Below are 55803 nucleotides of genomic sequence, written 5' to 3' on the forward strand. Positions count from 1 at the left end.
CTCGGCCGAACCCCGCCACAGAACCCCGCCGCAGAACCCCGTCGGAGAACCCCGTCGCAGAACCCCGTCGATCATGAAGTTATTGCTCCGACACGCCGTGCGGGAGGGCGATAACTTCATGATCGACGGGGTTCTGCGACGGGGTTCTCCGACGGGGTTCTGCGGCGGGGTTCTGTGGCGGGGTTCGGCCGAGGGAGGGTATGCACATGGATTCGCGGCTTGCTGTCGTCAGTGGGGGTGCGACCGGGATCGGGGCGGCGGTTGCTTCCGCGTTCGCGCGGGACGGGTACGACGTTCTTGTCGTCGGGCGGCGCGGGGATGCCGTGGCCACCGCCGCCGAGCGCATCAGTGTCGACTGTGGACGGCCGGGCGCGGTCACCCCGGTGACCGCGGACCTGACCAATCCGGAGCAGCTCGAGCGGGTCGTGGCGGCGGTCGCCGGCCGGCCGGTCGACGCGGTGGTCAACAACGCCGGGAGCTACCTGGCCGGGGACACCGGGACGCTGGCCGGGACCGCCGCGTACTGGCGGGCCAACCTCGACGCCAACGTCCTCACCGCGGTGCTGTTGACCGAGGCGCTGCGGCCGGCGCTGCGTCGGCCCGGCGGTCGGGTGATCATAGTCAGTTCGATCGCCGCCCAGCGGGGCGGCGCTGACCCGTACGCGGCGGCGAAGGCAGGTCTGCACGGCTGGGCGTACACCCTGGCGGCGCAGCTCGGCCCGGAGCAGATCACGGTCAACGTGGTGAGCCCCGGCTACGTCGCCGAGACCGAGTTCTTCGGCGACCGGATGACCCCCGAGGGGTACGCGAAGCGGGTCGCGGAGACCCTCGTCAAGCGTCCTGGACTGCCGGATGAGATCGCCGAGGCAATCCGTTACCTCGCCAGCCCGGCCGCCGGCTATGTGACCGGGCAGGTCCTCGGCGTCAACGGCGGCTCGGTCCTCGGTCGCTGACCACGCCAGCGTCCGCAGACGACGACAGGGCGGCGGCCCCCCGTGTGGCCGCCGCCCTCTGTGTCGTGGGTCAGCCGTTCAGCAGGTCGTACGCCATTGCCGGGGCCTTCGTGGTGGCGGCACCGGTCGGCACGGTGATCTTCGGCGCGCTGCCGTAGTCGGCGTACCTGACGACGTAGTCGTACGCCTTCGCCTTCCCGGCTGCCGGCATCTTCAGCGTCAGCGACGCCAGGTGCTTGTCCGCACCGACCACGGCCGTGAACGGCACCTTCTTGCCGGCCTCGCCGAGGGCCGCCGCCTCGCCGTCCTCCAGCGCCTTCGCCGCCTCCCCGGCGCTCACGTCGATGAACCCGACGTACTGGCCGGGGCTCTTCTGCTCGACCGAGGTGGCCGCCTGGATCAGCGGACCGGCGTTGCCCTGGTCCACGCCGTCGTACGTCGGGATGCTCGTCGCATCGGTCAGCTTCGCGCGGTCCAGCTTCATCCACTTGTCGGGGAACTTCGGAAGCCCGGGACGGCCGCTGAACTTCGCCTTCACCCAGTTCTGCTCCTCGATCACCAGGAACGACATCTTCACCACGACGCCCTCGTCGGGCGGCATGACCATGTTGAGTTCGAACGCCTTAGCCGCCGGGTCGATCCGGCCGTCGATCGTGCTCGACGCGTCCTTGCCGCTGAACCGGAACGCCCCCTCCGTGCCGTCCGGGACGGCGTCGAGGAGCGCCTCCTTCGGACTGACGCTCGGGCTCGCGGACGGGCTGCTCTGCGGTGCCGCGGCGGGCTCGCTCTTCGGCCCGCAACCCGCGAGCAGGGTGGTCGCGGCCAGCACGGCGGCGGCCGTACCAACCGTCCGTCGGATGGTGCCGGCGGTGCCCGTTGCCTGTGTCATCGCATTTCTCTTTCTCGCTGCGTGGCTTGTGCCGAGGAGGATGCTGCCGGCCGGCACGGCGGTTCGGCTGCCGATATGCTGCCGTCCGGCTGCCGGGCACTGCCGTCCGGCTGTCCCGGGGGTGTCAGGAGCGGAAACTCGCATGTCAGGCCAACTGCGTTTCGCGATTCTCGGTCCTCAGCGGGCCTGGTACGCCGACCAAGAGATCGACCTCGGTCCCGGTAAGCAGCGGGCGGTGCTCGCCGTACTCCTGCTCGCTGCCGGCCGTCCGGTGTCCACCGGGCAGATCGTCGACGCGGTCTGGCCGGAGGAGCCGCCCGCGAACGGTCCCAACGTGGTGCAGAAGTACGTGGCCGGGCTGCGCCGGGTGCTGGAACCGGACCGGTCCCCACGGACGCCCGGACAGGTGCTCAGCCTGACCGACGCCGGTTACCTGCTGCGGGTGGATCCCGAGGCGGTGGACGCGGTCCGTTTCGAACGGGGTGTGCAGGCCGCCCGCCAGCGACACGCGTCCGGGCTTGCGGAACAGGCGCTCAGTGAGTTGGCGACCGCCCTGGACCGCTGGCACGGGGAGCCGTTCACCGGCTTCACCGGCCCGATCTTCGAGGCGGCCCGGCAGCGGTTGGTGGAGTTGCGGGCCGTGGCGTTGGAGACCCGGGCCGAGTTGAGGCTGGACCTCGGACGGCACCGCGAGACGGTCGGTGAGCTGGTCGAGCTGGTGGCCGAATTTCCCGTCCGGGAACGGCTGCGACACCAGCTCATGCTCGCGCTCTACCGCAGCGGGCGGCAGGCCGAGGCGCTCGCCGCCTACCGGGAGTTCGGCGAGCTGCTCCGCGACGAGTACGGCATCGAGCCGGGCGGGGCGTTGCAGGAACTGCACGGGCGCATCCTGCGCTCCGACCCGACGCTCGTGATGGCGGAACCCACCGAACCGGCGACGCCGCCGCCCGTGGCGGCCACAGTGCGCGAACCGGCGACGCCGATGGTCGCACCCGCGGGTCTCATCCCCACCCAACCGGCGCCGGCCGTCGTCTCAGCCCCTCCGCCGCTGCTTCCGCCGCCTCCGGCCACTGCCGTGCAGCCCGCGCGGCGGGAGGCGCCCTACTGGGCGAGCAGGACCGTCACGATCCTCGGTACGGTGCTCGTCCTGCTCTCGTTCGGCTGCCTGACCTGGCTGGTGATCCTGGCGTACGCGGTCTGGCGGCGGAGTTGGCGCCTCGCTGTCGCAGGTGTCGGCTACCTGGTGCTGGTCGTCGTCGAGGTGACCATGCTCGACATGGAGAATCCGGACGCCGAGGTGCCCGGCCCGGAGGCGGTGACATTCCTCGGTCTGGCCGTCATCACCTGGCTCGCCGGTGCGGTGCATGTGGTCCTGCTCAGCCGTGGGCTCTGGGAGGCGATCACCGCACGGCCGGACAGCGCCCGGGGTCGCGCGAAGGAAGAGCGGCGCATCCGGCGCGAGCACGCCCGCTACCTGCTCTACCACTACCCGGCGGCCCGGACCGAGCTGGGACTTGGCCGGCCCGACCTGGCCCGCAGCTTCGACGACGGTGGTCTGGTCGACGTCAACGCGGTTCCCGAGCAGGTGCTCACCACCCTGCCCGGCCTGACACCCGAGCAGGGCCGGCAGATCGTCGTGGACCGCTGGCTGCGCGGCCCGTACGCCTCGATGGAGGAACTCGCGGCGCGCTGCCTGCTGCCTCCGAGCGCGACCGAGCCCCTTCGGGACCTGTTGCTCTTTCTTCCGCCGGCGTCCCAGTCCGACGAGGCACGAATGCAGGGATCGTGACGGGAACCTCCCGCGCTGCCGGGGGTTCTGACGTACGGCGCTGGTAGAAATGCCGGATGGGCGACGAACGGGCGGCGGTACGGGAGCGGGCCGAGGCGGTGCTGCGCCGGCTGGCCGGTGAGCACGCCCGGCTGCGCGAGGACCAGTGGCGGGCCATCGAGGCGTTGGTCGTCGACCGGCGACGGGTGCTGTGCGTGCAGCGGACCGGTTGGGGCAAGTCGGCGGTCTACTTCGTGGCCACCGCGCTGCTGCGTGACCGCGAGCAGACCGGAGGGGGCGACGGCGGCGGGCACGGCCCGACAGTCATCGTGTCGCCGCTGCTGGCCCTCATGCGCAACCAGGTCGAGGCGGCGGCCCGCGCCGGCATCCGTGCGCGCACGATCAACTCGGCGAACCTCGACGAGTGGGACGAGATCACCGCCGAGATCCAGGCCGGCGCGGTGGACGTCCTGCTGATCAGCCCGGAGCGCCTCAACAACCCCGACTTCCGCGACGGCGTGCTGCCGAAGCTGGCCGCGACGACCGGTCTGCTGGTGGTCGACGAGGCGCACTGCGTCTCGGACTGGGGGCACGACTTCCGGCCGGACTATCGGCGGCTGCGGACGTTCCTCGCCGAGTTGCCCGAGCGCACGCCCGTGCTCGCCACCACCGCCACCGCCAACGCCCGGGTCACCCAGGACGTCGCCGAGCAGTTGGGCGACGCGCTCGTCCTGCGCGGGACGCTGGACCGCGAGTCGCTGCGGCTCGGCGTCCTCGACCTGCCCAGCCCGGCGCACCGACTGGCGTGGCTCGCCGACCACCTGGACGAGCTGCCCGGCTCCGGCATCGTCTACACGCTGACCGTCGCGGCAGCCGGGGAGGCCACCGAGTTCCTGCGCTCCCGGGGCTACCCGGTCGCGTCGTACACCGGCCAGGCCGACGACGCCGACCGGCGGGCCGCCGAGCAGGACCTGCTCGACAACAAGATCAAGGCTCTGGTGGCGACCAGCGCGCTCGGCATGGGCTTCGACAAGCCCGACCTGGGCTTCGTCGTGCACCTCGGCGCGCCGCCGTCGCCGATCGCGTACTACCAGCAGGTCGGCCGCGCCGGCCGCGCCGTCGAGCACGCCGAGGTGCTGCTGCTGCCCGGCGCGGAGGACGCCGCCATCTGGCGCTACTTCGCCTCGCTGGCGTTCCCACCGGAACAGCAGGTCCGGGCCGTGCTGGCCGCCCTGCACACCGACCGACCGCTCTCCACCCAGGCCCTCGAACCCCTCGTCGACCTGCGCCGGGCCCGCCTGGAGCTGATGCTCAAGGTTCTCGACGTGGACGGCGCGGTCCGCCGGGTGCGGGGTGGCTGGCTCGCCACCGGCGAGCCCTGGGTCTACGACGAGGCCCGGTTGCGCCGCGTCGCCGAGGCACGCACCGTCGAGCAACAGGCCATGCGGGAGTACGCGTCGACGGGCGACTGCCGGATGCGATATCTACGGGAACGCCTCGACGACACCGGGGCGGCCGACTGCGGTCGGTGCGACAGGTGTGCCGGCCCACTGTTCGACGCGGACGTCTCGACGGCCGCGCTCGCCGCCGCGCAGACCTTCCTGGGCCGCCCCGGCGTGGAGATCGCGCCCAAGAAGCTCTGGCCGACCGGGTTGGACGCGGTGGGCGTACCCCTCAAGGGCCGGATCGCCCCGACGGACCAGGCGCTGCCCGGCCGCGCGGTCGGCCGCCTCTCCGACCTGGGGTGGGGCGGCCGGTTGCGGGATCTGGTCGGCCCGGAGGCGCCCGACGCCCCGGTGCCGGACGACGTGGCCGGCGCGGTGGTGGAGGTGCTGAAGGCCTGGGCGCACGGCGACAACCCGTGGCCCCGCCGCCCGGTGGCGGTGGTCGCGGTCTCCTCCCGCCGTCGCCCCCGGCTGGTCGGTTCACTGGCCGAGCGGATCGCCGCCGTGGGCCGGCTGCCGCTGCTCGGCGCGGTCGCCGCGACCGGCCCGGGCGGCCCCGGCGGGCCGCGCGGCAACAGCGCACAGCGGGTACGCGCGCTGCACGAGGCCTTCGCCGTGCCGTCCGAGCTGGCCGACGCGCTGGCCGCGCTGGATGGTCCGGTGCTGCTCGTCGACGATCTGGTCGACTCGGGTTGGACGATGACGATGGTGGCCCGTGAACTGCGGCGGGCCGGCGCGCCCGACGTGCTGCCACTCGCGCTCGCCGTGGCCGGCTGAGCCACACCTGTCACCGCCGGGCACCCGGCGACGGCTGCGGCGGAAAGTTCCCGGGGCGGGCAGAGTGCGACGGCCGCCACCCTGTCCCGGCGTCGACCGGAACCGGCCGGGCGCGGCGGTACGGTGGCGGGATGACCGATCAGCAGCTCGTCACCCGCGCGTACGCCGTCACGGGCATGACCTGCGCACACTGCGTGCGTGCGGTCACCGACGAGCTGTCGACGCTGCCCGGCGTGCGGCAGGTCCAGGTCGACCTGGCCACCGGCACCGCCACGGTGACCAGCGACGCACCGCTGCCCGACGAGTCGGTGCGGGCGGCGGTCGACGAGGCCGGCTACGAGCTGGACGCCGGCGGTGCCTGACCAGGCTGGCGCGACCGGAAGCGCCGTCGCGCCGGGCGCGGCCGTGTCAGGCGGGAGCGCCGACGCGCCGGGCGCGGCCATGCCGGGCGGGAGCGCCGTCGCGTCGGGCGCGGGCGCGGCCATGCCGGCCGGGAGCGCCGTCGCGTCAAGCAGGGTGGGCGCGGCCGTGCCCGAGCTGGATGCCGTCGCGTCGGACCAGGCGGCCGTCCCGGGCCAGGCCGAGGTCCCGGACCGTGGTGTCGCCGGTGGGCCGGACCGGAGCACGGTCCGGTTGGCGCTGGTGGTGGGCGGGCTGGTGCTCGCCGTCCTGCTCGGCTTCGGCCTCGGTCGCCTGAACGGCGGCACCAACGTCGGTGGCGGCACCACCGGCGGTACGGCGCTGACCCCCGACCACACACATCCGGCGGGCACGGCAGCCCACGACCACGGGTCCGTCGCGGGCACCGACCAGGGTGCGGCCACCGAGCCCGGCGGTCTGTCCGTCAGCTCCGGCGGGTACACGCTCGTGCCGCTGGCCACCGAGTTCCCGGCCGGCCGCCCCGGGCAGCTCCGCTTCCAGGTACGCGACGCGCAACGTCGGCCGGTCACCCGCTTCGCCGTCGTACACGACAAGCCGATGCACGTCATCGTGGTCCGTCGGGACCTGACCGGCTATCAGCACCTGCATCCGACGATGGCGCCGGACGGCACCTGGTCGGTACCGGTAACACTGGCGCAGCCCGGTGTCTGGCGGGCGTACGCGGACTTCACGGCGGTCGCCGACAGCGGTGGCCAGAGCGCCGTGACCCTCGGCGTGGACCTGGTCGTGCCGGGTACGTACCAGCCGCGTCCACTGCCCGCGCCGGCGATCTCGACGACGGTGGACGGGTTCACGGTCGGCTACCAGGGCAGCCCGCAGGCAGGGGTGACGGTGCCGCTGACCTTCCGGATCGACGGACCGACCGGTGGCGCGGTGCTGGAGCGCTACCTGGGCGCGTACGGGCACCTGGTGGCGCTGCGCGAGGGCGACCTCGGCTACCTGCACGTGCACCCCGAGCCGGAGTTGGTCGACGGCCAGGTCAAGTTCTGGTTGACGATCCCCGGCCCCGGCCGCTACCGCCTCTACCTGGACTTCCAGGTGGCCGCCAACGTCCACACCGCCGAACTGACCCTGACCATCCCGTAAGCCCCCACCCCCACCCCCCACTGCGTTGATCATGAAGTTGTTGCCGCTCGCGTCGGCGTGTCGCGGCAATAACTTCATGATCAACACGTGGTTGGGGTTGGGGTGGGGTGGGGGTGGGGGGGTTAGCTGGCTCGGCGGGTGGGGCGGCGGGCCAGGTAGCGGAGGAGGTCGCGGATGTGGTGCTTCTCCTCGGCGGGCACGGCGGGGTCGGCCAGGCGGTCCAGGATGGCGCGGACGTCGGCGTCGACCGGGCCGTCGTCACTGCGCCGTCGGGGCGTCGGGCCGGCGTCGGGCAGCCCGAGCGCCCGGAACGCGGCCGCCACCGGCAGGTCCAGCGCGGCGCAGAAGCCGCGTACCTTGGCCAGTTCCGGATAGTCCTGCCAGTCACCGGCGAGCCAACGGAACACGGTGGAGCGGCCCACGCCCGTGTGTGCGGCGAGATCGGTCACGGTCCACCCGCGGTCTTCGCGGGCGTCGTCGATGGCCCGCCGGACGAAGCGGGCGAACGCCATCTGCGGTGTTACGTCTGCGGAACCCATTCCGGTATGTCTTTCCCTCCCGGCCGAGCACTGGGAAGATGCGCCTCCGAGCGTAGTACGCCGAGGATCGGAAACCACTGACTGACCGCACAAACTGTCCCACGGATGAGACTCCACCTCGGGCAGTATTCGGACCGGTACCGAGCGATCATCATCGTTCTTCCACTAAGCTCGGTGCCCGTCCCGGCACGGCGCACGCGCGCCTGCCGCGTTCGCCCGGACCACCGCCGAGGAGCACCATGGCCGAATCGCGCCGTCCGCAGCCGTACCAGCCTGGTGCGGTGAGCCTCTTCTTCGTCGTCAAGGCCGGCGTCTTCGCCGCCGGGTTCTGGATCTGGCTGCTGGTCCTGGTGCTCCGCACCGATGCGGCGACCGGCGCCCAGGTGCTGGCCGCCACCGGCGCGATCACCACCACGCTGGTCGCCGTGGTCCTGGGTGCGCGGATGGCGTTGCAGCACAACGCTGCCGTCCGGCACGCCGAGACGAAGAAGCTGCTCGTCGACATCTCCTGGAACGCGTTCACGGCTGCCGGTAACGCCGAGAGCTCGGGCAAGGTGGTGCCCTTCCCGAGCAGCCCGATCGACGACGACCGCGCGACGCGGCACATCGGGGACCGGGTGTCGGTCTTCGACCGTTCCGGCAGCCGGGACCGGGGCGGCAACACCGACCGCCGGCGCTAGCCGCTACGACCGGCCGGCGGGCAGCCCGCTGGCGCCAGCGCTACGAACGGCCGGCGGGCTGCTCGTCGGCGGCCAGCAGGACCTCCAGCCGGGGCGTGACCTGCCACTGGTCGACAAGCTCGCGGTAGTCCGCCTGCCGTGGGTCGACGGCGTCGGTGCGGCGGGCGCGGATCAGCAGGTTGCGGGGCGTGTGCTGGGAGTCGACGAACTCCACCACCTCGGTCCGGTACCCGTGCGCCCGCAGCAACCCGGCGCGCAGCGCGTCGGTGAGCACGTCGGCGAAGCGCTCCCGCAGGATGCCCTGCCGCGTCAACAGCTCGTACGGCCCCGGGGTGGGCGCGGCGCGTAGCTGCTTGGCGAGGTCGTGGTGACAGCACGGTGCCGCGAGCACCCAGCGGGCCTGCCAGCGCACCGCGCGCGCCAGCGCCTCGTCGGTGGCGGTGTCGCAGGCGTGCAGCGCCAGTACCAGGTCCGGGGACGGGTCGACGACGGCCTCGGCGATCGTGCCGGCGACGAAGCTGACCTTGTCGGCCCAGCCCAGTCGCTGCGCCAGTTCGGTGTTGCGGCGGCGCTGGTCCTCGCGGACGTCCACGCCGACCAGCTCGACATCGAGCCCCCGGCTCGCCAGGTAACGGTAGGCGGCGAAGGTCAGGTAGGCGTTGCCGCAGCCCAGGTCGACCACCCGCAGCGGGCCGGTCAGATCGTCGGGCAGGGTCGCCGCCAGGGCGCGCAGGAACGCGTCGACCTGCCGCCGTTTGGCCGCCGAGCCACCGATCTCGGCGAAGATCGGGTCGCCGGGATCGAGCAGGTACTCCTTGGCCCGGTCGTTTCCACCGGGCTTCGCCGCCGGTCGCGCCGTCGCCGCCCGGTGCACCTGCGCCTCGCCGGACTTGGTCACCCGTAGCTGGAGGGTCTCGTCGGTCGTCTCCACGTGCCAGTTGCCGAAGGGCTCGGCCAGCAGTTCGTCGACCGCCGCGTCGGCTTCGGGGCCGGGAGCGACATTGCGGGTGTACGGGCGTACGCCGTCGGAGGTGGTGACCTGAAGTCGGGGCCCGGCCTTCAGCGTCACCGGCCGCAGCTCGGCCCGCTCGACTGTGGGGCGACGACCGCGACGGCGTCCGGCGGCGACCGCCCGGGTCAGCGCGGGGTCGCGCAGCAGCGCCCGAACCTCGGTCAGGGCAGCGTCCAGTGGTTGCGGCATCGTTCCATCTTCGGCAGGTGGGGTGGGAAGAAGGCGACATCCCCCGTACCGCGCTCACGCGGTGCGGGGGATGCCGGATGGGTCTCGTTGCGTCAGTCCGCGGTCGCCTCGGCCGGCGTACCCGCATCGGAACCGCCACCACGACGGCGACGGCGGCGGCGCGGCTTCGACGCCTCGCCCTCGGTCGCGTCGGCGGACTCGGCCGGCGCTGCGTCGGCGGTGATCACAGCGGTCGGCTCACCGGTCACCGTCTCCCCGGCCCGGCGGCGACGCCGGCGGCGCGGGGTGCGGGTGGCCTCGTCGCCGGCGGTGTCCGCGGTGTCCGCAGTGTCCGCGGGTGCCTCGACGGCCGGCGTGCCGGCGTCGCTGCGGTCCCGGCGACCGTCGCCTCGACCACGGCGCTCGCCCCTGCCCTCGCCATGACTCTCACCGCGTCGGGAGCCCCGGCCACCGCCGTCACCGCGGCGGGAGCGCGTCGTGCCGCCCAGGTCTTCCTCGATCTCGGCGGACAACCCGGCGCGCGTCCGCTCGGCGGTGGGCAGCGTGCCGCTGACCTCGGTCGAGATGTGCAGGTCGGTGTAGAGGTGCGGAGAGGTGTGGTACGTCTCCGGCGGCTCGGGCATCTCCAGACCGAGGGTCTTGTCGATGATCCGCCAGCGCGGCATGTCGTCCCAGTCGACGAAGGTCACCGCGACGCCGGTCGCCCCGGCCCGACCGGTACGACCGATGCGGTGGGTGTAGGTGTCCTGGTCTTCCGGGCAGTCGTAGTTGATCACGTGGGTGACGCCGGTGACGTCCAGCCCTCGGGCCGCGACGTCGGTGGCGACCAGGATGTCGATCTTGCCGGCGCGGAAGGCCCGCAGGGCCCGCTCCCGGGCGCCCTGGCCGAGGTCACCGTGCACCGCGGCGACCGCGAACCCGCGGAAGTCGAGATCCTCGGCGACCCGGTCGGCGGCCCGCTTGGTGCGGGTGAAGATCATGGTCAGCCCACGCCCCTCGGCCTGGAGGATGCGCGCCACCACCTCGACCTTGTTCATCGAGTGGGTGCGGTAGACCAGCTGCTGGGTCTGCGGCGACGGTCCGGTCTCGGCGCTGTGCCCGGCGTGGATCGTCATCGGCTGGCGCAGGAAGCGCCGGGACAGGGTGACGATCGGGTCCGGCATGGTCGCCGAGAACAGCATCGTCTGCCGGTCCTCCGGAAGCATCGCCAGGATCTTCTCGACGTCGTCGAGGAAGCCCAGGTCGAGCATGCGGTCGGCCTCGTCGAGGACGAGCGCATGCACCCGGTCGAGGCGCAGGTGCTTCTGCTTCTGGAGGTCCATCAGTCGGCCGGGAGTGCCGACCAGGATCTCGACGCCCTTGCGCAGCGCGTCGATCTGCGGCTCGTACGCCACGCCGCCGTAGATCGGCAGCACGCGGACGCCGCGCGTCCGGCCGGCGGCGGCCAGGTCCTTGGCGACCTGGATGCCCAGCTCACGGGTGGGGACGACGACCAGCGCCTGGGGGACGCCGTCGCTGCCCTCGCCCGGCGCGAAGACCCGGTCCAGCAGCGGTACGCCGAAGCCGAGGGTCTTGCCGGTGCCGGTGGGCGCCTGGCCGATGAGGTCGACGCCGCGCAGCGCGATCGGGATCGCGTACTCCTGGATGGCGAACGCGCGGGTGATGCCGGCCGCGGCCAGGGCCTCGACGGTCTCCTCGCGGGCGCCGAGCGCGGCGAAGGTGGGTGCCTCCGGTCGGACCGGGGCAGTGGGGGCCAGTTCCTGGCCGTCCATCAGATCTTGAGTCAGCTCGCTCATGTGGATGTGGGGGTGCCCTCTCGTGGGTGCGCCCCGTCATGTCCTCAGGGCGCGGTCGGTATGACGCGGGCCACACGGTCGGGGGCAGACTGCCGAGCCGGACCGGGCCGCACGCGCACCGCAGGCTGAACGTCGATCAGATCGGCGCCCGCGGCAACTGCTCTATGCTACCCGAACAGGCAAGCGCACGTCCCGATTCCCGGTCGGCCAGCCGCCACGCGGGGCAAGTGAATGTGAGCTGCCTCACATATCGTCGCGGAGTCTTCACCCGGCACACCGCACGAATGGCAGCTCTCGGGCCGAACAACTGCGCGCCGCCCCTGGGGCGCGCTCCGCGGTGCCGGCCCGCGGCAGGTGGCCGGACGCCGACCTGCCGCGACGGCCGGACCGGTCAGCGGACGGTGAAACCGACCGCTCGGGGGGACGCCTCGGCGATCTCGACGTAGGCGACCTTCTCGACCGGAACGATGACCCGCCGGCCCTTCTCGTCGGTCAGGGAGAGCGTGCCGCCGTTACCGGCGAAGGCGTCGGTCACGATCTGCTCGATCTCGGCCGGCGACTGCGCGCTGTCCAGAACCAGCTCGCGCGGCGCGTACTGCACGCCGATCTTGACCTCCACTGTGCCTCCTCAACTGGGCGATTACCGCCCTGCGAAGGCTATCCGATCACGGGGGCGGCGGTCAGGCTGACTCACCTTGCAGCGGGAAGCTCGCGATGCCCCGCCACGACAGCGCCGCGACCAGCGCCTCGGCCTCGGCCTTCGGCACCTGCCGGCCGCCGGCGAGCCAGAACTGCGCGGCCGTCTCCGCCGCGCCGACCAGCCCGGAGGCGAGCAGTTCGGCGTGCGACCGGCTCACGCCGGTGTCGGAAATGATGGTGTCGGTGATCGCCGCGATGCAGCCCTGCTCGACCCGCTCGACCCGCTGCCGTACCGCCGGGTCGTTGCGCAGGTCCGACTCGAAGACGAGGCGGAACGCCTCGCTCTCGTGATCGACGAAGTCGAAGTACGCGCGCACCGACGCGCCGACCCGCTCCTTGTTGTCACTGGTGCCGCGCATCGCCTCGCGCACCTGAGCGACGATTGCGTCACAGTGCGTGTCCAGCAGGGCCAGGTAGAGGTCCATCTTGCCGGGGAAGTGTTGGTAGAGCACCGGCTTGGAGACCCCGGCCCGCTCGGCGATGTCGTCCATCGCCGCAGCGTGGTAGCCCTGCGCGACGAACACCTCCTGCGCCGCCGCGAGCAGCTGCTTACGACGCGCGGAGCGGGGCAGGCGCGTGGGCCTGCCTGCGGTCTGTGCGCCGTTCCCCACAGCGGTCATGGGCTCCTCCGAGTTCTCCGTACGAGCCGGCATTTTCCCCCCAGACGGGGCGGCCCCCGACCGCGTCGTGGAATTGGCCCGCCGCTGTAACTTATCGCCACTCTCCCCACACGGTAGCCTCAGCGAGGGCGACCAAGGAGCGCGCGGTGAGTGAAACAGGGCAACCCGGAGCCGCCACCCCGGGAGAGCACGGTGACGGAGCGGGTCAGCACGACGACCCGGGCCGTTCCGGCGGCGGGTGGGCGCCCTCGACGGGCGGGTGGTCCCCGTCCGGCGAGCGCGAAACGGCCGGGGAGCAGGCGCCACGATGGCAGCCCGACCCCGCGTCCGGCTGGCGCACCACCTCCACGAGGCACGGTGACCTGCCGGCCCCGCTACCCGGAGTCAACGGGGACTCCGAGCGGCAGGCCAGGGTCAACGGCAACCACACCAACGGCGTCCACCATGCCGAGGTCGACGGCGACGGCGAGGTCAACGGGGTCCACCACGAGGACGCCGAGGTGCTCGGCGTCGGGTCGTCGTCCGGTCGCCAGACGCCGGTGAGCGCGCCGCCTGGGCGGACCGTCGAAGACCGGCCCGACCTGGGTGCCGGCCGCCTCGCGGTGCCCGCCCAGCGCCCCGCGCCGCCCACGGAGCAGGGGGCGGGGGAGGCCGACACCGGCCGGGCCCGGCACCTGACCGCCGACCCCGCCGCACCGCACGGCGCCCGCTGGTCAGAGCCCGGTGTGCCCGGCACGGCACCCATCCAGGTGCCGCCCGTCGGCACGGCCGCCTCGGGCTTCGAGGTGCCACCCGGTCTCCGCGCGCCCACCGGCGACCGGTCGACCGTCGACGACCCGCCGGCCGCGTCACGCGCCCGGCCGGAAGACCTCGCGCCGGAGGCCTCGGCCGAGTCGGGGCGCGGCGACGACCCCGAGCCGGAGCGCCCCGTCGGGGACGGGCGCCGCGCCGGCGAGTCCTCCTCCATCGAGCCGGACTGGTCCGGGCCCAGCTGGAACCGCCCGAGCTGGGGCAGCGGGTGGGCGCCACCCTGGTCCCGCCAGGACGGCGAGCCGGCCGACCGGCCGACGCGGGACGAGTCCGCGCCGGGTTGGGTAGCCGAGCCGAGCGTGCCGTACGAGCCGGTGCGTGCCGAGCCGACCCGCCCGTACGAGCCGTTGGCCGCCGAGCCGACCCGCCCGTACGACGCCGAGCCACCGCGCCCGTACGACGTCGCCCCCGACGCCGAAGCGGCCCCCGATCGCGACCGGTCCACGCGCCCGTCCTGGGCCGGCGAGCGTCCGGTCCCGACCCCGATCAGCGTGCCGCCGGCAGCCTCCCGGCCCGAGCCGCCCGAGCGGCCCTCCTGGGCCGGCGGGTCGACGCCCGAGCCGGCCGCTGCGCTTCCGGCGGACCGCCCGTCGTGGGCCGCGCCGGCCTCGACCAGCGTGCCGACCGACCCGTCACCCCGCACGGGTGGCGCGGACCCCGCTCCGACCAGCGGCCCACCCGTGCCGCTGCGTGCCGAGCCGCCGGCTCCCGAGCGTCCGTCCTGGGCCGGTGGTTCCGTGCCGACCAGTGGTCCGCCTGCCGCGGAGCGTCCGTCCTGGGCCGGTCCGGCATCGGCCCTCCCGCCGCCCCGCCCCTCCTGGGCCGGCGAGTCGGACCCCGCGCCGACCAGCTTCCCGCCGTCGCGCCCGTCCTGGGCCGGCGATCCGGCCTCCGGTGGCACGCCTGCGAGTCCGCGTCCGTCCTGGGCCGGCCCGGTCGATCCGCCAGCGCCGGTCGATCCGCCGCCCGCGCCCGCCGGCCCACCGGCGACGGTGGCGGATGCGCCGCCGCAGGTCACGCCGCCACCGGCGGTGCCGGTGCGTCCGGCGGCCGAGCGGCCCTCCTGGGCCGGGGGCTCGCCATCGCCGGTGGTGAACGCGGCGACCGAGCGACCCGACTGGTCCGAGGGGCGCATCCCGGCAGCCGCTCCGTCCGATCGTCCGTCCTGGCCGGCTACCCGACCGGCGAGCCCTGCCCGCGCGAGCGACGCCGGCGACTCGACCGGCCCGGTCCGACCAACCGGGCCGTTCCGGCTCCGGCCGGCCACCCCCGAGCCGCCCGACCCTTCGACCGTCGGTCCCGCCCGCACCGCCCCGACGGCAGCCGGCCCCTCCGCCGCCGGCGCCCCACCGCAGTCGGCCGGTCCGGCCTTCGCCACCGGCGGTCCCGGCCGCCCCGACCGACCGTCACCCGCGTCCGCCTCTCCCTATGCCGCTCGTCGATCCGCCCCCGACCCGGCGTCGCCGGCCGAGCCCGCCGCCGGCGGTCGACGGCCCGACACACCGGCGGTGCTGCCGCAGCGCGTCCCCGCGGAACCGGACGTGCCCGTTGTGCCGGAGCCGCCAGCCGTGGAGCCACCCGCCGAAACTCCCGAGCTCGCTCGCATCGCCACCCACCTGCGCCGCGACGACGAGCCTGCTCCGTTGCGGGAGCGTCCCGAGGGATTCGACGTCAACGCCATCCTGGACGCCGTCCGGGAGGTGGCCGGCGTCCGTGACGCGGCGCTGCGTCGTACCCCGGCGGGTGCGCACAGCCTCCGACTGGACCTGGCCGACGGCGCGGACCCGGCCGAGGTGAGTCGACAGGTCGCCCGGCTGCTCCAGGAACGGATGGGCCTCGCCGCCGCCCCGCAGAACGTGCCCGGCCTGCCCACCACGCCGGGACCGCCGCCGGTCCGCCGCCGCGCCGGCGACCCGCGACCCGCCGAGCCCCGACCGGCCGGCGCGAAATCCGCCAATGCGCGATCCGCCGAGGCCCGACCCGCCGAACCACGCAACACCGGCGCGGACTCGCGCGCCGCCGAGGCGCCCACGATCGGCCGGTCGAGTGGGGGCTCGGCGGCGGCCGCACCGGCGGGCGCCGAGCGGTGGACCGGCTCGGAGGTCGCGCGTCCCCGGCGTACGACCGCGCCGCACCGGGGCCGTGCCACGGTCGAGGAGCCCGGTTCGGTCTCAGGCGTACCCGCTGGTGGAGCCACCGGCAGCCCGGCGACGGTCGGTACGTCGTACTCCGGTGGTCAGGTGACCACGACGGAGTCGGCGCCCTCCCGACCTCTGGACACCGGCGGCGCGCCGGGGCCGCGCGTGGTCATCGACCACGTGCAGGTCAGCACCTTCGGCCTGGACGCCAACGTGGAGGTGCGGCTGCTGGCCGGCGACGACAACGCCGCCGGGTACGCGACCGGGCCGGCGGTGGACGGTTACGTGCTGCGTCTGTGCGCGGTGGCTGCGGCCGCCGCCGTCGACGAGTTGCTGCGCGGGGGCGAGAACGCCGAGCGTGGTCGCTGCTTCGTGGAGCACGCGGCGGTGGTGCCGTTCGGCAACTGTGAGGTGGCGACCGTGGTGGTGCTCCTGGTCTGCGACGGCTGGGTCGAGCAGCTCGCCGGCTCGGCCCTGGTGGCCGGCGATCCGCGGCAGGCGGTGGTCCGGGCCACGCTGGCGGCGGTCAACCGTCGGTTGGAGGCGCTGCTGTCCTGAGTGGTGCGAGGCAGACTGGGGGCATGAAGCGCGCCGCCCTCTGGCCGGACCATCTCCTTCGCGATGCCGGTGTGCCGCCGCCGTGGCCGGGCCGGGAGGTCGACCTCGACGGCACTGTCACGTACGTGCGGGACACCCCGGGGACGACCGTGGACGCCGAGCCGGCGCTGTTCGTGCACGGGCTCGGTGGTTCGTCGCAGAACTGGACCGACCTGGCCGGACTGCTCGCCGACCGGTTGGACGGCCAGGCCATCGACCTGCCCGGGTTCGGTCGCAGCGAGCCGGGCCGGCGGTACACGATTCCGGCCTTCACGGACCTGGTCATCAGGTGGATCGAGCACTCCAGTCGGGGACCGGTCCACCTGCTCGGCAACTCGCTGGGCGGCGCGGTCTCGGTCCAGGTGGCGGCGCTGCGGCCGGACCTGGTCCGCACCCTCACCCTGATCTCCCCGGCGCTGCCGTTCCTGGACTTCCGGCGGTCGTTGCAGGGCAGGATGCTGCCGGTCCTGGCCATTCCGGGGGGTGAGCGACTGGTCGCCCGGCGGCTCACCCAGCTTGCTCCGGAGGTGATGGCCGAGCAGGTGCTCGAGGCGTGCGTCGCCGATCTGAGCCGCATCTGTGCGCAGCGGCGGGAGGAGGCGTTGGAGGAGATCCGGGTGCGGTACGAGGCGGAGCACTACGCGGCCGCGTACGTCCGGACGTTCCGGGGCCTGGTCTCCAGCTTCCTGCGGGCGTACCTGCCGGGGGCGGGTTCGCTGTGGCGACTCGCCAGCGCGGTCCGCGCACCGACGCTGGTGGTCGGAGGTCGGCAGGACCGGCTGGTCGACGTGCGGGTCGCGCCGCAGACCGCCCGGGTCATCCCGGACAGCCGCCTGCTCATGCTCGACGGTGTCGGCCACGTGGCGCAGCTGGAGGTTCCCCGGCTGGTCGCCCGTGCGGTGCTCGGCCTGCTCACCGAAAAGGGGGAGACCGTTCGGCCGTCCGATCTGGCAGGCTGACCGGGATGTTCAGGTCTGCAAGCCGCCACCGACGCTTCGCACTGATCGCCCAACTGGTGGCGGTGGGGCTGGCGGTCGGCGCGGCGGTGACCGTGATCGCCGAGGGTCAGGGCGAGCCGCCCGACCGGTTGGCCACCGAGGAGGCCGGTCCGCCGCCGCTGTTGGCGGGCCTGCCGCCGTCGGCGGCAGCGTCGCCGGGCGCCACGGTGGCGGCGTCGCCGAGCCCGATGCTGCGGATGCCCGGTGCGGTCCCGAGCGCGGGAACGGGCCGGTTCAGCCACGACGACCGCTCCGGCCCGGTCCTGGGCCGTGCGGGCGAGCTGCGTCGCTACCGGGTGGCTGTCGAGTCGGGCAGCAACGAGGACGCTGCCGCGTTCGCCCAGTTCGTCCAGGTGGCGCTCACCGGGCCGGGTAGCTGGGTCGACAGCGGCCGACTGCGGTTGCAACAGGTGCCGGGGGATGCTCCCCGCGACTTCACCGTCTATCTGGCGACCGCCCGTACGGCGGGCCGGATGTGCGCCGAGGGTGGCGTGGACATCCGGGTCGACGGGCGGCCGTACACCTCCTGCCGCGCGCCCGGTCAGGTGATCATCAACCTGGACCGGTGGCGGTTGTCGGTGCCGCACTACGTCTCGGCGCGCGTGCCGCTGTCGGTCTACCGGACGTACGTGGTCAACCACGAGGTCGGTCACCAGTTGGGGCACCACCACGAGCGCTGCCCGGGGGCGGGGCGGCCGGCGCCGGTGATGATGCAGCAGACGCTCTTCCTCAACGGGTGCCGGGTCAACCCGTGGCCGTACGTCGACGGCCGGCGTTACGCGGGGCCGGCGCTCTGAGACAGCCGGAAAGACGTATTGCGGCGATAAAAGGCAAAAGCGGAGAATTGCCCGAATAATCTGGCAGGCTGGACGTCATGACGCCGTCGTCCCCTTACGGCCCGCCCGAGTCGTCCGACCCGCCCGAGGGGTCGGCGTACGAGGGCACGCGTCCCACGCTCGTGCGGATGCGCCGTCGCCGTCGCCGGAGTGTCCTGCTCGGCGTGCTCGTCGTCGCCGCGGCCGTCGGCGTGACCGTGGCACGCAGTGCCGAACCACCGGCCGACGCGCCCCCCACCCCCACCCAGGGCGGCATGGGCGTGGGCGGTGGGGAGGCACACCCGGCGCCCAGCGGCTACCCGTCGGTCGGCGCGGGGCGGTTCACCGCCGCCGACTCCGGTACCGCCGTGCACGGCGAGGACGGGCCGTTGCGGCGGTACCGCGTCGTGGTCGAGCGCGACAGCGGGCAGGACGCCGACGCGTTCGCCCAGCGGGTGGACGAGGTGCTGGCCGACCCGCGGAGCTGGATCGCCTCGGGCGAACTGCGCGTGCAACGGGTGGCCGACGTCCGGGCCGCCGACTTCACCATCTACCTCGCCACCCCGGTCACGTCGGAGCGGATGTGCGCCGAGGGTGGGCTGACCACCGAGCGCTACACCTCCTGCCGGCTGCCCGGCCGGGTCATCATCAACCTGGCCCGCTGGCAGGAGGCGGTGCCCGACTACGGCGCGCCGCTGGAGACGTACCGCACCTACGTCATCAACCACGAGGTCGGCCACGAGTTCGGCCACGAGCACGAGGCGTGCCCCGGCACGGGGGAACTCGCCCCGGTGATGCAGCAGCAGACGTACGGGTTGCGCGGCTGTGTGGCCAACGCCTGGCCCTATCTCGATGGCCGTCGTTACGCGGGCGACCTCGTTCCCTGAGATATTCCCGCTCCCGCATCGCGGACCACGTGTCCTCCCTCATGGCCGAGCGGGGCCCCGGCGAGCAACAATGGCGCGGTTCACACCGCCGATCCCGGGGAGTCCACCGTGTCGTTGCCCCCGCTCGTCGAGCCCGCCGCCGAGCTGACAGTTGACGAGATCCGCCGCTACTCACGCCACCTGATCATCCCGGACGTCGGGGTGGCCGGTCAGAAGCGGCTGAAGAACGCCCGGGTGCTCTGTGTCGGCGCCGGTGGCCTCGGCTCGCCGGCCCTGCTGTACCTGGCCGCTGCCGGGGTCGGCACGCTCGGCATCATCGACTTCGACACCGTCGACGAGTCCAACCTCCAGCGCCAGGTCATCCACGGCGTGTCCGATGTCGGCCGCTCGAAGGCCGAGTCCGCCGCCGCGTCGATCCGCGAGATCAACCCGCTGGTCAACGTGGAGATCCACAACACCGCGTTGGACCGGGAGAACGTCCGCGAGATCTTCGCCCAGTACGACCTGATCGTCGACGGCACCGACAACTTCGCCACCCGCTACATGGTCAACGACGCAGCGGTGCTCCTCGGCAAGCCGTACGTCTGGGGTTCGATCTACCGCTTCGACGGTCAGGCGTCGGTGTTCTGGGCCGAGCACGGCCCCTGCTACCGGTGCCTCTACCCGGAGCCGCCGCCGCCCGGCATGGTTCCCTCCTGCGCCGAGGGCGGCGTGCTCGGCGTGCTCTGCGCGTCGATCGGGTCGATCCAGGTGAACGAGGCGATCAAGCTGCTCACCGGCATCGGCGAGCCCCTGGTCGGCCGGCTGATGGTCTACGACGCCCTGGAGATGGAGTACCGCAAGATCAAGGTCCGGAAGGACCCGAACTGCGTGCTCTGCGGCGAGAACCCGAGCGTCACCGACCTGCTCGAGGACTACGAGGACTTCTGCGGCGCGGTCTCGGTCGAGGCCCAGGAGGCGACGCTCGACTCGACAATCACCGCCCTGGAGCTCAAGGAGTGGCAGGACGCCGGCAAGGACATCTTCCTCGTCGACGTGCGGGAGCCGGCCGAGTACGAGATCGTGCGGATCCCCGGCGCCACCCTGATCCCCAAGGGCGACATTATCTCCGGCGAGGCTCTCGCGAAGCTGCCGCAGGACCGGCAGATCGTGCTGCACTGCAAGTCCGGTGTCCGCTCCGCCGAGGCGCTTGCCGCGCTCAAGGCGGCCGGATTCAAGGACGCCGTCCACGTGCAGGGCGGCGTGCTCTCCTGGATCAAGCAGATCGACCCGTCGCTGCCGGCGTACTGATCGGCGGAGCCGGGGCGACCCCGTCGTCCCGGCTCCGACCCGTCCCGTCAATCGACGCAGATGGCTCCGACCAGGCCGGCCCGCAGAGCGACGCAGCCATTTCCGGCTGGCCGATTCCCCGAAGCGGGATCGCGTCTGCGCAGGTAGCGTCTCCGCCGTGGTCGACTTGGAGGCGGCGATCGGGTTCGTCGTGGCACACGGGGATGCGGTGGAACGCGCCCGTCTCTCCTGGCTGCGCAACGGCACCCCGGCACCGCCCGAGCTGTTGGACGCGGCCGAGGTCGGCCAGTCGCCCGACGGTGGCTGGCCGGCGACCTGGGGCGGTGAGGTCGCCTCGGTCGACGCCACCTGCTTCCGGCTCGTCGAGCTGGACGACCTCGGCGCGCTGGGTCGTCCCGCCGCTCGCCGGGCACTGGACTGGTTGGCGTCCCGGCAGCAGGCCGACGGCGGCTGGGACGAGGACCTCTCGCTGGCCGGCTCGGCGCCCGAGTGGGCCCGGCCCGGCGACCCCGAGGCCAAACTCTTCCTCACCGCCAACGCCGGCTTCTGGCTCACCGTCGCCGGTCTGGACGCCCGCGCCTCGGGTCCGCTCGATCACCGGGTCGGTGGGGCGTACGCCGGTGTGGTGCAGGCCGCGGCCCAGTCGATCGTCGCGCGGCTGCGCCCGGACGGGAGCTGGCCGTCGTTCCTCGCCGCCGGCTGGCTGAGCGCGGCCGTACTGCACCGTCAGGACATGTTCCAGGAGTCGGCGCGGATCCAGGTGGTGCTCGCCGAACGGATGGCGACGATGTCGGCGGGGGACGTGGCGTGGCTGGCGGCCACGCTGCGCCGGGTCGGCATCGACTCGCACGACTGGGTCATGACGCGTGCCCTGCGGCGGCTCGCCGAGACACAGCGCAGCGACGGTGGGTGGGAGAGCGACGACGGCCACCAGTTCGACGTGCACTCCACGCTGTCCGCGATCAGGGCCTGCCGACCGGGCCCATAGGGCGGGTGTCAAAGCCCCTGGCCGGCCTGCGGCGGGCCCAGACGACGGCCGGCGGCGTTGGAAATGGGCCCGGATACAACACCGGTATCCGAACCCATCTCCGCCTTGCCGGACCGCCGCCTGGACTCCGCCTCGGCTCGACCGAGGACTTTGACACCCGCCCTAGCGCACGTGACCGTCGCCGGTGACGACGTACTTGGTGCTGGTCAACTCGGGCAGGCCCATCGGGCCGCGGGCGTGCAGCTTCTGCGTCGAGATGCCGATCTCCGCGCCGAAGCCGAACTCGCCCCCGTCGGTGAACCGGGTCGACGCGTTCACCATCACCGCCGCCGCGTCCACCCGGGCGACGAACTCGCGGGCCGCCGTCGTCGAGTCGGTGATGATCGCCTCGGTGTGTCCGGTGCCGAAGCGACGGATGTGCGCGACCGCCGCGTCCAGCGAGTCGACCACCGCCACCGAGATGTCGGCGGACAGGTACTCCGTCGCGTAGTCCTCCTCGCTGGCCGGAACCACGGCGGCGGAGTGGGCGGCCACCTCGGGCGAGCCGTGCACGGTCACCCCGGCCTCGGCGAAGGCGGCCAGCATCGGCGGCAGGAACGCGTCGGCCACGTCGGCGTGCACCAGCAGTGACTCGGCGGTGTTGCAGGTGGACAGCCGTTGGGTCTTGGCGTTCAACGTCACCGCGACGGCTTTGGCCAGGTCGGCGGCGGCGTCGACGTAGACGTGGCAGTTGCCCACCCCGGTCTCGATCACCGGCACGGTCGACTCCTCGACCACGGTGCGGATCAGCGACGCGCCACCGCGCGGGATGAGCACGTCGACGAGCCCTCGGGCGCGCATCAGCTCCTTGACCGAGTCGCGGGAGCTGGCGTCGAGCAGTTGCACCGCGTCGGCCGGCAGACCGCTCTCGGCGATCGCGTCGCGCAGGACCGCTACCAGCGCGGCGTTGGAGTGCGCGGCCGACGACGACCCGCGCAGCAGCGCCGCGTTACCGGACTTGAGGCAGATCCCGGCGGCGTCCACCGTCACATTGGGCCGTGCCTCGTAGATGATGCCGACCACTCCGAACGGGACCCGGATCTGGCGCAGTTCCAGTCCGTTGGGCAGCGTGGACCCGCGGACCACCTCGCCGACCGGGTCGGGCAGCGCGGCCATCTCGCGCAGCGCGCCGGCGATGCCGGCCACTCGGCCCTCGTCGAGGGCGAGCCGGTCCAGCACGGCCGCGCTCAGCCCGGCTTCGCGCCCGGCCGCCAGATCCGCCTCGTTCGCGGCAAGGACCTCCGGGGTACGCGCCACCAGCGCGTCGGCCATCGCGACCAGCGCGGCGTCCTTGGCGGTACGCGTGGCCACGGCCAGTTCGGCGGCGGCGTCCCGCGCCCGCTTCGCCTGCTCCACGACACTCATGCCGGCACAACTCCTCATACTCGGGAAGGGCTCACAGCAGCACGAGATCGTCGCGGTGGACGACCTCCCGCTCGTACGCCGGGCCGAGCGCCGCGGCGAGTTCGGAGGTGGAACGGCCGAGTAGTCCCGGCAACTCCACCGCGTCGTAGTTGACCAGGCCACGGGCTACCGGTGCACCGGCGGTGTCGACCAGGTCCACCGGGTCGCCGGCGGTGAAGGTGCCGTCCACGGCGGTGATGCCGGCCGGCAGCAGCGACTTGCGCCGCCCGACGACGGCGGCCACCGCGCCCGGGTCCAGGTGTAGGCGCCCCCGGGGCGAGGTGGCGTGGGCCAGCCAGAACAGCCGAGCGGTCGGCCGTTGCCGCTGCGGGTGGAACAGCGTGCCGACCGGTTCGCCGGTCAACGCCGGCGCGGCCAGGTCGGCGGAGGTGAGCACCACGGGGATGCCGAAGCCGGTGGCGATCCGGGCCGCCTCGACCTTCGTCACCATGCCGCCGGTGCCGACGCCGGACCGGCCGGTGCCGCCGATGGTGATGCCGGTCAGGTCCTGCTCGCTGCGGACCTCGGCGATCCGCACCGACGTGGAACGGGTCGGGTCGCCGGTCCAGAGCGCGTCCACGTCGGAGAGGAGCACCAGCAGGTCGGCGTGCACCAGGGCGGCGACCAGGGCGGCCAGCCGGTCGTTGTCGCCGAACCGGATCTCCTCGGTGGCGACCGTGTCGTTCTCGTTGACGATCGGCACCGCCCGCAGATCGAGCAGTTTTCGCAGGGTGCGGTACGCGTTGCGGTAGTGCGCCCGCCGGGTCACGTCGTCCACGGTGAGCAGCACCTGCCCGACGGTGCGGCCGTGCCGGGCGAAGCTGGCCGCGTACCTGCCGATCAGGAGGCCCTGGCCGACGCTGGCGGCGGCCTGCTGGGTGGCCAGGTCGCGCGGACGTCGGGTCAGGCCGAGCGGCGCGAGGCCGGCGGCGATCGCGCCGGAGGAGACCAGGACGACCTCGCGGCCCTCGGCGCCGAGCCGGCCCAGGGTGTCGACGAGCGCGTCGACCCGCTCGTCGGCCAGACCGCCGGTGGCGGTGGTCAACGAGGAAGACCCGATCTTGACGACGATCCGCCGAGCGGCCGTGACTGCGTCGCGCACCCGCCCATTCTGCGTGCTTACGCCCGCGTGGCCCGGTGGCGTTCCCATATGGTGGCCGATTGTGACTCCTGACGAGTACGTCGAGGCGGTGCTGGACCTGGTGGAGCGGATTCCGGAGGGTCGGGTGATGTCGTACGGGGCGATCGCCGACGCGCTGGCCGAACGCTCGGGTCGTTCCTCCGCGCGACTGGTGGGCAGCATCATGGCCCGGCACGGTGGCTCGGTGCCCTGGCATCGGGTGGTGACCGCGGGTGGCCGGTTGCCACCGGGGCACGAGCGCGAGGCGCGGGCCCGGCTGCGGGCCGAGGGTGCACCGTTGCGCGGCGAGGGAGTCGACATCGCGGCGGCGGGTTGGTCGCCCGAGGAGGGGATGTGACCTCCGATAGAACGTGAGTAACATTCGGCCCCATGAACCAGCCGCCGGGTGCTGCCGGCCCGCCCGCAACCGGTCGGCTGCCCCGCCCGGTGCACGTCGGATACGCGCTCGGCTCGCTCGCCACCGGTGCGTTCGGCACCGTGCCCGGTCTGCTGCTGTTGCCGTACCTGACCGACACGCTCGGTGTCGCCGCCGGGGTGGCAGCCCTCCTGGTGCTGTTGCCGAAGGCGTGGGACGTGCTGGTGAACCCGGTCGCCGGCCGGATCTCCGACCGCACGCGGTCGCGTTGGGGCGCACGCCGCCCGTACCTGCTCGTCGCTGGTCTCGCGCTCGCCGTGCTCTTCGCGGCCATCTTCGCGGCGCCGTTCGACAACGGGCCGGCCGCCGCGACGTACGTGGCGCTCGCCTTCCTGGCCACGGCCACCGCGTTCGCCTTCTTCCAGGTGCCGTACATGGCGATGCCCGCCGAGATGACCGACGACTACACCGAACGTACGCGGCTGATGACCTGGCGGATCGCCGCGCTGGCGCTGGCCATCCTGATCTCCGGAGCGGTCGCCCCGCTGGTGGTCAAGGCCGGCGGCGACGGGGTGCCCGGGCACCGCTGGATGGGTCTGTTCGTGGCGACGCTCATCGCCGTCGGCGCGCTGGGCGCGTTCCTCGGCACCCGGTCCGCACCCGCTGGGGTGACCGGTGCCAGCGAGCCGACGCTGCGCGCCCAGCTCGCGGTGGCCGCCGCCAACCGGCCGTTCCGGGCACTGCTGATCTGCTTCGTGGTGCAGTCCGCGGGGGTGGCGACCATCCTCGCCGGGGTCAACTACTTCGCCGGGCAGATCCTGCGCGACGACCGGAACGGGCCGACGCTGCTCTTCGCCTGCTTCGTCGGGCCGGCGTTGCTGGTGATGCCGCTGTGGGCCCGTGCGGGCGCGCGGCTGGGCAAGCGGACCGCACTCGTGGTCGCCGGGCTGATCCTCGCCGCCGGGGCGCTCACCCTGGTCGCCGCCCCGGCACTGCCCCCGGTCGTCGTCTACCTGGTGGTCGCGGTGCTGGGCGTCGGGTACGCCGGACAGCAGGTGTTCGCGCTGGCGATGCTGCCCGACTGCATCGCGGACGAGACGGCGCGTACCGGCCGTCGGCAGGCGGGTGTCTTCACCGGCCTGTGGACCGCCGGGGAGACCTTCGGCCTGGCTCTCGGCCCCGGCATCTACGGCCTGGTGCTGCAACTCTCCGGCTACGTCTCCTCCGACACGGGCACGGCAGCCGCCCAGTCCGACACGGCGAGGCTCGGCGTGCTGCTCGGCTTCACCCTGATCCCGGCCCTCCTGATAGCTCCCCCCATCCTCCTGCTCCGCCAGTACACCCTCGCCGCCCCCACCCTCGGGGTCGATCATGGAGTTGTGGTGGGGGACGGAAGCCGTTGACCGTTACGAGAAGGGCACCATGACCCCATGATCGACGAGAACACGCTCGGGGCGGGCGCGTTGTCCCGCGACGGGGTCAGCGCGGAACAGGCGCTGGACGAGGTCCGGCGGCTGCGTGCGGACGACCGGCCCACCCACGGCGGGCGGCTGTTCGCCTATGTCTACGACCCGGCGGTACCGGGGCTCGACGCCCTCACCGCCGCCGCGCACTCCGAGAGCGCCCACGTCAACGGGCTCGACCCGACCGCGTTCCCCTCCCTGCTGGCCATGGAGAACGCGCTCGTCGGCGCGGCCGGCCGAGTGCTCGGGGGTGGCCCGGGCACGACCGCGCCGGACGTCGTCGGCAGCGTCACCAGCGGCGGTACCGAGTCGCTGATCCTCGCCGTCAAGGCGGCCCGGGACGCCCACCCGGAGATCGGCGCGCCCCGGATCGTGGTGCCGTCGACGGCGCACGCCGCGTTCGCCAAGGCGGCGCACTACCTGCGGGTGGCGCTGGACGTGGTGCCGGTCTCGCCGGACACGCTGCGTCCCGAGCCCGCCGCGATGGCCGCCGCGATCGGGCCGGACACGGTACTCGTCGCCTGCTCGGCGCCCTCGTACGCGCACGGCGTGGTGGACCCGGTCGCCGAGATCGCCGCCGTGGCCGCCGAGGCCGGGGTGCGCTGCCACGTCGACGCCTGCTTCGGCGGCTGGACCCTGCCGTACCTGCGTCGCCTCGGCGCGCCGGTGCCGGCGTTCGACTTCGAGGTCCCCGGTGTCACCTCGATCTCGGTCGACCTGCACAAGTACGCGTACGCGCCGAAGGGCGTGTCGGTGCTGCTGCACCGCGACGCGGCGGGACGCGCCCCGCAGTACTTCGCGTACGCCGACTGGCCCGGCTACACGATGATCAATCCGGTGATCGCGTCCACCCGATCGGGCGGCCCGATCGCCGCCGCGTACGCCACCCTGCGACACCTCGGCGACGCCGGCTACCTGCGGTTGGCCGCCACCACCCGGGACGCGGTCACCGGTCTGGCCGAGGCGGTCCGCGCCGTCGACGGGCTACGGCTGATGGTCGAGCCGGAGTCCACAGTGGTGTGCTTCACCGCCACCGAGGGTGGCCCCGACCTGTTCGTCCTGGTCGACGAGCTGACCGCGCGTGGCTGGCACACCCAGCCCCAGCTGTCGTACGCCGATCTGCCGGCCAGCGTGCACCTCACGGTGACCGCCTCGGTCGCGCCCCGGGTGGCCGAGTTCGGCCCGGATCTGGTCGCCGCCGTGGCGGCGGCCCGGGCGACCGGCCCGGTGCGGTTGCCCGCCGAGTTGGCGTCCCTGGTCGGCACCCTCACCCCCGAGGCCCTGACGCCGGAGGTGGTGGCCGGCCTGGCCGCCGGTCTGGGCCTGGGCGGCGACACCGCCGGTCCGCTGCCGGATCGGATGGCTGTCGTGAACACGCTGCTCGACGCCTCCCCGCCGGCGATGCGCGAGAGGTTGCTTGTCGAGTTCGTCGGTCTTCTGCAACGCCCGAGCTGGGGATCGGCCGGGTGAACGGCGGTGCCCCACCCGGAATCGGGGTGGGGCACCGGGCGCGCGGCTCACCGGTAGGTGATGATCACCGTGTTGTCCGGGTCGTAGACCTCCTCCACGAAGTCGAAGCTCGCGTTCATCGGGCGGGCGTCCACGTCGGCCTTCCCGGTGCCGACCGTGGCGCCTGCCGCGACCCGGAAGCCCAGGGTGAGCCGGACCTCTTTACCGGCCCCGAGCTTGTTCAGGTCGCAGGACACCGGCTGCCCGGTCTTCTCCGGGTCGTTGCGGCAGGCCGCCCAGCCGTCACCATCCGGGCGCACCGCCGCCGGCAGGCCGATCCGCAGATCCACGTAGGCGGCGGGTCCGTTACCTCCGTTGCGGATGCGCACGGTGATCGTGCCGGTCCGGGAGCCGTCCGGGGCGTCGGCCAGCACCAGGTTCGAGGCGGTGACGACGAGGTTGACGTCGTGCGGGTTCGGTCCGAAGCTCGTCGGCCCGGAGACCTGCGCGAAGGACCCGCCCTTGAAGCGGTAGCCCCGCCACTGTCGCTGTGACCATTCACCGGGCCAGCCACCACCGGGCGCGATGTCGCCGACCTGCACCCGCACGGTGCCGTCGTCCACCACGTCGAGAGCGAACAGCCACTGCGGCTTGTCGATGCTCGTCGCGACCACCCGGCCCAGCGTGACGATCCTGCCCCGCTGGTCGCGGTCGAAGGCGACCACCTGCAGGGGTCCGCCGCTGCCGAGCACGCACTGCACCAGCCCCACCGCCTCCACCGCGCCGTCTCCGTCGACGTCCCCCTGGTCGAACGCCAGCAGCCAGTTGACGCCCTCGCGGTCGTCGCCGCTGAGCCGGATGCCCGACGTGGGGCATCCGGGCCCGGCTCGCCACGCGGGCAGGGTCACCGACGCGTCGAGCAGTTGGGCTCGGCTGATCTTCCCGCTCGGCGGGGTGGCCGTCGGGCTGCCGCTCGTGACGGACGGGCTGGGGGCCGGGCTCGCCGAGCCGCTCGGGGCGGACGACGCGGAGATGGTGGGTGTGGGGTCGACCGGGCCGGGCTCGCGATCCGGGCCGCCGCTCATCGCCGCATATCCCAGGGTGGCCCCGCCGAACAGCGCGAGCACCGTCGCGGTGGTGGTCGCCAGCCGGCGACGGCCGCGTCCCCGCGCCGTCCGCCGCACGGCGGCGGGTCCGGGCACCTCGACCTCCGCCAGCACGGTACGGCGGTAGTGGGCGAACTCCTCGGCGAGGCCGAGGGTCTCCTGCTCAGACATCTCGCACCTCCTCGGTGGTGTCACGCAGGTGCGTCGCGAGGGCCGCCCGGCCCCGGTGCAGCCAGGACTTGACGGTCCCCTCGGCAACCCGTTCCTGGGCGGCGATCTCGGCGACCGTCAGGTCGGCAAGGTAGTGCAGCACGACGGCCCGTCGCTGCTTCGGCGGCAACTTCGCCAACGCGGTGTCGAGGGCCACCCGGTCCGGGCTCGGCTCGGCGACGTGTGTCTCGCGCTGCCGCAGCAGCCAGGCCTGCGCGGTCCGCAGCCGCCGCCAGCGGTTGTGGCCGAGGTTCCAGGCGACCCGGCGCACCCAGGCCAGCGGATCGTCGTACCGGGCGAGCCGGGCCCAGTTGGCGTACGCCCGGCAGAACGCCTCCTGAACCAGGTCCTGCGCCTGCCCACGGTCGCCGGTGTACGCCGTGAGCTGCACGACCAGCGAGCGGAAGTGGGCGTGGTAGAAGTCGTCGAAGACGAGTTCGGCAGGCGCGGGGACGGGGCTTCCCGGGTCGGGGGGCGGACCGCCGACCCGTACTTCTCTTGTCACAAGCACTCGTCCTCCCCGTGGTGGCCGCAGGCGGCGTGTTCGCCAGCACCGGTCACACACTCGGCTGCGCCCGCCGGTTGCGGTGGGGACCGGTGCGGTTGCCTGTCCGGTCCGTGACAACCGGCTGTGATTCACTGTGGGATGAGGAGAGGGGACGTCCGTGCAGCTACCGGCAGTGCTCGGTGAGCCGATCCGCTTCGTGCTGAACTGGGGGCGCCGCTACTCGCTCTGGGTGTTCAACTTCGGCCTGGCCTGCTGCGCGATCGAGTTCATCGCCACCAGCATGGGCCGGCACGACTTCATCCGGCTCGGCGTGATCCCGTTCGCCCACGGCCCTCGACAGGCCGACCTCATGGTGGTCTCCGGCACGGTGACCGACAAGATGGCCCCGGCCATCAAGCGGCTCTACGACCAGATGCCCGAGCCGAAGTACGTCATCTCGTTCGGCGCGTGTTCCAACTGCGGTGGCCCCTACTGGGACTCGTACTCGGTGACCAAGGGTGTCGACCAGCTCATCCCGGTCGACGTCTACGTGCCCGGCTGTCCGCCCCGCCCGGAGGCGCTGCTGCACGGCATCCTGCGCCTACAGGAGAAGATCGCGGCCGAGCAGTCCGGGATCGGCGGCGTGCCGCAGCGGGACCTGCTCGCCGCGCCCGCCGAGGCCAGCGCCCCGCGCTCGGTCGACTCCCTCACGGCCCCACCCGTACGCCCACCCGACGCGCGCTGACGAAGGGTGGGGCCGCCGCCCGGACGAGTCCGAGTGGCGGCCCCGGCAGGTACCGGTCAGTTGGTGGCCGCGACAGCGTGCCTCCGGCGGCGTCCGCCGGTGCGGCGGCGGCCGGTCCGGCCCCACCGATCGTGGTGGTCAGGCCGAGCAGTGCGGCGGTGAGCAGGGTCCCCGTTTTGCGGAACATCTGTGTCTGGTCCTCCGTGGTCGACGCCCGGCGGGGACCTGCCGCCGCCCACGGCAGCAGCGATCGGCCGAATTGACCGTGGTGTCCGGGCCCCCGCGCGTGACGCAGACAGCATGATCGATGGGTTGCCGTTCTGCCACCCCGTTGTGGACCCGTCGAGCTAGCCTGCGGACTATGAGCAGCTCAGGGGACCAGCGGTCCGCTCACATCATCGACGTGCTCAGCGCGGAGTTCGGCGCGTCCATGGCGATCGACCCGGCGGCCTTCCGCCGCAAGTTCCGCAAGATGGCCGCGTCGCCGTTCGCCTTCTACCGGGGCAGCGCCGCGCTGTTCTACGCCGACCAGCGGGGTGACTTCGCCGACGACCGCTTCCTCGACGAGCGCACCGGCCGGGTGTGGATCCACGGTGACCTGCACGCCGAGAACTTCGGCACGTACATGAACGCCTCCGGGCAACTGGTGTTCAACGTGAACGACTTCGACGAGGCGTACGTCGGGCCGTTCACCTGGGATCTGCGGCGGTTCGTGGCCAGCGTGGCGCTGCTCGGCTACAGCAAGGCCCTCTCCGACACGGTGATCGGCGAGCTGGTCACCGGCTTCGCCCGCGCCTACCTGACCGAGCTGCGGGCGATCGCCGCTGGCGGGGACGACGCCATCGGGTCGATCACCCTGGACAACGCCGACGGGGTGCTGCGTCGGGTACTCCAGCAGGCCCGCCTCAACACGAGGGTCGACCTGCTCGCCGCGCAGACCACCGTCGACAACTACGAGCGGCGGTTCTCCGTCACCGACGGCATCTTCGAGGTCGACGCCGCGACCCGGGACGAGGTGCTCGCCGCCTTCGAGGAGTACCTGGGCACCCTGCCCGCCGCCACGGCCCGGCTACGGCCGGGAGCTGCCCGGATCAAGGACGTGGTGCTGCGTAAGGGGGTGGGCATTGGCTCGGCTGGGCTGCCGTCGTACAACCTGCTGCTGGAGGGGCACACCCAGGCGTTGGAGAACGACGTCGTGATCTACATGAAGCAGGCGCAGGTGCCGGCGGTGGCCCGCTACAGCACCGACGAGTCGGTGGCCGGCTACTTCCAGCACCAGGGCCACCGGACCGCCGAGTCGCAGCGGGCGTTGCAGGCGCACGCCGATCCGTGGCTGGGCTTCACCGAGCTGGACGGGGCGGGCCAACTGGTCGCCGAGGTCTCCCCGTACGCCGCCGACCTGGACTGGTCCGACGTCAACGAGCCGGACGAGCTGACCGGGGTGCTGGCCGATCTGGGCCGGGCGGTGGCCCGGATGCACTCGGTCGCCGACGACGAGTCCAGCCACGACCTCGTGGACTACTCCACCGAGGAGGCAATCGTCGCGGCCGTGGACGCCGACGAGCCGGGGTTCGTCACCCACCTGGTGGACTTCGCGCACGTGTACGGGGTGCGCGCCCGGCAGGATCATCAGCTCTTCGTGGACCTGTTCCGCAACGGCCGGCTGCCGGGGATCTAGCTAGGAGGCGAACTCCAGCACCACCTTGATGTCGTCCGGCCCGGCCGTGTACGCGTCGGCGTACCTGTTCACCGGCACGCGCCGGGTGATCAGGGAGGAGAGCCAGACCTGGTCGGCGCGGGAGAGTGCCTGGGCCGCCGTGTCCCAGTGCCGGCGGTTGGCGTTGACCGAGCCGAACACCACGTTGTTCTCCAGCACCAGCGCACGGTTCAGGGCCCCCGCGTCGAAGTCGATGCTCCGACCGCCGCTGGACACCCCGGCGAGGCAGACGATCCCGTTCGGCGCCGCCTTGCACATGACGTCGAGGACGACGCTGGGCGCGCCGGTGCACTCGATCACCACGTCCGGCTCGAAGGGCAGGTCGTTGACCGGCACCGTGTGGTAGGTGGCGCCCAGCCCGGCGACCAGCTCCGGCTTCGGCCCGTCGGTGGCCCGGTCCAGCACGTGGACGGTGAGCCCGCGCTGGCTGCCGAGCAGCGCGGCCAGCAGCCCGATCGGCCCGGCCCCGGTCACCAGGACGGTCTGCGGCTGCCACTCCGCGCGGTGCCCGATCCGTTCGATGTGGTCCCACGCCTTGGCCACCACGCTCGTCGGTTCCAGGAGCACGCCGACCTGGGCCAGCACCGGGTCGAGCCGGATCGCGAACTCAGGCTCGATCCGCCAGCGGTCGCGGGCGAAGCCGGGGAGCGCCTTGATGCCGTGCTCGGTGTACTGCCCGTTGCGGCACATGTCCCACTCGCCGACCGCGCAGTTGGGGCAGGGCACCGGGTCGGGATGCCGGACGATGCCGGCCACCAGGTCGCCGGCCTGCAGCGTGCCGGTCGGATCCTCCAGCACCCGGCCCAACGACTCGTGCCCGATCACCAGGCGGTCCGCGCCCGGCGGCGCCTCGCCGTAGTCGCCGGAGATGATCTCGTGATCGGTGCCGCAGATGCCCACGGCCAGTGCCTGGACCAGGACCGCGCCCTCCTCGGGCGCCGGCTCGGGCTGGTCCTCGGCGAGGCTCAGCGAGTTGGCGATCCCAGGTTTCACCGTCACAGCGCGCACGCCCTCATCTTTCCTTGTCGACGGGACCACCGCCGGTAAAGCGGGCAGATCACCGGGGCTCGGTCGAGGACCGCGGGCCGGGTCGGTGACCCTAGGATCAGCGGCATGACGTCAGAAGAGGTCGGCGCTCGGCTGGTCGCGTTGCTCGCGCCGGTCGAGGCGACCGCGTCGGTCTCCGGCGGGCAGCGGTTCGCCCGGGCCACCGTCGACGTACCCCCGGCGAGCTGGTCGGCCGCCGTCCGCGTCGCCCGCGACGACACGGAGCTGGCCTGCGACTTCTTCGACTGGCTCTCAGCCGTCGACGAGTTGACCGAGGGTTTCGACGTGGTCGCGCACCTCTGGTCGACCCGGCTGCGGCACGGCGTGCTGCTGCGCACCCGGGTACCCCGCGACGCGCCCTCGGTCGCCTCGGTGGTGGACATCTACCCGGGTGCGGCCTGGCACGAGCGGGAGACCCACGAAATGTTCGGCATCGGCTTCGACGGGCACGGGGAACTGCGGCCGTTGCTGTTGCCACCGGAGTTCGAGGGCAATCCGCTGCGCAAGGAGTTCGTGCTGGCCTCCCGGGTGGCGAAGCCCTGGCCGGGCGCGAAGGAACCGGGCGAGTCGGAGGCCGGCGGTGGCCGTCGACCGATCCGCCCGCCGGGCGTGCCCGCTCCGGGCGAGTGGGGAACGACGCCGACCCCGGCCGGCGCGGGTGGTGTGGGAGAGGGGCCGCGTGGCGGTACCCCGGCCCGACCGGCCGGTGAGCGACCCGCGCGGCCTGCGCCGGGGGCCCGTCCGGCGCGTACTCCCCGGGTTGCCGGCGGCGAGCCGGTCGCGGACCCGGCGGCGCGCGACGACAGCGACGACGACGGGGGTACGCGCTGATGCCGCTCTGGGTGGAGCTGGTGATCCGGATCGGCGGTGTGGTGGTCGCGTTCCTCACCCTGCCGCTGCTGGTCGGCCAGGCCGAGCACAAGGTGATGGCGCACATGCAGGGCCGGCTCGGTCCGATGTACGCGGGCGGTTTCCACGGCTGGGCGCAGCTCGTGGCGGACGGCGTGAAGTTCGTGCAGAAGGAGGACATCACCCCGCGCGAGGCGGACCGGGCGGTGTTCCGACTGGCCCCCGCGGTGGCGCTGCTGCCCTACCTGCTGGTGCTGCTGGTGATCCCGCTCGGCCCGAACGACCTGGTCGGGCAACCGTTGGACATCGGCCTGTTCTTCGTGCTGGCCGTCGTCGGCATCGGCGTGGTGGCGGTGCTGATGTCGGCGTGGGCGTCGGCCAACAAGTACAGCCTGCTCGGCGGGCTGCGCGGGGCCGCCCAACTACTCGGCTACGAGCTGCCACTGGTGCTGGCCGCCGCGTCGGTGGCGATGGCGGCCGGCACACTGAGCCTGTCCGGCATCGTCGCCGCGTGGCAGCCCTGGTGGCTGCTCTGGCAGGCGCCCGCGATGATCATCTTCTTCGTCGCGGGGCTGGCCGAGATCCGCCGGCCGCCGTTCGACATGCCGGTGGCCGACTCGGAGCTGGTGTTCGGCTACATGACCGAGTACACGGGCCTGCGGTTCGCGTTCTTCCTGCTCGCCGAGTACGTCGGCATCGTGGTGATCGCCGCGCTGACCACGGTGCTGTTCCTCGGCGGCTGGCAGGGCCCGTTCGCCGACGACCAGCTCGGCTGGCTCTGGACACTGCTCAAGATCTTCGCGGTGGCATTCGTGATCATCTGGCTCCGGGTGTCCTACCCCCGCCTGCGCGAGGACCAGCTCCAGCGCCTCTGCTGGCTGGTCCTGGTCCCCGCCTCCCTGGCCCAACTGGTCCTGACCGCAGCCATCCGCGTAGCCCTCTAACCCCACCCCAAGCGCACCCCCAGCCCCCGCCCGTACTGACTCCGGCGGACTACAAACACTCGCCGATCTTGCACTTTCTGTTGCGACATAAGAGGGCATAGCGCTCACATCGACCACCGAAAGTGCAAGATCGGCGGGGCGGGGCGGGGCGGGGCGGGGCGGGGCGGCGCGGGGCGGCGGGGCGTTAGCGGAGCGGGGTGTGTTGTGGGTTTACCGGCTCGGCGGGGGGTGGGGGTGGGGTGCCGTTGCCGAAGGGGCGGCCGCCCAGGGCCTCCCGGTCATGTGGCGTGAGCCAGTTGGACAGGTCGGGGCCGAGCGGCACGATACCCGTCGGGTTGATGTCGCGGTGCACCTCGTAGTAGTGCCGCTTGATGTGGTCGAAGTCGATGGTGTCGCCGAACCCGGGGGTCTGGAACAGGTCCCGGGCGTACGCCCACAGCACCGGCATCTCGCTCAGCTTCTGCCGGTTGCACTTGAAGTGCCCGTGGTAGACGGGATCGAAGCGGACCAACGTCGTGAACAGCCGCACGTCGGCCTCGGTGATGGTGTCGCCGACCAGGTACCGCTGGTCGGTCAGCCGCTCGGTCAACCAGTCCAGCCGGTCGAACAGCCGGTGGTACGCCTTGTCGTACGCCTCCTGGTTGCCCGCGAACCCGCACCGGTACACGCCGTTGTTGACGTCCCGGAACACCGCCGCGTTGACCTCGTCGATCTGCTCGCGCAGGTGCTCGGGGTAGAGCTGCGGTGCGCCCTCGCGGTGGTACGGGGTCCACTCGGTGGACAGGTCCAGGCTCATCTGCGCGAAGTCGTTGGTCACCACCTGCCCGGTCGGCACGTCCACGAGCGCCGGCACGGTGATGCCGCGCTCGTAACCGGGGAAGCGCTTGAAGTAGGCCTCCTGGATGCGCTCGATGCCGAGCACCGGGTCGCGCCCGTCCGGGTCGAGGTCGAAGGTCCAGCTCCGGGCGTCATGGGTAGGGCCGGCCACCGCCATCGAGATGGCATCCTCCAGGCCGAGCAGCCGCCGGACGATGATCAGGCGGTTGGCCCACGGGCAGGCCCGGCTGACCGCCAGTCGGTACCGGCCGGGCTCCACCGGGTACCCGTCCCGCCCGTCCGCGGTGATCCGTGTGGCGATGTACCGCTGATCCCGGGTGAACTCGCCGCCCGGCTCGACGTACTTCCCGCCTGTCTCCGCCACGTCGCCCGCCCTCCGCTCCGGTTGCCCTCACCGCCATCCTTGCCGAAATCCGGGACTCCGGCTCGGTACGGGCCAACCTCGGCCGCTCCCCGTGCAGGTCCGGAGGCGGGTCTTTCTTGGCTACCCTGCCGTCATGACGGATGTGGAGACGGCGGCCCGGCGCTTCATCGCCGACGTGTGGAACGCCCGCCGGGAGGAGTCGGCGTACGAGTTGATCGCCGGTGCGTGCCCCGGGCTGGGCGGGACGGGGCCGGATGCGATGCTGGCCTGGCACCGCGAGCGTCGGGCGGCCTTCCCGGACCTCCGCTACAAGATCGTCGACGTGGTCGCCGCGGCTGGGCGGGTGGCAGTGCACTGGCGGGCGGCCGGCACCCACGCCGGGCAGTTCGGGCCGGTGCCGCCGACCGGCCAGGTGGTCAGCTACTCCGGGGCGACGTTCCTGCGCTTCGACACCGACGGTCGGATCGTCGAGGTGTGGAGCTGCAACGAGCTGCTCCAGCTCCTTCAGCAGCTCGGCGTCGAGATGGTGCCGCCCGCAGGCGGTCTCACCGGGTCCGCGGCGTGATCCGGCTGATCGGCAGGTTGATCGGGAACGGCTCGCCGGTGTCGACGAACTTGGTCCACCGTCCGGTCTCGGTGTAGACCTCGTTCACCGCGTCGATCCGGTAGGTCACGACCTCCAGGTCGCCGTCCAGGGTCTCGATCCGCCAGTAGTAGGGGATGCCGGCTTGGGCGTACAGCGCTGGCTTGAGTACCCGGTCGATCGAACGGGTGCTCGGCGAGACGATCTCGATGGCGACGACCACCTCGTGCGGCTCGTACCTCGACGGCTCGCGAGCTGCCGCGGCGGCCGTGGTGATCAGCACGTCGGGGATGAAGGAGCGGGTGCGGTTGATCCGTACCTCGACCGCCTGGGTCACGTCGTAGCCGTCGGGGCAGTCCTCGTCGAGCGCGGCACCAAGACGCATAGCGATGCTCTGGTGGGTACGGGTGGGGGAGGGGGACATCAGCAGCACTCCATCGAGCAGTTCCCGGCGACGGCCATCCTCGGGCTGCGCGTCCAGATCGTCAGTCGTCCACTCGCTCTCGGGCGGGTGGTCGCTCTGCAGCGCGGCGGTCATGGCGGGTCCTTCCAGGTGCGGTCGTTCTCCCCGCGACCACGGTACCGCCTCGGACCTGTGGGTGGTGGTCGCGCGCGCCGGGGCCACAGGGCAGGATGGTCCACATGACCGATTCCAGCGAGCGCGGCGATCCGGCCGCCGGCGCCAGCGAGCGCGGCCTGCCCGGCGCCGGTCTGGTGAAGGGGCTGGCGGTCACCCTCAAGACGATGACCAGCCGCTCGACCACGCAGCAGTACCCGGACGTCGCCCCCGAGCTGCCGCCGCGCTCGCGCGGAGTGATCGCGCTGTCCGAGGAGAACTGCACGGTCTGCATGCTCTGCGCCCGCGAGTGCCCGGACTGGTGCATCTACATCGACTCGCACAAGGAGGAGGTGGCGGTGCCCGGTGCCGCCCGCCCCCGCCAGCGCAACGTGCTCGACCGGTTCGACATCGACTTCTCGCTCTGCATGTACTGCGGCATCTGCATCGAGGTCTGCCCCTTCGACGCGCTCTACTGGTCGCCGGAGTTCGAGTACGCCGAGTACGACATCAAGGACCTGCTGCACGACAAGGACCACCTCGGCCAGTGGATGGCGACGGTTCCGCCGCCGCCCGCGCACGATCCCAACGGCGAGCCGGCCAAGGAGGAGACCGCCGCCGCGCGCAAGGCCGCGCGGTCGGTTCCACCGGCGGTACGCCCCGCCGACGAGGGCCCGGCGTCGTGACCGTCCGAGCTGCGGGGGCGGCCCGGTGACCGGCGCGGATCTGCTGCTGCTCGCGCTGGGCGCGGTGGCGGTCGGGGCCGGTGTGCTGGTGGTGACCACGAAGCACCTGGTCCGGGCCGGGCTCTACCTGGTGGTCTGCCTGGGCGCGCTGGCCGGCGACTACCTGGTGCTCGGTGCCGAGCTGGTCGCGTGGGTGCAGGTGCTGATCTACGTGGGCGCGGTGGTGGTGCTGCTGCTGTTCGCGGTGATGCTGACGCGGGCTCCGATCGGGGCGTCCGACGACCTGGACCGGCCCGGCTGGCCCGCCGCGCTGATCGGCGGCGGTGCCGGGCTGGGGTTGAGCGTGCTGCTGGTCGACGCGTACCGGTGGAGCACCGTCGCGCTGCCCGACGCGGGTACGGCGGAGCGGCTGGGGGAGCAGATCTTCACCTCCTGGGTGCTGCCGTTCGAGGTGCTCTCCGTCCTGCTGCTGTCCGCCCTGGTCGGCGCGGTGGTGCTGTCCCGACCGGACATCGGTCGGCGCGCCGACGACGTGCACGTGCAGACGCCGGCGGAGAACGTGGCTCCCGGGGGGCGTCGGTGAGGCCGGTCATCCCGTACGTCACCGCCGCGCTGCTGTTCGGCCTCGGCGTGTACGGCGTGCTGCGGCGACGTAACGCCGTGCTGGTGCTGATGTCGGTCGAGCTGATGCTCAACGCGGTGAACCTCGTCCTGGTAACCGCGGACACCACGGCCCGCGCGGTGCTGCCGCACTCCGGGCAGGTGTTCGCGCTGTTCGTCATCGTGCTGGCCGCCGCGGAGATCGGGGTGGGGTTGGCGATCGTCCTCCAGCTCTACCGCCTGCGGTCGACCGTGGCGGTGGACGACGTGCTGTTGACCGAGCCGGCCGGGGCCGTCACGCAGGACGCGGAGGCGAGCCGGTGACCGGGCTGCTCGGGGCGGCGCTGCCGGCCGTACCGCTGCTCGCCGGTCTGCTCGGTCTGCTGCTGCCGCCGGCCCCACGCCATGCCGGCGGTTATCGGGCCCGCGCGACCGCCGTGGCGATCGGCGTGGCCGGTGCGGCCGGGGCGCTGGCGCTGGCCGTGGCCCTGCTGTTGACTGTCGACGGTCCGACCGAGACGTCGACGACCTGGGTGGACATCGGCGGGTTGGCGGTGACCCTCGGCGTACGACTGGACGGCGCCGCCGCGCTGGTCGCCGTCGCGGTCACCGCGGTGGCCCTGGCCGTGCAGGTCTACTCGATCGGCTACCTGCGGCGTGGCCCGCACGACGATGTCGACGTCGACCACCGCTATCCGCCGTACGCCGCCCAGATCAGTCTCTTCACCGGCGCGATGCTGCTGGTGGTGGTCGCCGGTGACCTGATCATGCTGTTGGTCGGGTGGGAGGTGATGGGCCTCTGTTCGTACCTGCTCATCGCCCACGACCGCCGGCTCGCGGGCGCGCCGGCCGCGGCCATGAAGGCGTTCCTGGTGACGCGGGTCGGTGACGTCGGCTTCCTGCTCGGCATCGCGCTGCTCGGCGTGTCGACGGGCAGCTTCCGCATCGCCGACGTGCTCGCACACGACCACTCCGGCGCGACGCTGACCGCCGCCGGCCTGCTGCTGCTCGCCGGGGTGGCCGGCAAGAGCGCCCAGTTCCCGTTGCACACGTGGCTGCCGGACGCCATGGCCGGCCCGACGCCGATCTCCGCGCTGATCCACGCCGCGACGATGGTCGCCGCCGGCGTGTACGCGGTGACCCGGCTGTACCCGCTGTTCACCGCCGCGCCGGTGACGTTGACGGTGCTCGGCGTCCTCGCCGCGATCACGCTGCTGCTCGGGGCGCTCGCCGCCACCGCCCAGGACGACATCAAGCGGGTGCTGGCCTGGTCGACCGTCTCCCAACTGGGCTACATGACCGGCGCGCTGGCCGTCGGCTCGCCGTCGGCGGCGCTGTTCCACCTGCTCACCCACGCCGCGTTCAAGGCGCTGCTGTTCCTCGCCGCCGGTGCGGTGATCCACTCGGTGGGGACCACGCTGATGTCGGAGATGGGTGGTCTGCGCCGGAGCATGCCTGTGACGTTCTGGTGCACGGTGATCGGCCTCGGCGCTCTGGCCGGGGTGCCGCCGCTGGCCGGCTTCTGGAGCAAGGACGGCGTGCTGACGGTCGCCGAGTCGGCCGCGCTGGAGGGCACCGGCCCCGCGCCGTCGTGGGTGGGCTGGCTGGTGTGGCTGGCCGGGCTGCTCGGTGTGGCGATCACCGCCTGGTACGCGGGTCGGCTGCTGCTGCGGGCCTTCTTCGGCGAGCCCCGACTGCCGCTGGTGCACCCGCACGATCCGCCGGCGGTACTGCGCTGGCCGGTGTTGCTGCTCGCCGTGCCGGCCGCGCTGCTGGGCCTGGCCGGGTTCGTCGGGGCGTTCGCCGACCGGCTGCGGTTCGCCACCGTGCCCGTCGCGGGCGCGGAGGACGGCCTGGTCCACGTCGGGCCGGCGCTGCTGCTGCCGCTGGCGCTGCTGGTGGTCGGCGCGGGCTTGGTGTGGGCGCGCTGGCAGCGGGACAGGGCCGCCGATCCGGCGGCCACGCTGGGCCCGCTGCGGCCGGTCTTCGCCCGCGCGTTCCGGCTCGACGACGTCCAGCACACCCTTGTCGTACGCCCCGTCCGGGCGCTGGCTCGCCTGGCGCGCACCGGTGACGAGGTGGCGGTGGACGGGGCCGTCGAGGGCAGCGGCCGGGTCGCCACGGGCCTGGGCGCCGGACTGGCCGCGCTGCACCGGGCGGCGCTGCCCCGGGCCGCCGCCGGTGTGCTGGCCGGCGCGTTGCTGATCGGCCTGGCCGCCGCCCTGCTGGGAGTAACCCGATGACGCTTGGGCAGGTTCTGCTCGTCGCCGTGCTGGTGGTGCCGGCGCTCGGCGCGGTCGCGGTGGCGGCGACACCCCGGGACCGGGCGGCGCGGGTCGTCGGCACGGTCGCGGCGGCGCTGACCCTGCTGGCGACCGTGGCACTGGTGTCCGGTGGGCGGGGGTGGTTCGCCTGGTCGGCCGGTACGCCTGCGGTGCGCCCCTGGCACCAGGTGGACCTGCCCTGGGTGCCCGGTCTGGATCTGCGGTTCCACCTCGGCGTCGACGGCATCTCCTGGCCGCTGGTGGTGCTCACCGCGCTGCTCACGCTGCTCTGCTGCGCGTACTCGCTGTGGCGGGTGCCCGACGGCGGCAGCGGCCGGGCGCTGGTGGCGCTGCTGCTGCTCGTCGAGGTGGGCATCCTCGGCACGTTCCTCGCCCTGGACCTGGTGCTGTTCTTCCTGTTCTTCGAGGTCGTCCTGCTGCCGATGTACGCGATCATCGCCGGCTGGGGCGGTGCCGACCGGCGTCGGGCCGGCCGCAAGTTCGTGCTCTACACGCTCGTCGGTTCGGTGCTGCTGCTGGTCGGCGTGTACGTCGTGGTCGCCGCCGCGGGCACCGCCGACGTGGTGGCGCTGACCGGTGGGGCAGGGCTGTCCCGGGGCACCCAGTTGGCCGCGTTCACGCTGTTCGCGCTCGCGTTCGCGGTGAAGAGTCCACTCTGGCCGTTGCACTCGTGGCTGCCCGACGCGCACACGCAGGCCCCGACGGTGGGCAGCGTGGTGCTGGCGGGTGTGCTGCTCAAGATGGGCACGTACGGGCTGATCCGGGTGGCGGTGGGGGTGGCGCCGGAGGGTGCCCGCTGGGCCGCGCCGGTGCTCGGTGTGCTGGCGGTCGCGGCGATCCTGGTCGGCTCGCTGGTCTGCCTGGCCCAGACCGAGGTGAAGCGGCTCATCGCGTACTCCAGCGTGGGGCACATGGGCTTCGTCCTGCTGGGCGTCGCCACGTTGACCGCCACCGGCATCCAGGCTGCCCTGATCGGCAACGTCGCGCACGGTGTGATCACCGGCCTGCTGTTCTTCCTGGCCGGTGCGGTGAAGGACCGCACCGGTACGGGCGCTCTCGCCGATCTGTCCGGCCTGCGGGAGACCGCGCCCCGGCTGGCCGGCCTGCTGGCGTTCGCGGCCATCGCGTCGCTGGGCCTGCCCGGGCTGGCCGGCTTCTGGGGGGAGGCGTTCGCGGTGGTCGCGGCGCTCCAGGTGGGCGGCCCGCTGTGGCTGACCCTCGGGGTGCTGGCGGCGATCGGCGGCGCGCTCACGGCCGCGTACTTCCTGCGGTTGCTGCGTCGGGTCACCCACGGCCGGCCGAGCCCCGCGGTGAGCGGCGTCGGCGCGGGCCTGGCCGGCGCGGAGTTGACCGCGTGGTCGCCGCTGGTGCTGCTCGCGCTGGCCATCGGCCTGGTTCCGGCGCTGGTCCTCGGCGTCGCCGAGGCACCCGTCGACGCCCTCATCGAGGTGATCCACAGGTGAGCACGAAGAAAGCGCCGCGTCCGGAACCGAGGGTGGTCCGATGAGCGTCGTGCAGAGCGTGGACAGCGTGGCGTTGCTGCCGGCGTACCTGGCCGCCGGCACCGCCGTACTCGTGCTGGTCGTCGACCTCGTGCTGGCGCGGCCCCGCGCCACTGTCGCGGTGGCCGCGCTCGGGGCGCTCGGTACCGCCGTCTGCTCGGCGCTGGTCGGTGCGGGTGGGGAGCGGCGGACGTTCTGCGTCGGCGGCGACTGCTCGTGGGTCTTCGGCGGCCGGGCGGCCCTGGTCGGCGCGGTGGTGGCGCTGCTCACCCTGGGCGTGCTCGGGTTGTCGGTGCCGGCGCTGCGGGCCGGCCGGTCACCGGCGGGGGAGTACGCCTTCCTGCTCGCCTGTTCGATGACCGGCGGCGTGGTGCTCGGCGCGGCCGGCGACCTGATCACCCTGATCGTGGCGTTGGAGACGCTGACCCTCCCGCTGTACGTGCTGGTGGGCCTGCGTCGGGGCAGCCTGGCCAGCGCCGAGGCGGCGGTGACGTTCTTCGTGGTCAGCGTGGTGGCCACCACGCTGACGCTGCTCGGCGCGGCGCTGCTGTACGCGGTGACCGGCGGCCTGCACCTCGACCGGGTCGGCGCGCTGCTGGCCGAGCGTCCGGAGCTGCGCGAACTGCCACTGACCACCGCCGCCGTGGCGCTGCTGCTGCTCGGACTGGCCTTCAAGGTGGCGGCGGTGCCGTTCCACGCCTGGGCGCCGGCCACTTACGACGGCGCTCCGCTGCCGGTCGCCGCGTACCTGTCGACGGCGTCCAAGCTGGGCGGCCTGGTGGCGTTGCTGGCCGTGGTGCAGCGGGCGTTGCCGGCGGACCAGACCGGGCCGGTGCTCGCCCTACTGGCGGTGCTCACGATGACCGTCGGCAACCTGGTGGCACTGCGTCAGCGGCGTACCGTCCGGCTGCTCGCCTGGTCCTCGGTCGCGCAGGCCGGTTACATCCTCGCCCCGCTGGGTGCGCTGGCGCTGGCCGCCGGCCGTACGGGCGAGGCGCGGTCGGCCGCGTACGCCGCAGCGGTGGCGTACGCCGTGTTCTTCGTGGTGCTGGAGTTGGCGGCGTTCGCCGGGGTGACCGCGCTGCGCCCGGTGGGGGCGGACGGCGGGACGCTTGACGACCTGCGCGGCGCGGCCCGCCGACACCCGTGGCGGGGTGCCGCCCTCGGCCTCGCGCTGGTGGGCCTGGCGGGTCTGCCTCCGGGCCTGGCCGGGTTGTTCGCGAAGGTGACGGTGGTCCGGTCGCTGCTGGACGGCGGCGCGGCCTGGTTGGCGCTGGTGGTGGCGCTGAACGCGGTGATCGGGCTCGCCTACTACCTGCGGGTGACCGCCGGCCTGTGGGCGCCGACGCCCACGCCGACGTCGACACCCTCGGCGGGCGCGGACGGTGTGGTGGCCGTACCCCTGGTGGGTGTGGTGGCGGTGGTGCTGGCGGTGGCCACCGTGGCCGCCGTGGTGCTCGGGGTCGCCCCGCAGCTCGTGCTGGATCTCGCCGCCCGCTGACGCGGGTCTCAGTCAACTCTCAGCGTTCCGACGGATGGTTGACGGGTATCGAGTTGTTGTACCGGTCAGCGGATCGAGGCGATCCGCGCACCGAAGGAGAGATCGTGCACCACAACCGTCTGAAGACCGCCGCGCTGCTCGGCCTGCTCACCGCGCTGATCCTCGCGGTGGGCTACGGGTTCGGTGGCAGTGGCGGCCTGGTCATCGCCGTCCTCATCTCGCTGGTCATGAACGGCGTTTCCTACTTCTACTCGGACAAGATCGCGCTGCGCTCGATGCGGGCGCAACCGGTCACCGAGGCACAGTTCCCCGAGCTGTACCGCATGGTGCGCGAGCTGGCCACCGAGGCTCGACAGCCGATGCCGCGCCTGTACGTCAGCCCGACCGCGCAGCCCAACGCGTTCGCCACCGGGCGTAACCCGCAGCACGCCGCGGTCTGCGTGACCCAGGGCATCACCGAGGTCCTGGACTACCGGGAGCTTCGTGGTGTGATCGGGCACGAGCTGTCCCACGTCTACAACCGGGACATCCTGATCTCCAGCGTCGCGGCCGGTCTCGCCGGCATCATCACGTTCCTGGCGAACATCGCCTGGTTCATCCCCCTGGGCGGTGGGGACGACGAGGACTCGCCGAACCCGGCCGTGCTGCTGCTGACCCTGATCCTCGGCCCGATCGCGGCCACCGTGATCCAGTTGGCGATCAGCCGGAGCCGCGAGTTCCAGGCGGACCAGTCGGGTGCCGAGCTGAGCCGGGACCCGCTGGCGCTGGCCAGCGCCCTGCGCAAGATCGACGCGGTGGCCCGGCGACGCCCGCTGCCGGCTCAGGGCACGCTCACCAGCAGCGCCCACCTGATGATCGCCAACCCGTTCGCCGGTGGCGCGGTGGCCGCCCTCTTCTCCACCCACCCCAAGATGGAGGACCGGGTCGCCCGCCTGGAGCGGATGGCCGCCAACTCGGGGCCGGTGCAGTTCCAGCGCTGACCCGCCGAATCCCGTACTCCACCCGCGTCCGCGACGGACGCGGGTGGAGTCGTCTCCGGGTCAATCCGGTACGGACAGCCGATCCGGTCGGGTCAGCAGCACGACGACGAGCAGGACGACACCGGCCGTGAGGTACGACGCGGCGGGCGAGAGCACGGCGGCCACACCACCCAACAGGAAGATGCCGATTCCCGAGGTCACGATGTTGGCCGCGACGATCGTCGCCTCGACCTGCCCCATCCGCTCGGGAGGGGCCAACCGGGCGAACGTGGCCTGCGCACCGATCAGCCACCCACCACCCGCGCCGATCAACGCGTTGCCCACCGTCAGCGCCCACAGCGGCGCGTCGACGGCGACCAGCACACCGTTCAGCAGCAACGCTCCGGACAGCGCGGCGGCCACGACCACCTGGCCGGCCAGCCGACCCAGCCAGCGGGAGCGGCCCACCCACAGGACGAAGACCGCCCCTCCCAGCGCCGACGCCGCCAGCAGGGCGGGACGCCAGGCCCCACGGGCGAGGTCCGGTGCGAGGGTCTCGGGCAGCGCGCCGGACAGCACCGTGGCCAGCGTGAGCAGGGCGACGCCCCGCAGCACGGGGTGACCGGCGATGATGCGGACACCCGCAGTCGCCGGCGGACGAGGTCCGCGTACACGGTGGGGTCGCTTCGGCAGCCCGGCCAGGACGACCGCGGCGACCAGGAACGAGGCGAGGTCGATCAGCAGCGCCACCCGGGAGCCGAGCGCCACGGTCAGGCTGGCTCCCGCGAGCAGGCCGACCACCTGACCCGCCTGGTTGGCGAAGGCGCTGAGGCCGAACAGCGGCAGCCGCAGCGGAGCGTCCACCGCCTCGGCGACGACGGCGACGTTGACACTCGCGTAGGCGGCGCGTACCGCCCCGAGCAGACCGGCCGCCACGATCGCCGGCACCGGCTCGGGGACCGCCGCGGGCACGGCGATCAGCGCGGCGCCGACCACCGACAGCCAGACCAGGAGGGTACGGCGGGCCGGCACGTCCAACCAGCCGCTGAAGACGGTGGCGATCAGCAGGGCCGGCAGGGTACGCGCGGCGTAGACCGCGGCCGGGCCGAGGACGGAGTTCGTCTGGTCGTACGCGAGCAGCAGCAGAGCGGCCAGGCCCACGAAGTCACCCAGCTCCGAGATGCCGCGGGCGATGACAAGTCGGGAGGCGACCGGATGTCGGAACAGTGCCCGGTAACCAGGCGAAGGGGTGAGCTGTTCTTCGGTGTCACGCATCAGGTCGGCTGGTCGGCTTCCACGACCCCGATTGGCTGGTAGGAGGCGTTGTCCCGGACCCGGCGGGCCTGCTCCCGGCGGTAGCTGCTGCGGATCTCCGGGTCCTGGCGGCGGCGGCGCAGCGCCACGAAGTCCGACCAGACGTCCTGCGGCCACGCCGGCAGCCCCTCCCCGGTGGCCAGTTCGGCGTCGCGGAAAGCTTCCAACGTCGACCGGTGCACCGGCTGTAGGCACATGAGGGGAATGTTCCGGTAGAAGCGCACCACCTGCCCGACCTCGGTGAGTCGCAGGATGGTGGGCAGGAGCGAGGTGTACCAGTCGGTCTCCACCACGCCCTCGTAGAGCTGTAGGCCACGCTGGGCAGGCCAGTTCGGCACGCCTCGAGCGATGAGGCACCAGCCCGGGGACGTACGCGCCACCACGCCGGTGACCAGCTCGACCGTGTTGGCCGCGCGCGGGTCGGCATCCAGGAACGGGATGCTCGCGCCGTACCGGTCGAAGATGTCCAGGTCGCCGTGGAACTGCTCCGGCGCCGCCTGCAACTGGCTGGCCGCTTCCGGCAGCTTGCCGTCGTAACCGCCGGCGAGCGAACGCCATCCTGTCGGCTCGTTCTCCTCCAGCAGGGTCCACTCGGTGTCCTGACCGTCCCAGCGGAGCGCGAAGTCGGCCGGCGGGTAGACGTACCAGCCGAATCCCGAGCCGGCGGCGACCGGCGGGCACTGTTGGACGGCCCGGGCCGGCAGGGAGCCGCGCAGGCTGGGCGAGGCCGCTTCACTGGGTTTGGCATCGCCGTACAGCGAATAGATCTCGACTCGCAGAGGTGCGGTGGTAGTCCCGGACATCGGACCTCCTGCCTCATCGTGCGGTGCCGGCGTATGGACCCAATTCGATCAGCAACCTACCCCCTTTGTGACTGCTCGGTCAGTCCCACCCACTGCGCTCCTGTGAGCGGATCGACCATCCATGGCCTGACCTCGGGAGTTAGGGTCGACAGGGCTTCTACCCGTTACCTGTCCCGGCGGAGGTGTATCCCGTGGCCGCACTGCGCCAGTACCTGGGTGTCTGGCGGATTCCCGGTGCGCCGATCCTGCTGGTCAACGGCATCATCGGGCGGCTCGGGATCGGCATGACGCCGCTGGCGCTGCTGCTGGTGGTCGAGCAGGTGACCGGCCGCTACGCGCTGGCCGCCATCGCCGGCGGCATCTACGCCGTCGCCGGCGCCGCACTCAGCCCGGTGGCCGGACGCGTCGCCGACCGGGTCGGCCCGAGCCCCGTGCTGCTGGTGACCGCCGTAGCCCACCCGCTCGCGCTCATCGGGCTGCTACTGGCCAGCCGCTCGGGTGATGACGCCCTCGCCGCCATCTACCTGACGGCCGGCGTCGCCGGTGCGACGTACCCGCCGCTGACCGCCGCCATCCGCGGCGCCTGGAACGAGCTGACCAGCCCCGCCTCCGGCCGGTACGCCCTACGCAACACCGCCCTGGCCGCCGAGACCTCACTGTTCGAGATCGTGTTCGTGCTCGGCCCGCTGCTCGTGGCTGGCTTCGTGCTGGTCGCCGACGCGGCCGCCGCGCTGATCGGGGCAGCGGTCGTCACCCTGGTCGGCACCGCCGCCGTCGCCCTCGGCCGGGTGATGCGCGACTGGCGTCCGCACCCGCGCGAACACCACGCCCGCGGACTCGGCCCACTGCGGGTCGGCGGCTTCCCGGCCCTGCTGGTCTGCGTGGCCGGGCTGGGCATCGCGTTCGGCGCCGCCGGCGTCATCGTCCCCGCGTACGCGAGCAACGCCACCACCGACGACCCGGAGAGCCTCGCCGGGCTGCTCCTGGCCGTCTGGGGGATCGGCAGCGCGATCGGCGGCTTCTGGTTCGGTGTCCGCCGGCCGTCGCCGAACATGACCCGCCAGTTCGCCCTGCTGCTCGCCGCGCTGGCCGGCACCTTCGTGGTGTTCGCAGTGATGCCCACGCCGCTGGCGCTCGGTGTCGCCCTGGTCGTCGGGGGCGCCACCATCGCGCCGGCGTTGACCCTGGAGAACACTCTGGTCGGGCGGATCGCCCCGACGGGCATGCTGAACGAGGCGTACACCTGGGTCGTCACGGTCGCCGTGGCGGCGAGCGCCGCCGGCGGCGCGGTGGCCGGCCTGATCGTGGACCACGCCGGCGGGGTGCCGTGGGCCTTCGTCTTCGCCGGGGCGGCGGTGGCCGTCGGGGCCGCGGTCGCCGCGCTGCCCGCCGGGCCCATCGCCCGCGCGGAAAACCAGGCGGTACGCGCCGAAGAGCCCATCCCCGTCTGACCCCTGCCCTGGACGGCTCGAGCCGGCCCGGCCTCGCGCCTTGATCGACTCGGGTTCCGGCAAGTCGTGGTGTCCCCTTGACGAGGATGCCCCGATATGAAGTAACCCGAGTCGATCTCGGTGGACGTGCACCCGATGGCTTCTGTGAGCGCCCGGCCTCCACCAGAATGGGCACCGACGAGGGGAAACCATGGCCAAGCTGCTCTACTCCGCCACCGCATCGCTCGACGGCTACATCGCAGGCCCTCGCGGGGACATGTCGTGGCTGACCGAACACCTCACAATGGACAACCCGACCGCGGACCGCATCCTGGCCAACGTCGGCGCGATCCTGGCCGGCAACCGCACCTTCGGCGGCGACGACCCGAACCGTGGCACTGAGAAGGAAGGCGCGTTCGGCGGCCGGTACCAGGGCCCGGTGGTCGTCCTGACCCACCAACCGCCCACCGACCCGGCCGAAGGCGTCACCTTCGCAGACGATCTGCATAGCGCCGTCGCGCAGGCCAAGGAGGCCGCCGGCGACAAGTACGTGAACGTGCTCGGCGCGGACGTCGCCAAGCAGTGCCTCCGTGCCGGCCTGCTCGACGAGATCCTGATCTTCTTCGCGCCGGTGCTGCTCGGCGACGGCGTACGCATCCTCGACGACCCGGGCGGCGCGCGGGTGCGGTTGACGCCGATCCCCGGGGAGACCGCCAACTGGTACACCGTCGACCGCTGACGGGTCGACGGTCTGCGGCTGGTCAGACTGCGGCTTCCGCGCCTACCGGTAGTTCGTGAACTGGAGGGCGACTCCGAAGTCCTCGCCCTTGAGCAGGGAGATGACCGCCTGGAGGTCGTCCCGCTTCTTGCCGGTGACGCGCAGCTGGTCACCCTGGATCTGCGCCTGCACGCCCTTCGGGCCCTCGTCGCGGATCTTCTTGCTGATCGCCTTGGCCTTGTCCGTCTCGATGCCCTGGATCACCTTGCAGTCGATCTTGAACACCTTGCCGGACGGGCGCGCCTCACCCGCGTCCAGCGACTTCAACGAGATGTTGCGTTTGACCAGCTTCTCCTTGAAGACGTCCAGCGCTGCGAGCACCCGCTCCTCGGTCTCCGCCTGAAGGCCGATCGCCTCCTCGCCCGACCAGGAGATCTCCGCGCCCGTGCCGCGGAAGTCGAACCGCGTCGCGAGCTCCTTCTCCGCCTGCCGGAGGGCGTTGTCGACCTCCTGGCGGTCGACCTTGCTCACGATGTCGAATGACGGGTTCGCTGGCATGCTTCTGCTCCTGCTGTCCGGCGGTCTGGGACGTGCAGTCGGCCGCCGACCAGCGGCACGACCCCCTGACCGTACCCGGTTGCACCGGTCCCGGGGTGAGCCGCTATCCTTGCTTCCGCCGCCGCGTTGCGACGCGGTGGGGTGCCCTGGCGGGTTGCCCGAGCGGCCAATGGGAGCGGACTGTAAATCCGTCGCGAAAGCTTCAGAGGTTCGAATCCTCTACCCGCCACCAGGTGCAGACACGGCCCCTGACCAGCAGAGATGCTGATCAGGGGCCGTTGTCGTTGGTCCGGCCGAGTCCAGCTGAGTCCAGCCGTTGACGACTGGTTGTGGGCAGATGGTGGCAGGTCATCGTGCCTATTGAGGGCTTTCCTGTGGCTGCGAACGCTGGGGCCGGCGGCTAGGCCTGGTCTGACGGGACCAGCCGTCTAGCGACGGTTGTACCGATGACGGCGGCTCCCACGAGCGGCGCGGACTCGAGTCGGTCTACGACCGATGGTGGAAGCTCGCCCGCGAGAAGGCGCTGACCGAGTCGCAGGTCGCCTCGCCGCTCGTCCGTCGCCCCTGCGACCTGCGGCACGCGGCGGCCTCGCTCTGGCTGAATGCCGGCGTCCCGCCGACCGAGGTGGCCCGGCGCCTGGGCCACGGCGTCGCCGTCCTGCTCCGCGTCTGCGCCAACTGCATCGACGGCGGCGACGACACCATGAACGACAAAATCGGTGGTGCGCTCGGGTGATAGGAGTTGGATTCGTGAGGCGACGGGATGACGACAGTGTGCGACTGAGCTTGGAAACGCTTGAGCATGGCCAGGTGGCCACGGGCGTGGTGGTCGAGATCAAGAACTTCGGGGTCTTCGTAGACATCGGCGGTGTCATCGGCATGGTGAACTGCGCGGAGCTGACCTGGAAGCACTTCACTCACCCGACCGATGTGGTCGGCCTGGGGGACCGGCTCAACGTGATGGTGCTGGACGTCGATCTCGACCGCGAGCGTGTGTCGCTGTCGCTCAAGGCGTTGCAGCCCGACCCGATGGCGGAGTTCGCGCGGGTGCATCTCGGAGCCGTCCTGCGCGGTGAGGTGACTCGTATCGTGCCGTTCGGTGTCTTCGTCGCGGTGGGGGATGACATCCAAGGGTTGGTCCACGAGTCCGCCCTCGACCGCACTCCTGAACCCGGCGACACGCTGGTGGTGGAGGTCGTCGACATCAACCTTGTCCATCGGCGGGTCCGTCTCCTGCCGACCGGGCACGAGCCGTTGTGATACCTCAGGCACCGAGGCTGGAGCGTCGATGGCGGCGTGGGTTCCGCGGAGTGGTCCACTCCAGATCGCCGATGTGGGGGTATCCCTCCGCCGGGAAAGCCCCACATCGGCGACCTGTAGTGGATCATTGCGACGGGGCCTGCGGCGGTCGTGTCGAGCCACGCCACCGGCACAAAGTCGCGATTCGTCGATACCGTATCCGTCGTGAGGCAGCGACGGGTCCGATGGCACGACCGACCGGCCGCCCGAAGCTGTCGTCGAGGTCTGGCGTTGCCTGCTGTCGCGCTCACCCTGGTTGGCTGCGCCGACCAAGGAACCAGGCCAAGGACTGTCCGCCGGACATGTCACTGCCTCCGGCCCAATAGGCGAACCCGGCCAGGACGCTGCCTCGGTCCCCGGACACAGCGGCTGGCCCGGCCCATCCCGCGCGTTCGCCGCCCGTCCGGGAGCGTTACGACCGCCGACGGCAGAAGAAGGGCGAATCGGGTCGCGTCCACCTCCTTGTGTCTTTGCGGGAAGGCGGTATGGTGGTCGATGTCTGGGCCGCGTCGGTGCGCTTCCAGACCATCGCATTCGTCACGGAGAGCGATCGGGCAGGATTGGACAGCGGATTCCTCCGATCGCCTGGGTGAATTGTGCCGTAGGTCGCATCAAGCGCTGGGTGAAGCGCTGATGTCGCAGGGAGGGGCCCTGATCTGGCCCGGCTCGTGGAGGCGCAGTGGGCCGAAGGGCGCGACCTCGCCAACGCTCGGATGGGTGCGGCCATCACCGCTTTCCTGCGTACCTTGCGTGTGGCACGATCGTGGAACCTCCACCATCCCTGTGACACTTCCCCGACAGGAGCCAACATGTCTGGTCGAAGGCTGGGCCGGTCACTCGGCTCGCTCCTCGTGCTCGCCGCTGTCCTCGGTGGACTGATCGGTGTTGACGCCCTCGCTAGCGGGGGCTACGCCCAGATGACCGACGTCGTGTGGGGCGCGGGTCTGGGCGATGTCGTGTGGGGCGTCGCCGCCTCCCGGTGAATCACGGGGCGTCGCCCGTGAGGGCAGCCCTGACGGGCGACGTCTTTCAGAGGGAGCGGTATGGCCGAGCGTGACCAACGGCGTAAGTCCACGGACCACGCTTGGCTCATCACCGGCCCCATGGCGTTGATCGCCATCCTCTCCTGCACCGCGATCAGTGTCGTCTCACACCGTCCCTACGGGGACTGGGGCCTGGCTTTCCTGATCTTCCTCGCGATGACGGGCATCAGCATTCCGGTGCTGAACTTCGTCGTCCGGCGCCAGTCCGTGGGCGTGACGCTCACGGAGATCCCACTCGTGGTGGCGCTGTTCTTCCTGCCGCCGTTGACGGTCGTCCTGATCTACACGCTGGCCTCGTTGATCTGGAGCGCCAGGCAGCGTTTCGCTCCGGCGAAGTTCTGGTTCAACGTCGCGCGTGCCGCGGCGGCCACGTCGCTGGCCGGGCTGCTCCTGTTGCGGCTGCCGCCGCTGCACGACGTGGGCCCGGGGACATGGATCAGTCTCTTCCTCGCGGTCAACACGATCACCCTGGTCAGTCTCGTCTCGGTCGTCGGCGTACACGTGCTCCTCCAGGGCTGGCAGGCCGGCCGCGAGGCGCTGCGGACGACGCCGTCGGTGTTCCTCACCACCTCGATCAACGCATCCGTCGGTCTCCTCGTGCTGATCGCGTTGCGCAAGACCTGGTGGTCGGCGCTGCTGTTGGCGGCCCTGTTCGCGGCGCTCGCCCTGGTCTACCGGTCGTACGCCCAGTTCTTCCGGCAACACCGCACCCTGACCGGGATGTACGACCTCGCCCGGTTGATCACCACGAGCGGCGCCGACGCGGCACTCGCCGACGTCCTGCTCGACCGGGTCCGTGCTCTCATGCAGGCAGAGTCGGCGACGCTGTGGCTGCCCGCGCAGGGCCGGCATCCGGAGGTGCTGTTGACGGCCCGGGTCGACACGCCGGGGCTGCTCGACGTCGCTCCGACGCCGTCGATTCTTCGTGAGCGAACGCGGGAGTTGGCGAAGACCCTGTCGATGGGGCGTCTGCTGGGTGACGAGGGGGCGCTTCGGCGCGAGATCAGCGCCAGCGAGATCAAAGACGTGATCGTGGTGCCGTTGCGCTCCGGGCAGGCCGTGATCGGCACCCTGGAGGTGGCGAACCGGCTCAGCGACATCGGGCACTTCGCCCCCGGCGACATCCCCATCTTCGAGACGGTGGCGGCGCACGCGGCGGTGGCGCTGGAGAATTCCCGGCTGGTCGACCGCCTCCGGCACGACGCCTACCACGACACCCTGACGCGGCTGCCCAACCGGCGGCGGGTCACCGGGGCGCTGGACGAGTCGGTGAAGATCGGCGCACCCGACGAGGTGGTGGCGTTGCTGCTCTTCGACGTCGACGGGTTGCAGCAGGTCAACGAGTCACTCGGCCACGCCGCCGGTGACAAGGTGCTCGTCGAGGTCGCCAACCGTCTGCGGGCCAGCGCGCCGTCGTCGGCCCTGGTGGGTCGTGTCGGTGGCGACGAGTTCCTGGTGACCCTGCGCTTGGAGAACGCCGACGCGGCGCTGGAGTTGGCCGAGCAGCTCCGCGACCAGATCCGCGACGAGATGGTCTTCGACGCGCTCACCCTCGACGTCAACACGGCCGTCGGGGTGGCCGTACACCCGGATCATGGCAGCGATGCCGCGACCCTGCTGCTACGGGTCGATCTGGCGGCGACCGCCGCCAAATCGGTGCCCGGCAGTGTGCAGTTGTTCAACCCGGGTCTGGAATCCCGGTCGTTGCGCCGGCTGGGTCTCGCCGGTGACCTGCGTCAGGCGTTGGACCAGGACGACCTGGAGGTCTACTTCCAGCCCAAGGTGACCCTGCGGGACCGGCGTCTGGTCGGTGTCGAGTGTCTGGCCCGCTGGGAGCATCCGACGCACGGCACCGTCGCTCCCGAGGACTTCGTGGCGGTGGCCGCGCACACCGGCCAGTTGAGTCGGCTCACCGAGGTGGTGCTCCGCGAGGGTCTGCGGCGCAGCCGGGACTGGGCCGAGGCCAACCAGCCGCTGCCCATCGCGGTCAACCTCGCCGCCCGTACGCTCACCGATCAGCACTTCCCGGACCGGGTGCAGGAGCTGCTGACCGAGTACGGGGTGCCTGCTCAGCGGCTCACTTTGGAGATCACCGAGTCGGGCGTGCTGGACGGCACGGACCGGCCCATTCCGACGCTGCGTCGGCTCCGCGATCTCGGCGTCCGGCTGTCGGTGGACGACTTCGGCACCGGCGACTCCTCGCTGGCCCACCTGCGCCGGTTGCCGGTGCACGAGGTGAAGGTCGACCGGTCCTTCGTGCAGGGCATGGCGACCGATCCGGGGGACCTGGCGATCGTGAACGCGGTGGTGACGCTCTCCCAGCAGTTTGGCCTGGCCGTGGTCGCCGAGGGTGTGGAGAGCGAACTGACGTTGGAGCTTCTTCAGGACATCGGATGCGAGATCGGTCAGGGCTTCCTGTTCAGCCGACCGCTGCCGTACGAACGGCTGGCCGCCTGGTTCGGGGCCCAGGTGGACCCGGAGACGATTTCCGGGTCCGGCGGGGAGCTTCCGCGCCTGCGCGTGGTGCCCTGAGCTGGGCATACACGGTCGCCAGGGATCCGATTTCACCTGCCGACCGGTGCCGTGTATTCTACTTCTGCGCGCCCCACGGGGAGATCGCGCAGGCCCCCTTAGCTCAGTCGGCAGAGCGTCTCCATGGTAAGGAGAAGGTCTACGGTTCGATTCCGTAAGGGGGCTCGAGGGTTCAGCTGGACCCACCGCGGCGGTGTAGCTCAGATGGTAGAGCAAGCGGCTCATAATCGCTGTGTCGCCGGTTCAAGTCCGGCCACCGCTACTCTCGTCTTCCGGGCTAGTTCTCGGTGGTCGTTGAGATGGGCGCCACTGGCGCCCACTTTGCATGTCCGCGCAGTCAGCGTCTAGGCTGACGCGTCGTAGTTGTTTCCGTTAGCGAGGAAGGCACTCCGCCGTGGCGAAGGCTACCGATGTCCGGCCGAAGATCACTTTGGCGTGTGTGGAGTGCAAGGAGCGCAACTACATCACGCGCAAGAACCGCCGGAACGACCCCGACCGCATCGAGCTGAAGAAGTTCTGCCCGCGCGACGGCCGGCACACGGTTCACCGCGAGACCCGCTGACCGCTGGCCGGCACACGCCGGCCACCGTCGAAGCTTTCCCAGCCGCCGATCTGACCCGGTACGGCGCGGCATCGCCGCAGCCCACCGACCAGATCGGCGGTTGTGCTTTCCGTGTAGGTTCGCGGCATGTCCCTGGACCCTTCATTCGTCGGCCGGACGTATCCGCCGACCGCCCCCTACCAGGTGGGCCGAGAAAAGATCCGTGAGTTCGCCACGGCCATCGGGGCCACCGACGCCGCTCACCACGACCCGGCCGCGGCGCAGGCCCTGGGCCACCCGGACGTGGTCGCCCCGCCGACCTTCCCGGTGATCGTCACCATGGCCGCGACCCGCCAGATCATCGAGGACCCGGACCTGGGAGTCGACTACAGCCGCCTCGTCCACGGGGACCAGCGCTTCGCGTACACCCGGCCGGTGGTCGCGGGCGACGAGCTGGTGTGCACCAACACCATCGAGGAGGTCACCAACCGGGGCGGACACGGCCTCCTGACCACCCGTACGGACGTGAGCACCGTCGCCGGGGAGCCGGTGGTCGCCGTCTGGGCCCGGTACGTCATTCGTGGGGAGGCCTGAGATGGAACTGCCAACCAAGACGTTCCGGGTGACCCGAGCGGACCTGATCCGCTACGCCGGCGCCTCGGGTGACTTCAACCCGATCCACTGGAGCGACCGGGTCGCCACGAAGGTGGGTCTGCCCGGGGTCATCGCGCACGGCATGTTCACGATGGCGCTGGTCGGCCGAGCGGTCACCGAGTGGGCCGGCGCGCCCGACGCGGTGGTCGAGTACGGCGTTCGATTCACCCGGCCGGTGGTGGTTCCCGACGACGACCAGGGGACCGAGATCGAGGTGACCGCGCGGGTCCGCGAGGTGACCGAGGACGGCCTCACCCGGCTCGAGGTGACCGCGACCTGTCTGGGCGACAAGGTGCTGTCACAGGCGCGGGCGACCATCCGTACGGCACGCTGAGGCGCCCCCGCTGCCGCGCTGAATCGGCTTCGCCACGCGTGGTGGGGAGACCGGTTGGGAAAGTCGGGCGCCTACCCGTACACTGGTCCGCCGTGGGGCAAGTGACCCCTGCTTGGTCGTCTGTGACCGGGTGGGGCGAGTGTTGCCGCACAGGGGTGTAGCTCAATTGGCAGAGCAGCGGTCTCCAAAACCGCAGGCTGCAGGTTCAAGTCCTGTCACCCCTGCGCCTCAGGCCTGACCGTTCCCGTGGGTCGCGCCGCCGACAAGGCGGCGTCCGGCCCGTGGTGGTGGCATCGGCGGGGTGGCTCCGAGGCAATCGGGGCTCCCGGTC

General features: G+C 72.3%; 51 protein-coding genes, 4 tRNA genes and 1 pseudogene. 39 read left to right on the top strand and 17 right to left on the bottom strand.

The features are described 5' to 3' along the window. Nucleotides 1-206 precede the first annotated feature (206 nt). On the top strand, nt 207-953 hold the full coding sequence (locus tag ABZV06_RS24195) for an SDR family NAD(P)-dependent oxidoreductase (protein WP_355624355.1): 747 nt from the start codon (nt 207-209) through the stop codon (nt 951-953). A gap of 70 nt (nt 954-1023) precedes the next feature. Here the strand turns inward: ABZV06_RS24195 and ABZV06_RS24200 are convergent, their stop codons facing one another. Next, nucleotides 1024-1842, bottom strand: coding sequence for a hypothetical protein (locus ABZV06_RS24200; protein ID WP_355624358.1), 819 nt, complete (start codon nt 1840-1842; stop codon nt 1024-1026). A gap of 142 nt (nt 1843-1984) precedes the next feature. On the opposite strand from ABZV06_RS24200, the gene ABZV06_RS24205 reads away from it, so the two are divergent. The 4 genes from ABZV06_RS24205 to ABZV06_RS24220 all read left to right on the top strand — a co-directional run bounded on the left by ABZV06_RS24205 (nt 1985) and on the right by ABZV06_RS24220 (nt 7359). Beyond that, the gene (locus ABZV06_RS24205; RefSeq protein ID WP_355624361.1) at nt 1985-3631 is read left to right on the top strand and encodes a BTAD domain-containing putative transcriptional regulator; all 1647 of its coding nucleotides are present in this window, start codon (nt 1985-1987) and stop codon (nt 3629-3631) included. A 56-nt stretch (nt 3632-3687) separates the two neighbouring features. After that, entirely contained in the window at nt 3688-5832 is a 2145-nt protein-coding gene (locus ABZV06_RS24210; protein WP_355624364.1) for a DEAD/DEAH box helicase, read from the top strand. A 131-nt stretch (nt 5833-5963) separates the two neighbouring features. Then, on the top strand, nt 5964-6194 hold the full coding sequence (locus ABZV06_RS24215; protein ID WP_355242339.1) for a heavy metal-associated domain-containing protein: 231 nt from the start codon (nt 5964-5966) through the stop codon (nt 6192-6194). Beyond that, a complete protein-coding gene (locus tag ABZV06_RS24220) occupies nt 6187-7359 on the top strand; it encodes a hypothetical protein (RefSeq protein ID WP_355624367.1) in 1173 nt (390 codons plus the stop codon). Before ABZV06_RS24215 ends, ABZV06_RS24220 begins: the two co-directional genes overlap by 8 nt. Nucleotides 7360-7481: 122 nt before the next feature. Here the strand turns inward: ABZV06_RS24220 and ABZV06_RS24225 are convergent, their stop codons facing one another. After that, nucleotides 7482-7898 carry a helix-turn-helix transcriptional regulator gene (locus tag ABZV06_RS24225; protein WP_355242333.1) on the bottom strand — a complete coding sequence of 139 codons (417 nt, stop codon included), beginning with the start codon at nt 7896-7898 and terminating at the stop codon, nt 7482-7484. Between the two features lie 239 nt (nt 7899-8137). On the opposite strand from ABZV06_RS24225, the gene ABZV06_RS24230 reads away from it, so the two are divergent. Next, nucleotides 8138-8578: a hypothetical protein gene (locus tag ABZV06_RS24230; RefSeq protein ID WP_355242330.1), complete on the top strand. Its 441-nt coding sequence runs from the start codon at nt 8138-8140 to the stop codon at nt 8576-8578. 40 nt (nt 8579-8618) lie between these two features. Here ABZV06_RS24230 and ABZV06_RS24235 read toward each other — a convergent pair whose 3' ends face one another. The 4 genes from ABZV06_RS24235 to ABZV06_RS24250 all read right to left on the bottom strand — a co-directional run bounded on the left by ABZV06_RS24235 (nt 8619) and on the right by ABZV06_RS24250 (nt 12894). Next, nucleotides 8619-9779 (bottom strand): SAM-dependent methyltransferase, encoded by a 1161-nt coding sequence (locus ABZV06_RS24235; protein ID WP_355624370.1) that lies wholly within the window; start codon nt 9777-9779, stop codon nt 8619-8621. Nucleotides 9780-9871: 92 nt separating this feature from the next. Continuing rightward, entirely contained in the window at nt 9872-11575 is a 1704-nt protein-coding gene (locus ABZV06_RS24240; RefSeq protein ID WP_355624373.1) for a DEAD/DEAH box helicase, read from the bottom strand. 391 nt (nt 11576-11966) lie between these two features. Next, a complete protein-coding gene (locus tag ABZV06_RS24245; protein WP_030329796.1) occupies nt 11967-12194 on the bottom strand; it encodes a DUF3107 domain-containing protein in 228 nt (75 codons plus the stop codon). Nucleotides 12195-12255: 61 nt separating this feature from the next. Next, on the bottom strand, nt 12256-12894 hold the full coding sequence (locus ABZV06_RS24250; RefSeq protein WP_355242315.1) for a TetR/AcrR family transcriptional regulator: 639 nt from the start codon (nt 12892-12894) through the stop codon (nt 12256-12258). A 1301-nt stretch (nt 12895-14195) separates the two neighbouring features. Between ABZV06_RS24250 and ABZV06_RS24255 the strand changes: the two genes are divergently transcribed. The 6 genes and pseudogenes from ABZV06_RS24255 to ABZV06_RS24280 all read left to right on the top strand — a co-directional run bounded on the left by ABZV06_RS24255 (nt 14196) and on the right by ABZV06_RS24280 (nt 21417). After that, nucleotides 14196-16400 (top strand): hypothetical protein, encoded by a 2205-nt coding sequence (locus tag ABZV06_RS24255; protein WP_355624430.1) that lies wholly within the window; start codon nt 14196-14198, stop codon nt 16398-16400. Between the two features lie 23 nt (nt 16401-16423). Then, the gene (locus ABZV06_RS24260) at nt 16424-17398 is read left to right on the top strand and encodes an alpha/beta hydrolase (protein WP_355624376.1); all 975 of its coding nucleotides are present in this window, start codon (nt 16424-16426) and stop codon (nt 17396-17398) included. A gap of 5 nt (nt 17399-17403) precedes the next feature. After that, a complete protein-coding gene (locus tag ABZV06_RS24265) occupies nt 17404-18234 on the top strand; it encodes a DUF3152 domain-containing protein (protein WP_355624379.1) in 831 nt (276 codons plus the stop codon). A 77-nt stretch (nt 18235-18311) separates the two neighbouring features. Continuing rightward, complete coding sequence (locus ABZV06_RS24270; protein ID WP_355242303.1) at nt 18312-19139, top strand: DUF3152 domain-containing protein; 828 nt, start codon at nt 18312-18314, stop codon at nt 19137-19139. A gap of 41 nt (nt 19140-19180) precedes the next feature. Beyond that, nucleotides 19181-20429 (top strand): annotated as a pseudogene (moeZ, locus tag ABZV06_RS24275) (adenylyltransferase/sulfurtransferase MoeZ). A gap of 106 nt (nt 20430-20535) precedes the next feature. Next, nucleotides 20536-21417, top strand: coding sequence for a prenyltransferase/squalene oxidase repeat-containing protein (locus ABZV06_RS24280; RefSeq protein WP_355242363.1), 882 nt, complete (start codon nt 20536-20538; stop codon nt 21415-21417). Nucleotides 21418-21579: 162 nt separating this feature from the next. Here the strand turns inward: ABZV06_RS24280 and ABZV06_RS24285 are convergent, their stop codons facing one another. Beyond that, nucleotides 21580-22821 (bottom strand): glutamate-5-semialdehyde dehydrogenase, encoded by a 1242-nt coding sequence (locus ABZV06_RS24285; protein WP_355624382.1) that lies wholly within the window; start codon nt 22819-22821, stop codon nt 21580-21582. A gap of 31 nt (nt 22822-22852) precedes the next feature. Next, nucleotides 22853-24010, bottom strand: a complete 1158-nt coding sequence (gene proB, locus ABZV06_RS24290) for a glutamate 5-kinase (protein ID WP_355242293.1) — start codon at nt 24008-24010, stop codon at nt 22853-22855. 13 nt (nt 24011-24023) lie between these two features. Between proB and ABZV06_RS24295 the strand changes: the two genes are divergently transcribed. The 3 genes from ABZV06_RS24295 to ABZV06_RS24305 are packed head-to-tail and all read left to right on the top strand — an operon-like array spanning nt 24024 to nt 27289. Beyond that, complete coding sequence (locus ABZV06_RS24295) at nt 24024-24338, top strand: MGMT family protein (RefSeq protein ID WP_355242290.1); 315 nt, start codon at nt 24024-24026, stop codon at nt 24336-24338. Nucleotides 24339-24370: 32 nt separating this feature from the next. After that, nucleotides 24371-25759 carry an MFS transporter gene (locus ABZV06_RS24300; RefSeq protein ID WP_355624385.1) on the top strand — a complete coding sequence of 463 codons (1389 nt, stop codon included), beginning with the start codon at nt 24371-24373 and terminating at the stop codon, nt 25757-25759. Between the two features lie 27 nt (nt 25760-25786). Further along, the gene (locus ABZV06_RS24305) at nt 25787-27289 is read left to right on the top strand and encodes an aminotransferase class V-fold PLP-dependent enzyme (RefSeq protein WP_355624387.1); all 1503 of its coding nucleotides are present in this window, start codon (nt 25787-25789) and stop codon (nt 27287-27289) included. A gap of 47 nt (nt 27290-27336) precedes the next feature. Here ABZV06_RS24305 and ABZV06_RS24310 read toward each other — a convergent pair whose 3' ends face one another. Together ABZV06_RS24310 and ABZV06_RS24315 are read right to left on the bottom strand one after the other, a co-directional pair. After that, the gene (locus ABZV06_RS24310) at nt 27337-28545 is read right to left on the bottom strand and encodes a hypothetical protein (protein WP_355624390.1); all 1209 of its coding nucleotides are present in this window, start codon (nt 28543-28545) and stop codon (nt 27337-27339) included. Then, the gene (locus tag ABZV06_RS24315; protein ID WP_355624393.1) at nt 28538-29095 is read right to left on the bottom strand and encodes a sigma-70 family RNA polymerase sigma factor; all 558 of its coding nucleotides are present in this window, start codon (nt 29093-29095) and stop codon (nt 28538-28540) included. The genes ABZV06_RS24310 and ABZV06_RS24315 overlap by 8 nt, the downstream gene beginning before the upstream one ends. 154 nt (nt 29096-29249) lie before the next feature. Between ABZV06_RS24315 and ABZV06_RS24320 the strand changes: the two genes are divergently transcribed. Continuing rightward, nucleotides 29250-29816: an NADH-quinone oxidoreductase subunit B family protein gene (locus ABZV06_RS24320; protein WP_355242276.1), complete on the top strand. Its 567-nt coding sequence runs from the start codon at nt 29250-29252 to the stop codon at nt 29814-29816. Here the strand turns inward: ABZV06_RS24320 and ABZV06_RS24325 are convergent. Beyond that, complete coding sequence (locus tag ABZV06_RS24325; RefSeq protein WP_355242274.1) at nt 29779-30003, bottom strand: hypothetical protein; 225 nt, start codon at nt 30001-30003, stop codon at nt 29779-29781. The genes ABZV06_RS24320 and ABZV06_RS24325 overlap by 38 nt on opposite strands. A gap of 174 nt (nt 30004-30177) precedes the next feature. Here ABZV06_RS24325 and ABZV06_RS24330 point away from each other — a divergent pair, with 174 nt between their 5' ends. Then, on the top strand, nt 30178-31494 hold the full coding sequence (locus tag ABZV06_RS24330; protein WP_355624396.1) for a DUF2252 domain-containing protein: 1317 nt from the start codon (nt 30178-30180) through the stop codon (nt 31492-31494). Here the strand turns inward: ABZV06_RS24330 and ABZV06_RS24335 are convergent, their stop codons facing one another. Then, nucleotides 31495-32541 (bottom strand): glucose 1-dehydrogenase, encoded by a 1047-nt coding sequence (locus tag ABZV06_RS24335; protein ID WP_355242268.1) that lies wholly within the window; start codon nt 32539-32541, stop codon nt 31495-31497. 105 nt (nt 32542-32646) lie between these two features. Between ABZV06_RS24335 and ABZV06_RS24340 the strand changes: the two genes are divergently transcribed. Together ABZV06_RS24340 and ABZV06_RS24345 are read left to right on the top strand one after the other, a co-directional pair. After that, a complete protein-coding gene (locus ABZV06_RS24340) occupies nt 32647-33411 on the top strand; it encodes an NADH-quinone oxidoreductase subunit C (RefSeq protein WP_355242265.1) in 765 nt (254 codons plus the stop codon). After that, a complete protein-coding gene (locus ABZV06_RS24345; protein ID WP_355242262.1) occupies nt 33411-34373 on the top strand; it encodes a complex I subunit 1 family protein in 963 nt (320 codons plus the stop codon). Before ABZV06_RS24340 ends, ABZV06_RS24345 begins: the two co-directional genes overlap by 1 nt. A 184-nt stretch (nt 34374-34557) precedes the next feature. On the opposite strand, the gene ABZV06_RS24350 is transcribed toward ABZV06_RS24345, so the two are convergent. After that, nucleotides 34558-35574, bottom strand: a complete 1017-nt coding sequence (locus ABZV06_RS24350; RefSeq protein ID WP_355624399.1) for a glutathione S-transferase C-terminal domain-containing protein — start codon at nt 35572-35574, stop codon at nt 34558-34560. Nucleotides 35575-35707: 133 nt separating this feature from the next. Here ABZV06_RS24350 and ABZV06_RS24355 point away from each other — a divergent pair, with 133 nt between their 5' ends. Continuing rightward, nucleotides 35708-36139: an ester cyclase gene (locus tag ABZV06_RS24355; protein ID WP_355624402.1), complete on the top strand. Its 432-nt coding sequence runs from the start codon at nt 35708-35710 to the stop codon at nt 36137-36139. On the opposite strand, the gene ABZV06_RS24360 is transcribed toward ABZV06_RS24355, so the two are convergent. Further along, entirely contained in the window at nt 36120-36695 is a 576-nt protein-coding gene (locus ABZV06_RS24360) for a Uma2 family endonuclease (RefSeq protein ID WP_355242253.1), read from the bottom strand. The two genes, ABZV06_RS24355 and ABZV06_RS24360, sit on opposite strands and share 20 nt — an antisense overlap. Before the next feature lie 104 nt (nt 36696-36799). On the opposite strand from ABZV06_RS24360, the gene ABZV06_RS24365 reads away from it, so the two are divergent. The 7 genes from ABZV06_RS24365 (at nt 36800) to htpX (ending at nt 44267) form a co-directional block, all read left to right on the top strand. Further along, nucleotides 36800-37399, top strand: coding sequence for an NADH-quinone oxidoreductase subunit I (locus ABZV06_RS24365; protein ID WP_355242250.1), 600 nt, complete (start codon nt 36800-36802; stop codon nt 37397-37399). Nucleotides 37400-37424: 25 nt separating this feature from the next. Beyond that, entirely contained in the window at nt 37425-37982 is a 558-nt protein-coding gene (locus ABZV06_RS24370) for an NADH-quinone oxidoreductase subunit J (protein ID WP_355624405.1), read from the top strand. Beyond that, a complete protein-coding gene (nuoK, locus tag ABZV06_RS24375) occupies nt 37979-38323 on the top strand; it encodes an NADH-quinone oxidoreductase subunit NuoK (RefSeq protein ID WP_355624408.1) in 345 nt (114 codons plus the stop codon). The genes ABZV06_RS24370 and nuoK overlap by 4 nt, the downstream gene beginning before the upstream one ends. Further along, nucleotides 38320-40242: an NADH-quinone oxidoreductase subunit L gene (locus tag ABZV06_RS24380; protein WP_355624411.1), complete on the top strand. Its 1923-nt coding sequence runs from the start codon at nt 38320-38322 to the stop codon at nt 40240-40242. Before nuoK ends, ABZV06_RS24380 begins: the two co-directional genes overlap by 4 nt. Continuing rightward, on the top strand, nt 40239-41747 hold the full coding sequence (locus tag ABZV06_RS24385) for an NADH-quinone oxidoreductase subunit M (RefSeq protein WP_355624414.1): 1509 nt from the start codon (nt 40239-40241) through the stop codon (nt 41745-41747). The genes ABZV06_RS24380 and ABZV06_RS24385 overlap by 4 nt, the downstream gene beginning before the upstream one ends. 40 nt (nt 41748-41787) lie before the next feature. Then, nucleotides 41788-43287 (top strand): proton-conducting transporter membrane subunit, encoded by a 1500-nt coding sequence (locus ABZV06_RS24390; RefSeq protein ID WP_355624417.1) that lies wholly within the window; start codon nt 41788-41790, stop codon nt 43285-43287. Between the two features lie 104 nt (nt 43288-43391). Beyond that, on the top strand, nt 43392-44267 hold the full coding sequence (gene htpX, locus ABZV06_RS24395; protein ID WP_355242233.1) for a zinc metalloprotease HtpX: 876 nt from the start codon (nt 43392-43394) through the stop codon (nt 44265-44267). A 60-nt stretch (nt 44268-44327) separates the two neighbouring features. Here the strand turns inward: htpX and ABZV06_RS24400 are convergent, their stop codons facing one another. Further along, on the bottom strand, nt 44328-45521 hold the full coding sequence (locus ABZV06_RS24400) for a hypothetical protein (RefSeq protein WP_355242230.1): 1194 nt from the start codon (nt 45519-45521) through the stop codon (nt 44328-44330). Next, nucleotides 45521-46363, bottom strand: a complete 843-nt coding sequence (locus ABZV06_RS24405) for a DUF6065 family protein (RefSeq protein ID WP_355242227.1) — start codon at nt 46361-46363, stop codon at nt 45521-45523. The genes ABZV06_RS24400 and ABZV06_RS24405 overlap by 1 nt, the downstream gene beginning before the upstream one ends. A 191-nt stretch (nt 46364-46554) precedes the next feature. Here ABZV06_RS24405 and ABZV06_RS24410 point away from each other — a divergent pair, with 191 nt between their 5' ends. Then, nucleotides 46555-47814 (top strand): MFS transporter, encoded by a 1260-nt coding sequence (locus ABZV06_RS24410; protein WP_355242224.1) that lies wholly within the window; start codon nt 46555-46557, stop codon nt 47812-47814. Between the two features lie 190 nt (nt 47815-48004). Next, on the top strand, nt 48005-48532 hold the full coding sequence (locus ABZV06_RS24415; protein ID WP_355624419.1) for a dihydrofolate reductase family protein: 528 nt from the start codon (nt 48005-48007) through the stop codon (nt 48530-48532). Between the two features lie 42 nt (nt 48533-48574). Here the strand turns inward: ABZV06_RS24415 and ABZV06_RS24420 are convergent, their stop codons facing one another. Continuing rightward, a complete protein-coding gene (locus tag ABZV06_RS24420) occupies nt 48575-49069 on the bottom strand; it encodes a YajQ family cyclic di-GMP-binding protein (RefSeq protein WP_355624422.1) in 495 nt (164 codons plus the stop codon). A 148-nt stretch (nt 49070-49217) separates the two neighbouring features. Here ABZV06_RS24420 and ABZV06_RS24425 point away from each other — a divergent pair. The 10 genes from ABZV06_RS24425 (at nt 49218) to ABZV06_RS24470 (ending at nt 55696) form a co-directional block, all read left to right on the top strand. Then, a tRNA-Tyr gene (locus ABZV06_RS24425) sits at nt 49218-49301 on the top strand. Nucleotides 49302-49843: 542 nt separating this feature from the next. Further along, nucleotides 49844-50329 (top strand): S1 RNA-binding domain-containing protein, encoded by a 486-nt coding sequence (locus ABZV06_RS24430; protein ID WP_355624424.1) that lies wholly within the window; start codon nt 49844-49846, stop codon nt 50327-50329. An 848-nt stretch (nt 50330-51177) separates the two neighbouring features. Beyond that, entirely contained in the window at nt 51178-51351 is a 174-nt protein-coding gene (locus ABZV06_RS24435) for a hypothetical protein (RefSeq protein WP_355242212.1), read from the top strand. Between the two features lie 60 nt (nt 51352-51411). After that, complete coding sequence (locus tag ABZV06_RS24440; RefSeq protein ID WP_355624426.1) at nt 51412-53943, top strand: bifunctional diguanylate cyclase/phosphodiesterase; 2532 nt, start codon at nt 51412-51414, stop codon at nt 53941-53943. Nucleotides 53944-54035: 92 nt separating this feature from the next. Beyond that, a tRNA-Thr gene (locus tag ABZV06_RS24445) sits at nt 54036-54108 on the top strand. Nucleotides 54109-54132: 24 nt separating this feature from the next. Then, nucleotides 54133-54205: transfer RNA gene (locus tag ABZV06_RS24450), tRNA-Met, on the top strand. Nucleotides 54206-54337: 132 nt separating this feature from the next. Next, nucleotides 54338-54505 (top strand): 50S ribosomal protein L33, encoded by a 168-nt coding sequence (gene rpmG / locus ABZV06_RS24455; RefSeq protein ID WP_007073056.1) that lies wholly within the window; start codon nt 54338-54340, stop codon nt 54503-54505. A gap of 126 nt (nt 54506-54631) precedes the next feature. Then, nucleotides 54632-55078 (top strand): MaoC family dehydratase N-terminal domain-containing protein, encoded by a 447-nt coding sequence (locus ABZV06_RS24460; RefSeq protein ID WP_355242206.1) that lies wholly within the window; start codon nt 54632-54634, stop codon nt 55076-55078. A 1-nt stretch (nt 55079) separates the two neighbouring features. Then, the gene (locus ABZV06_RS24465) at nt 55080-55472 is read left to right on the top strand and encodes a MaoC family dehydratase (RefSeq protein WP_355624428.1); all 393 of its coding nucleotides are present in this window, start codon (nt 55080-55082) and stop codon (nt 55470-55472) included. A gap of 151 nt (nt 55473-55623) precedes the next feature. Then, a tRNA-Trp gene (locus ABZV06_RS24470) sits at nt 55624-55696 on the top strand. The last annotated feature ends 107 nt before the right edge of the window (nt 55697-55803 follow it).

Source organism: Micromonospora sp. NPDC005172 (genome assembly GCF_040608555.1).
In the GTDB taxonomy this organism is placed as follows: Bacteria; Actinomycetota; Actinomycetes; order Mycobacteriales; family Micromonosporaceae; genus Micromonospora.

What these genes read in the sequence shown, in the direction of transcription:
- ABZV06_RS24305 (WP_355624387.1), top strand. Translation starts at nt 25,787, where the DNA reads ATGATCGACGAGAACACGCTCGGGGCGGGCGCGTTGTCCCGCGACGGG.
- ABZV06_RS24225 (WP_355242333.1), bottom strand. Translation starts at nt 7,898, where the DNA reads ATGGGTTCCGCAGACGTAACACCGCAGATGGCGTTCGCCCGCTTCGTC.
- ABZV06_RS24235 (WP_355624370.1), bottom strand. Translation starts at nt 9,779, where the DNA reads ATGCCGCAACCACTGGACGCTGCCCTGACCGAGGTTCGGGCGCTGCTG.
- ABZV06_RS24440 (WP_355624426.1), top strand. Translation starts at nt 51,412, where the DNA reads ATGGCCGAGCGTGACCAACGGCGTAAGTCCACGGACCACGCTTGGCTC.
- ABZV06_RS24265 (WP_355624379.1), top strand. Translation starts at nt 17,404, where the DNA reads ATGTTCAGGTCTGCAAGCCGCCACCGACGCTTCGCACTGATCGCCCAA.
- ABZV06_RS24310 (WP_355624390.1), bottom strand. Translation starts at nt 28,545, where the DNA reads ATGTCTGAGCAGGAGACCCTCGGCCTCGCCGAGGAGTTCGCCCACTAC.
- proB (WP_355242293.1), bottom strand. Translation starts at nt 24,010, where the DNA reads ATGGGAACGCCACCGGGCCACGCGGGCGTAAGCACGCAGAATGGGCGG.
- ABZV06_RS24365 (WP_355242250.1), top strand. Translation starts at nt 36,800, where the DNA reads ATGACCGATTCCAGCGAGCGCGGCGATCCGGCCGCCGGCGCCAGCGAG.
- ABZV06_RS24270 (WP_355242303.1), top strand. Translation starts at nt 18,312, where the DNA reads ATGACGCCGTCGTCCCCTTACGGCCCGCCCGAGTCGTCCGACCCGCCC.
- ABZV06_RS24355 (WP_355624402.1), top strand. Translation starts at nt 35,708, where the DNA reads ATGACGGATGTGGAGACGGCGGCCCGGCGCTTCATCGCCGACGTGTGG.
- ABZV06_RS24385 (WP_355624414.1), top strand. Translation starts at nt 40,239, where the DNA reads ATGACGCTTGGGCAGGTTCTGCTCGTCGCCGTGCTGGTGGTGCCGGCG.
- ABZV06_RS24420 (WP_355624422.1), bottom strand. Translation starts at nt 49,069, where the DNA reads ATGCCAGCGAACCCGTCATTCGACATCGTGAGCAAGGTCGACCGCCAG.
- ABZV06_RS24285 (WP_355624382.1), bottom strand. Translation starts at nt 22,821, where the DNA reads ATGAGTGTCGTGGAGCAGGCGAAGCGGGCGCGGGACGCCGCCGCCGAA.
- ABZV06_RS24405 (WP_355242227.1), bottom strand. Translation starts at nt 46,363, where the DNA reads ATGTCCGGGACTACCACCGCACCTCTGCGAGTCGAGATCTATTCGCTG.
- ABZV06_RS24340 (WP_355242265.1), top strand. Translation starts at nt 32,647, where the DNA reads ATGACGTCAGAAGAGGTCGGCGCTCGGCTGGTCGCGTTGCTCGCGCCG.
- ABZV06_RS24360 (WP_355242253.1), bottom strand. Translation starts at nt 36,695, where the DNA reads ATGACCGCCGCGCTGCAGAGCGACCACCCGCCCGAGAGCGAGTGGACG.
- ABZV06_RS24460 (WP_355242206.1), top strand. Translation starts at nt 54,632, where the DNA reads ATGTCCCTGGACCCTTCATTCGTCGGCCGGACGTATCCGCCGACCGCC.
- ABZV06_RS24260 (WP_355624376.1), top strand. Translation starts at nt 16,424, where the DNA reads ATGAAGCGCGCCGCCCTCTGGCCGGACCATCTCCTTCGCGATGCCGGT.
- ABZV06_RS24195 (WP_355624355.1), top strand. Translation starts at nt 207, where the DNA reads ATGGATTCGCGGCTTGCTGTCGTCAGTGGGGGTGCGACCGGGATCGGG.
- ABZV06_RS24345 (WP_355242262.1), top strand. Translation starts at nt 33,411, where the DNA reads ATGCCGCTCTGGGTGGAGCTGGTGATCCGGATCGGCGGTGTGGTGGTC.
- ABZV06_RS24415 (WP_355624419.1), top strand. Translation starts at nt 48,005, where the DNA reads ATGGCCAAGCTGCTCTACTCCGCCACCGCATCGCTCGACGGCTACATC.
- ABZV06_RS24435 (WP_355242212.1), top strand. Translation starts at nt 51,178, where the DNA reads ATGTCTGGTCGAAGGCTGGGCCGGTCACTCGGCTCGCTCCTCGTGCTC.
- ABZV06_RS24325 (WP_355242274.1), bottom strand. Translation starts at nt 30,003, where the DNA reads ATGTTCCGCAAAACGGGGACCCTGCTCACCGCCGCACTGCTCGGCCTG.
- ABZV06_RS24215 (WP_355242339.1), top strand. Translation starts at nt 5,964, where the DNA reads ATGACCGATCAGCAGCTCGTCACCCGCGCGTACGCCGTCACGGGCATG.
- ABZV06_RS24230 (WP_355242330.1), top strand. Translation starts at nt 8,138, where the DNA reads ATGGCCGAATCGCGCCGTCCGCAGCCGTACCAGCCTGGTGCGGTGAGC.
- ABZV06_RS24330 (WP_355624396.1), top strand. Translation starts at nt 30,178, where the DNA reads ATGAGCAGCTCAGGGGACCAGCGGTCCGCTCACATCATCGACGTGCTC.
- ABZV06_RS24250 (WP_355242315.1), bottom strand. Translation starts at nt 12,894, where the DNA reads ATGACCGCTGTGGGGAACGGCGCACAGACCGCAGGCAGGCCCACGCGC.
- ABZV06_RS24205 (WP_355624361.1), top strand. Translation starts at nt 1,985, where the DNA reads ATGTCAGGCCAACTGCGTTTCGCGATTCTCGGTCCTCAGCGGGCCTGG.
- ABZV06_RS24200 (WP_355624358.1), bottom strand. Translation starts at nt 1,842, where the DNA reads ATGACACAGGCAACGGGCACCGCCGGCACCATCCGACGGACGGTTGGT.
- ABZV06_RS24210 (WP_355624364.1), top strand. Translation starts at nt 3,688, where the DNA reads ATGGGCGACGAACGGGCGGCGGTACGGGAGCGGGCCGAGGCGGTGCTG.
- ABZV06_RS24300 (WP_355624385.1), top strand. Translation starts at nt 24,371, where the DNA reads ATGAACCAGCCGCCGGGTGCTGCCGGCCCGCCCGCAACCGGTCGGCTG.
- ABZV06_RS24240 (WP_355624373.1), bottom strand. Translation starts at nt 11,575, where the DNA reads ATGAGCGAGCTGACTCAAGATCTGATGGACGGCCAGGAACTGGCCCCC.
- ABZV06_RS24390 (WP_355624417.1), top strand. Translation starts at nt 41,788, where the DNA reads ATGAGCGTCGTGCAGAGCGTGGACAGCGTGGCGTTGCTGCCGGCGTAC.
- ABZV06_RS24400 (WP_355242230.1), bottom strand. Translation starts at nt 45,521, where the DNA reads ATGCGTGACACCGAAGAACAGCTCACCCCTTCGCCTGGTTACCGGGCA.
- ABZV06_RS24465 (WP_355624428.1), top strand. Translation starts at nt 55,080, where the DNA reads ATGGAACTGCCAACCAAGACGTTCCGGGTGACCCGAGCGGACCTGATC.